Origin of the sequence: Alteromonas sp. MmMcT2-2 (genome assembly GCF_022348305.1) — a bacterium.
In the GTDB taxonomy this organism is placed as follows: Bacteria; Pseudomonadota; Gammaproteobacteria; order Enterobacterales; family Alteromonadaceae; genus Alteromonas; species Alteromonas macleodii.
Window position 1 is genome coordinate 1 of the sequence record NZ_JAKRFA010000019.1, and the last position, 57,671, is coordinate 57,671.

Sequence of the window (57,671 nt, forward strand, 5' to 3'; positions counted from 1 at the left end):
TGTGTTGGTTTTTTTTTGGCGAAAGATCTGATCACCAAATGCCATGAATGTTCCCTAACTCTTTGACTTTATTTTACTATTCGTGGGGATAGCTCAGTAGTTAGCTCCAATTTTAAAACAGTTGCTTGAGCAGTCTGCTCAGATGCCTGTTCAGCACATTGGCACCCAAAGAATCGGTGTAAGCCATCTTTAAAAGAATAAATAGGTTAACTGGTTCTTTTGAAAGGGGCGCTCGATTCATTATTTACCTTGATGCATACCGCCTAGCTAAACTGGCGCAAAATAGCAGGCTAAAATTAGCGACGAAGGAGCGCAAGCTTGCTGTTTTTCGTCCCTTGGTTAAAGCGTTTGTTATGTTTAAAACACTCTTAATTGTAAGGTTCAAGCTTAACATCTAACTCAGGCACACCAGTTAGAATTGGGGTTAATCGCCAACCATTTCTCAGATTATCGTAAGCCTCAGGGAAAAATAGAACACCAGACATTTTAATCGCTTTATTGGATATAAAACGTTTTAATTTTTTAAAGACATCTTTAGAGCGCTGAGTTTCACAAAAGCCATCAATCGTACTTTGTAAAATTGTACTTCCCTCAACCTTATCTAAACCACTACCCTAGGTGGTTTACCATGAAAGTCCAAGTACAGTTTTTTGAGATTATCTGGGACGAGAGGCCAGCCACGTTCAATACCTTCTTTGGTACCTTTCCAGAATAAGTGCTCTGTATAATATACATCTATGTACTCGAATTCTGCTTCGGTTGCAGTATCTAGTTTCTCGCTCATGTAATGCAACTGCTCAAGTGCTTCTTCTAAGTCGCCTTGGTTTAACAAAATAGTCGTCAAATTTGCAAACTCTCCCATTAGAAATGTAAGCGCCCAACACTCATGTTTTTCCATAAGAGGCACAACGTCAGGAAACTTAGTGCGGATCTCTTTTAAGAATCGTCTTATTTCTGATTTAGCCATTGATTTCTCAGAAGCTTCTAACATTAAGCTAAGAGGCGCATATGCGCTGAGCATAATGGCGAAGCGGCCCCGCGTATATGCCTTCTAGTGACCAACGGGAACGGCTTTATTTGTTTGTTACATCGCAAGACCTCTGAACCTCCCTAAGACCTTTTTATCGGGTATTTGACAATGCTTTGTACCACCGAAAAGCTTAATACGGTTGCGAGCAAAAATTCTGTAGAAGAAGTCTCTAAAAGAACGCGGCAAGATTTTAGTTACACCGAATAAAAACCAGAACCCAGTTAAGTCTTTTGCGATTTCTAGTGCAGCGTCAGACCAAAGAAAAACGTTTCCGTTCTTAACTAACATAAAAGTATCAACACCTAGAGTATCAACTTTGTAACGTTCGATAACTTCTTGAGCATATTCTGATTGCATTGGTGAGAATATAAAACGTTCAGTTTTGTCGCGCTTCAAAATAAAGGCAACTGCTCCATTACAGAAGTTACACACCCCATCGTAAATAACTAAGTCCTTGTCTTCCATCGAACTATCCCGCGATATAACGCTAAGCTTTGAGGCAGTGAGGCAGTGACGTAGCGACATATCTACGAAGTGCCGTTGCGTTACTGTCCCAGTGACCAAAGGGAACGCGTTAAGCGCCTCGTTAAACACAAGTTTCAGCTAACGAAGTGCTGGCTTGCGATGTGTTTGAAAGCATTTTCTCCATACTTTGTTTTAGAACCATTACTTCCTTGGCCCTATTCTCGTTAAGAATTTGATGGCCAAGCTCTAGTAATTCGATGCGTGTTCTGACGAAACTACAGATGGCTTGTTTTGCGTTTTCTAATTCACCATTTTCTATTTGTTGATGAACAGAAGAAAGGTGAATAATGCTGCTATATAACTCTGTAGAGTTTGAACTAGCGCCCGCTGACGTACTGATATATGCGCCGAGAAATAATCCCGAAGTAAAAATGGCTATTGAGAATAGTGAACAAATAATCTTATGTTTCATTCAATACTTCCTTGTGCATAACGCCTAAATATGGGGCACAAACAGGCAGGCTATAATGGCGAAGCCGCCTAGCTGTTTGTGTCCCAGCCCGACTGCGGGCGACATAAATTTTTTGTTAGGTGATTTACCTTTGAGCACAATACAACAGTTATTTGAAAATGTTAAAGATACTGATTGCACTAGCAATATCCCCTAGGTCATTAAAAAATCCAAAAATTTTAAACACTGTTATGTATGCCCCTGGATTTGTTAAACCACTTATGGAAATTAAAGTAAATATGCCTGTTCCGACGAGATAGGAAATATTGGTGTTACTAAACTCTTGAACATGAGACAAAACGAAGAAAGTGCCATAACCGAAAAAGAGTGAAAACGGTAACGAACATAAGAAACCTAAGAACAGAATTTTTAATTTTTGAAGCATAACCATCCCTAGTCACCTAACTTTTAAACAAGGGGCGATAACGAGTAGGGCATTATGGCGAATCGACCCTGTGTTAGCGTCCCAGTGGGCTTTAGCCTACGACTTGATTTTTTTGTTATAAATAAAATGTTGAGAAAAGGGTAGTGGCGCCAATAGAAACTACTACGGTAACAATTAATGCAACAATCGCTTTAGATAGAAGAACTGTTCCGTGCTTTAGGCCATAAAATTTATAGGCGTACACCGGAACACCAATGAAGCCTATTAATGCACAAAACAAGGGATACATTCTGAGCTGTGTATGTCCATTCTCTCTACCGTGTTGTTTGCACCAAATGAAGAGGCAAATTGCTACGAAAATCGTATGAATGTGGTAGGTGAAGAGCTCGATGCCGCGAGTAATTAAAAGGTATTCGTCCACTAATGAAGAAAGGATAAATGAAACAAAAATTATAAAAATTGTCTTGTGTGATGATTTCATGGTTTATGTATAACTTTAAGCTAAGGGGCGCTAGCGTATGGGCTATAATCCGAACGAAGTGAGTCAGCCCACATGGCAGCGTCCCAGCGACCGGAGGGGGTGGCTTGAGCGTCTTGTTAGCTGCGTTCGTGCCAATACCCTGGTTTTCGGTGGTTGTGCATAATAGCTACCACACTAATTTCCCTGTTTTCGATAATTTTATAAATAATAGAGTATGGGAACCTGCTTAAGACAAAGCGTCGATGAGTTTGCCCCACTTTTGTCCATGCCGATGGCAAAGAGCTAACTGAATCGATGGCTTCCTTTAGTTCTTGAGTAAATTCGTGACCCAACCCCAATGACTGTTCTTGATACCAATCAAACGACCCTTTTATTTCCCTTTTAACCTCTGGGTGAAAGGAAACAGGTAGCATTTTTTAATTAAGATCCTTTTCTATCTCTTCCCAACTAATGCTTTTTACCGCACCAGACTCTAGCTCTGCGCTGCGAGATTCTGCAAGTTTTACCCACTCGGATTCCACATCGGTATCAATCTTGGTATCCATAGCCGTTAAAAGACAGTGGGCAGCAAGTGCTTTCTCTTTAGTACTGAGTTGCTCGATATTTTCAAGCATCACTTTCAATGCATCAGACATAAAATAACTCCCATTGGGTATGATTTGATATTACCACTAAAAAAGAGAAGTGAAAGGCTGGATTTACAAGTAGCGGGTAACACCCACATAAGGGGCAGTAATGCGTGGGCTAAAATTTAGAGCGAAGCGACAGAGCCCACGTGTTACTGTCCCAGCGAGTGGCTTAATGTGATTGTTATGTTTAACGCTTTGGACGACGCCCGCCACTTTTTAAACATGCCTCCATAGACTGATATGGAGTGTAGTTTTTTGTCTTGGAATAGTAAGTACTACCTTTAGCGTGACATATGCCGCTCTTGCTTTTTTTAACAGGTGGCTCCTCTGCCAAAACAATCTGCGGTGATAAACCTAAAAATAAAGCTAACAATACTGCCAAGGACTTCTTATAAAAACTGGGGTTCATTGAATGTTCCTCCTTAAACATAACTTTTCAATAACGGGCGCAGGCACGTAGGGCAAAATGGCAAAGCCGCCCTGCGTGTATGCGTCCCAGCGAACGAAGTGAGCGAGTTTATTGAGTTGATAATCATTGAGCCTCCTCCCTATCAGAATAAACTGAGTTTATCCTAATAGGCGACCAAACCAAGGGAGAAAACTCAATGAACTTTTATACTAATACACATCCGTACTATTGTGGAATCGATCTTCACACCAGACTGCTTTATGTCTGCATTATTGATAATGAGAACAACATTCTTGTTCACGAAAAAATAGATGATTCACCCGATAAACTGTTAGCGCTTTTAAAGCCATATCTGGGCAATATTGTTGTTGGTGTTGAATGTATGCACTGCTGGTATTGGGTATCCGACTTTTGTGAAGAGCATAATATTGATTTCATTCTTGGCCATGCGCTTTATATGAAGGCCATTCATGCCGGTAAAACGAAGAACGACAAAATTGACGCACTAAAAATAGCGAAGCTAATGCGCGGTGGGAACTTCCCACTCGCGCATGCTTATTCAAAGAAGCATCGCTCTATTCGAGATGCGCTTCGCCGTCGCACCCACATAATGAGAATGAGTGCTCAGCTGAAAGCGCATGTTGCTAGCACAGTTGGTCAATACAACTTACCCGCTTTAGAAACGCGGTTAGATTTAAGAAACTCACCTGATAGAGAAAAGATGCGCCACTTCTTTCCAGACGAAGCAGTGCAAAAGAGCATGGATTTAAACCTAAATATTATCGAAACCATGGTGAGTGAGCTTTACAAGATTGAACATTATGTAAAGACTCAGGCACAAACACACTGTGCAACAGATTTACATATTTTAAAGTCGTTTCCAGGTATCGGGAAAATTCTAGCCCTCACCATTTTGTATGAAGTTGGCGATATTAAACGGTTTCCATCAGTTCAGAAGTTTGCCTCGTATTCACGGTTAGTAAAATGCAAAGCTGAGTCGGCCGGTAAAACGCATGGTACGCAGGGAAATAAGATTGGTAATGCTCATTTAAAATGGGCATTTAGTGAAGCAGCAGTGTTGTACCTTAAAGGTAATGACAACGCGAAACGATATCTAGCCAAGCTTCAAAAGCGAATGAGCAAGGCGAAGGCTTTATCTGCACTCGCTCATAAAATTGGGCGATGTACTTACTTTATGTTAAAGAACCAGCAGGTATTCGATGAAGAGCGCTTTTTAAACGGGTAAGTCGCACAGTGGCATGAGCTTAAACATCTAACTGGTTAAGTGGTGAGTATCTCTTTTATCGCAAAGTACTCTGCAAAAGCAGCATCGATAAATATACCGATATGCCAAAACCTGTTGGTTTGATTAGACATGCGACTGTTGCGCATCTCTACCTTTTTACGAATTTGCTTACACCTTCACTGAACCTGATACTAACTGGTCAATGCAGCCACTTAGATCTGAATAGGACAGAGGAAGGTTAACCGATGAATGTCTAGTGCCGTTGCCAGTCAAAAGGAATTGAAAAGAGCAACAACAAGAGCCTCTATATGTGTTTGACGTAGGCAATTTGCCTAACATCAGCCATGACAGACGAAGTAAACGAGTTCTAAAAGGGCAACGGTATTGATCTTGAAATAGCGGTCAAAGGGCTATCTTTTTTCATTGACAGCCCGGAGGCTCATATGTGTTATGTGCGTAGCCACTTACAGCGTTATTTCGCATTGAGTTTCCCGATTTCCTCTTGTGAAATTGCCCAAATGTGAACCCGCTCTAATTTCACTTTGCTGAGGGTAACCGCGATGATAAACGCAACAGGGGTAAGAATATAAGCTAGCGGGGTGAGGCCCAACATATAGCAGCCGAAGATATGAAGTAATGCACCAATTGCGCCAACAGGAAGTCTATACTTTAAGCTATACATTTGCCCGGTAAATCGAGCAAACAATCCAATTGATGCGGGAGGGACAGCAAGCATAATGATAATGGCTGCTCCCATTTGTGAAATGAAAAGATAAAAAACAAAGCCGACAAATGCTCCGATGATTGCTCCCAAGAGTCCTTGCATCGGTTTTTGCTTTGCGTTTAATTCTTGTAACGCAGCTATCATTTCTTCATCAGTGAATCTCATAAAACTTCCTTGTTTTCAAATTGACGCAAGCACATAACGCTAAGCTTTGGGGCGCTAGCATGTGGGCTAAAATCCGAACGAAGTGAGTCAGCCCACGTGTTAGCGTCCCAGCGAACGCAGTGAGCGAGTTAATTGAGTTGTTATAAGCCAATTGTTTCGAAGTCAAAAGCTGATGCCTCAAGCTGCAATGTGTCACCACTTTGTAATTCAATTTGAAAAATGTTGTTTTGAACTCTTGCCATATTAATAGAGTTAGATTCACCCCAAGGAGTAGTCATTGGTACGTTAATTGAGGAAATGCCGGAAAACGTTAATGAGCATGGTTGAGCACTTTGGTTTGGCATTAAAAAGCAGTCTAAGAAAATCTCAGCTGACTTACCAGACCAATTTATTGAAATGGTTTTTACTAATCCATCATGTAGTGGTAGGTCTTTAAATTCCATTAAAACCTCTTAGCTTATAACTTTCCAATAACGGGCGCAGACATGTGGGGCATAATGGCGCAGCCGCCCCGCGTGTATGCGTCCCAGCGACCGAAGGGAGCGAGTTTAGCGCTTTGTGTACGCCCAGCATGGGCATGAACTAATGAGGTGAAAGTCCTCTGTAGGAAGATCACCGTTGTTTAACACACTGTTATTCAACGCTAACTACTAGCGAATGGCAAGGGCTAAATCGTGAGAGATAGTCTGGAGGAAGCCGCTAGCAAATCTGCGAGCTGATGAACAAGAACATCATATGAGGCGTAGGCTGAAGGTGAGTTGGCACAAGACAACGAAACCATGTGATCTAACGGCCACCGTAAATGATGCAGCAGTGCAGAGACAGTCCATGTTCTTATCTGGGGAGATCTGCTTTACGAGCGATCGGTGAATACCAGTAAGGCTCTGGTATACAAGTGCCTTGGCGCAGAGGAAACGCATCATCCACTGCGAGCGAATTCGATGCAAACCGATAGCGCTGTTACAGGTAACTGTGGCGGTGATAGAGCAGAAGTCAGCAGACGGCATAGTAGCCAAATGCCCAGCGTAATGGCTGGGACACGGCCAAGGCCGGAACATTTAGAATAAAGGAGGAGCCTTGTCAGACTTGAACACACGAATGCCGTCCGGTAGTGACGTGACTCAGCGTACTGATGAGCAGCCAGCCTTTAGCGCAGATCTACTCGAACTTTTTCTCCAGCCTTCCAATCTTGTGTCGGCATGGAAACAGGTTCGAGCCAACAAAGGGGCCGCTGGCATGGATGGCATGACCATTGATGACTTCCCCGCTTGGGCAAACGCCGGAAACTGGAAACGTGTTATGACTGAGCTTCGCTCAGGCCAATACCAACCTTCACCGGTGAAACGCGTTGAGATTGACAAACCTGATGGCGGAAAACGTCAATTAGGGATCCCAACTATCGTTGACCGTGTTATCCAACAAGCGATTGCCCAAGTCCTTACGCCTATTTTCGACCCAACCTTCTCAGATAATAGTTTTGGGTTCAGGCCACATCGAAATGGGCAACAAGCAGTGAAGCAGGTAAACAGCATTATCAAAACGGGACGCCGTTTTGCCGTGGATGTTGATCTGTCTAAGTTCTTTGACCGCGTTAATCACGATTTACTCATGACCTACCTTGGCTATAAAGTGAAAGATAAGCGATTGCTTAAACTGATTAAACGTTACTTACGAGCTGGGATTCTCTGCAAAACCAAAGGGGATAACCAGCTTTATAGCGAGAGTCGAGAAGGTGTTCCTCAGGGCGGGCCATTATCGCCGCTACTGGCAAACATCATGCTAGACCCATTGGACAAAGAGCTTGAGAAACGGGGTCACGAATTTGCACGATATGCGGACGATTTTACCATACTGGTAAAGACGCCCCGTTCGGGTGAACGCGTGCTCAACAGTATCAGCAGATTCCTGTGCCACCGCTTGAAGTTAGTTGTTAATACAACCAAAAGCCACGTCGTTAAAACCAGTGAAAGCAAATTCCTTGGATTTACCTTCAAGGCAGGCCGCATTCAATGGCATCCGAAGACCCTGATGAAGTTTAAGCAACAGGTTCGACGATTAACGAACCGCAACTGGGGCGTATCGATGCAATACCAACTCTTTAAACTCAGTCAGTATTTACGAGGCTGGATAAATTACTTTGGTATCGCCAGTGGATATCAGCGCTGCGTAGAACTGGATCACTGGATCCGGCGCAGAGTGAGAATGGCTTACTGGCGTCAGTGGCGAAAACCGCGCACCAAAGTACGACATTTAATGAGACTGGGCGTGCATGTTCAAGCTGCGGTAGCGTGTGGTATCACCAGCAAAGGGCCATGGCGTAGTGCAAAATCTCCGGGGATCAATCAGGCTTTATCACTTGATTACTTGAAATCCGAAGGGCTTTATTCACTACGTGATGGATGGATTGCGCTTCACTATCCTAAATGAAACGCCCTGTGCGGAGCCGCATGCAGGGTGTTGTGGGGGCTGGAGGCTAGATACCTCCGGCTACCCGATTAGTACCCGTAAACCCAATACTACCTAGCAACATTATTTAATTTTATTCCTATTTTTGATTATTTCACGATAGCTGAAATAGGTAAAAAATGGCGAAAGTAAATAAAAAGCTAGCAGCACATCTAGAGCAAAAAGTGGATAAATCAGTTCTGCTTGGCCAATAGAGCCGCAAAAGTCCCATGAAAAGATAGAAATACATTCATAAACTGAAGTTGACCAGACATATGCAGTAAGACCGAATAGAACGCTAATTATCAAAAGGCTTCTTAGCATTTTTAGATATAGCTTTTTGGATGGTTTTACTTTCAAGCTTCCTGCTCCGAGGGTACTAACAATTTAATGTACAGAAAAAATCCTTTATGCAAGGTGGAAACTATCCGTATATCACTTATGAGCGTTTTAAAATTGTTATCCTAAAACAATACTTTGAACAAAAAATAAACGCTTTTAAGCATAAAAGCCGGAAAACATCCTTTTTATTTTCTTCAATCGTAAAAGGTTGTGTTTCTGGTCATAAAAACAGCGTTTATCTACACGTTATAAATAGGCATCTGGATGAATTTTATTAACCTTCCATTCACCGTCTTCTTTAATCAAGTCTAGGCTACGCAAGTCTTCAATTTTATCGTCGTTGTATGTTCCACTTAAAAATACGGTGATTGTCGATTTTTCTGCGAACTCGTTGCGGCCAACTCGGCCTGCACTTTGAGGAGTGATGGTGACGGTGTCATATTTAAGGTTTAAGAGGTGGCGCTGAACGTTACTGTTAGTGTGGTATCTCGTTAATATACGAGACAGTTTTTCGCTTGATAGTCGAATTGCTGTATCAAGGTTGTCATCTTCATAAACACTTTTGAGAAACGCTACGGTGGTGTACTCAGGGGTACTTTCATCAAGCATGCCGTACCGCCCGATGCCTTCTTCCTTTTTACCGCAAGCGGATAAAATCAACACTGTAAAAAGCCCGAAAAGGGCGTACCACATACGCGTTTTCATTTGGATTACCTTAATGTAAAGAGGTCCGTTTCTTATTGATAGTTTTATATCTCAACGAAGTCAATGTGCTCGCCGCTTCGCTAATCTATGCTTTGATTATTCACAATATTGCGCACAAAAGCAAAGTAATAGAGCGTAAAACTCAGGTGTTTGTGTCCATAAAACTTCAGGAGAAATAGAAAAGAGTAGGCATAAAAAAACGAGGCACTAGGCCTCGTTTTTAAATGATTGAAACATTTTGGTGGTTATTGAACTTCTTCTTGTTCGTCGAACGCACCAGCAAACAGAGGGCTACTTAGGTAACGTTCTGTGCCGCTTGCTAGAAGCACTACAACCACTTTGTCTTTGTTTTCTGGGCGTTCAGCAAAACGCTTAGCAGCAACAACGGCTGCACCGGAAGAAATACCTGCAAGAATACCCTCGTCGGTCATTAGCTTGCGCGCCATGTCCATACATTCTTCGTTGGTAACTTGCTCAACTTCGTCAATTAGGTCTAGGTCTAGGTTACCTGGAATGAAACCTGCGCCAATACCTTGAATTTTGTGTGGGCCAGGGGTTAATTCTTCGCCCGCAAGCGCTTGGGTAATTACTGGAGAGTCTGTTGGCTCAACGGCAATTGAAGTAATTGCTTTACCTTTCGTATTTTTAAGGTAGCGACTTACACCCGTGATTGTACCACCCGTACCTACACCAGCTACGAATGCATCTACTTTACCGTCTGTATCTTCCCAAATTTCAGGGCCAGTGGTTTTTTCGTGAATAGCCGGGTTAGCTGGGTTGTCGAACTGTTGAAGCAATACGTATTTGTCTGGATCTGATGCCACAATTTCTTGTGCAGCGGCAACGGCACCTTTCATGCCCTTAGGTGCTTCAGTAAGAACAAGGTTTGCGCCCAAAGCTTTTAGAAGTTTGCGACGCTCAAGGCTCATGCTGCTAGGCATGGTTAGCGTTAGCTTATAACCGCGAGACGCTGCAACAAACGCCAAAGCGATACCTGTGTTACCACTGGTCGGTTCTACAATTTCTTTACCTTCGGTAAGGACACCGCGCTTTTCAGCATCCCAAATCATGTTTGCGCCAATACGGCACTTAACGCTGAAGCTTGGGTTACGCGATTCAATTTTTGCGTATACATTACCTGATGTTACGCGATTTAGCTTAACTAGTGGCGTGCGGCCAATAGATAGGGAATTGTCGTCAAATACGTTCATTATAAATCCTTACCTCGTTCCTTATTTTATAGGAAACCCCGTCTGTCGTGATCTGTACGACCTTTTTAATAGTTAATAATTCAACGCGTGTGATAGTTAATAATTCACAGCCTGAATTAGGGGATTTCGTCATACCCCTATATCATTGGTCCCAATCAGTAAAATGCAAAGTGCTTTTTAGCTATATGTTATATCTATGGGCAATCATGAGAAGGCCTTGATATTATAGTTAAAATTGCAAAGACGAAAAATTATACGGAGTACAACAATAATGGCTTTTAGTGGCACGTCTAATTATATCGCAACCAAAGACTTACAGCTGGCGGTTAACGCAGCTATTACGCTAGAGCGTCCGCTTTTAATTAAAGGCGAGCCGGGCACAGGTAAAACCATGCTTGCTGAAGAATTGGCCGAGAGTTTAGGCACCGAACTAATTCAGTGGCACATTAAATCAACCACTAAAGCACAGCAAGGTTTGTACGAATACGACGCAGTGTCACGTCTTCGCGACTCTCAACTTGGTGATGATCGCGTTCACGATATCAGCAACTACATCGTAAAAGGTAAATTATGGGAAGCCTTCAGCGCAGAAAAGCGCCCGGTACTATTAATTGATGAAATTGATAAAGCTGACATTGAGTTTCCCAACGACTTGCTGCTAGAGCTCGATAAGATGGAGTTCTTCGTATACGAAACCCAAGAACGCGTAGTCGCGAAGCAGCGTCCGATTGTAATCATTACATCGAACAACGAAAAAGAGCTGCCAGATGCTTTCTTGCGCCGTTGTTTCTTCCACTACATTCAGTTCCCGAATCCAGAGGAAATGCAAGAAATCGTTAACGTACATTTCCCAGATTTAAAGAAAAAGCTGCTTGATGAAGCGTTAAAGGCCTTCTTTCAAATTCGCGAAGTACCAGGGCTTAAGAAAAAGCCTTCTACCTCTGAACTTATCGACTGGTTGAAGCTACTAGTTGCTGAAGATATTCCGCCGGAAGCGCTGCATTCAAAAGACGGTAAAGCAGCAATACCGCCATTATACGGCGCATTACTTAAAAACGAACAAGACATTCATTTGTTTGAAAAATTGGTCTTTATGGCGCGTCGCTAATGCTTATTCAGTTTTTTTATACACTGCGAAAATATCAGGTGAAAACCACGCTGCGCGAGTTGCTGGATTTGCTTAGTGCGCTTGAAAAGCACGTGGTGTATGCCGATATCGAAGCGTTCTACAGTTTGTCGCGTACCATAATGGTGAAGGACGAAACTCAGTACGATAAGTTCGACAGGGCGTTTGCTGAATATTTTGAAGGTGTCGAATCTGTCGATCTATTCGGTAAAGATATCCCTGAAGAATGGCTGCGTAAGGAAATTGAAAAAAATTTAAGCCCTGAAGAGCGTGAGGCGCTGCGTAAAGCCGGTGGCCTTGAAGAACTGATGGAAACGTTGAAAAAGCGCTTAGAAGAACAAGAAAAGCGTCACCAAGGTGGAAATAAATGGGTGGGCACCGGCGGAACATCCCCGTTTGGCGCTTATGGCGACAATCCAGAAGGTGTGCGAATAGGGCAAAAGGGAAACAGAAAGTTTTCGGCAGTAAAAGTATGGGATAAACGCGAGTTTAAAAACCTAAGCTCTGATGTAGAACTGGGTACGCGTAACATAAAAGTGGCCCTTAGGAAGCTACGCAAGTTTGCTCGCACCGGCGCAAGTGAGCAGCTAGATGTGCCAACAACCATAGGTGAGACAGCTAAAAAAGGCGGTTTACTCGATATCCACATGGCACCAGAGCGTCACAATGCGGTAAAAGTGTTGATGTTTTTTGATGTGGGCGGCTCTATGGACCCACACGTAAAAAGTACTCAAGAGCTTTTCTCTGCGGTGCAAAGCGAGTTTAAATACTTAGAGTACTTTTATTTCCACAACTGCGTGTATGAGGAGGTGTGGAAAGATAACCTTCGTCGCAATAAAGAACGCATTCCTATTTGGGATATCATTCATCGCTACGGAAAAGACTACAAGGTTATTTTCGTAGGTGACGCTACCATGGGGCCGTATGAAATAACGTATCCAGGTGGCAGTGTAGAGCATTGGAATGAAGAGCCGGGCAGTGTGTGGATGCAGCGCTTATTGAACCACTTTAACAACGCTGTGTGGCTTAATCCGCAAGCTGAGAATTACTGGCCGTATTATTCGTCTATCAAAATTATTCGTGAAATTATGGAAGACAGAATGTATGGGCTTACGCTTGAAGGGTTAACGGCTGCTATCAAAGGGCTTAGCAGAAGCCGCTAAGCCCTTTGACGTATAACGTTTTATTTCTTTGATATAACGGATATTGAATTGAAGTCGGAAAATTATGCCGTAGCACTTGTGGTGTTGGCGGGCGGAAAGAGCGCTCGCTACAAGGGTAATAAGCTTTTATCGGAACACCCAATTTCTGCGCTTTCTCTTATACAACACAGTGTGGGGGAGGTAGTTAGTGCGCGCAATGACTTAGCGTTAACCAGTGAATTACCCATTACTGTTGTTACGGGTAAATGGCATGATTCCGTAAATACGCAGCTAAAACACTCTCCATGTAAAGTTTCTGAACTACCCATCAGTATCGTACACAACGCTAATTGGGATGAAGGCCTTGCGTCAAGTATTCGCACTGGACTCACGCACCTTTTAAGCCTTTCATCACTGTCGAAATCAGTGTCCCCGACAGCAAAGGGCTTGTGTACAAGACCTACTCATGTGCTATTCACGTTGGCCGATTTGCCGAGTCTTGATACACAAGACTTCGTTCACCTTATCAACACTTCTTATGCGAACCCTAATCACATAGTATGCAGTGAATGGCAAAAGCAGGGAGAGAACAATAGTCGATTAACCGTGCCTGCTATCTTTCCTGAAGCGGTATTTAGTGAACTGCTAGCGTTAAATGGCGACATGGGAGCCAAGCCGGTTATTAGGAAGTATGCGAAATTAAGTAGGGTAACGGCTGTGTCTATACCTAACGCACAATTTGATATAGACACGCCACAAGACTGGGACAAACTGAAAAGCAGGGGGTAACTGCTTTGGTTCAATTGAACGGTTTAAACGTTCAGCGTGCTTATGCGGATTGGTATTATGCACTCGCGATACGATGCACAGCACTTGGCCTTTGGATGTAAAGAAGGCGTGCACCTAGCATAACAGCTGCAGCACTCAATCCTACAATGAAGCCAATCCAAAACCCTGCTGCGGCCATTGGTTCTGCCGTTATCCAGTTTGTTCTACCTAAAATAACGCCTGTAGGTAGACCTATTAACCAGTAGGACACAAAGGTAATAATAAACATCGCTGTTGTGTCTTTATAGCCGCGTAATGCATTAGCCGAAATCACCTGAACCGCATCAGACAATTGGAATAACGCCGCATAAATCAATAGCGCATTTGCCAAGGTATATACGGCTTCGTCGCTGGTGTACAGGCCAATGATGAATCCCTTTGCTAGCAGGGTGAAGCTAGCCGTACACGCAGCGGTGAAAAAACCGATCAGAATAGCGGTTCGAGCTGCAATTTTTGCCTGTCGTGGGTTATTTTGCCCTATGCGATAGCCAATGCGAATTGCTGCTGCCATACCAATACTCATAGGAAACATGAACATCAGGGCTGAGAAGTTCAGTGCGACTTGGTGGGCCGCTACCGTTGTGGCACCAAAAGGGGCTAATAACAATGCAACCAGTGAAAACAGCGTCACTTCAAACAGGATAGTCATAGCAATGGGTAAGCCCATTTTGAAGGTGCGATTTATGGTTACCATGTTAGGTTTATATAACTGTCCGAACAAATTGTACTTTTGCAGGGCAGGGGCAAAACGAACATAGATAACGGTTGCTATAAGCATAGTGTAAATCACAATGGCCGTTGCAATACCACAACCCGCACCGCCCATAGCTGGTAATGGGCCTACACCATAGATAAACAGGTAGTTTCCTACAATGTTCGCCATCAACCCGATAACCGTAATAATCATAGTGGGTTTGGTTTTACCCAAGCCTTCACAATAGTTTCTAAGCCATTGGTAAAGTGCAAATCCAGGCATAGCGAACAGCACATACAGTACGTAGTCTACGGTAATGCTAAATAGCTCGGGCGCCATAGGGAACAGCGCGACTATGCTTTCAGTAAATGGAATTAAGCCTGCTACCGCTAATCCCACAAAGAAAACCAGATAACCAGCTTGCTGACTTGCGTCGGCAATACCACTTAAATTTTTGTTTCCCTGCAGCCGTGAAATGATTGGGGGAAGTGCCAGCGCTATACCCTGTATAAAGCAAAGCAGTGGCACAGTGATGCTAAATCCAAGTGCTACCGCTGCCATGTCGGTTGCACTGTAACGCCCAGCCATAATAGTATCGCTAACGCCCATTAGCATTTGAGTAATCTGCGCAACCAACAATGGCCATGCTAGTTTTAAAATGTCTCTTCCTTCTAAAAGAAAGCGTTTCTTATTCACGGTAATGTGTCTCTATATGGGTCGCCTAGGGCGATAAAAATGCAGAAAATAAAAACGAGCTTAAAAGCCTTAACGAAGTAGCGTTTCAACAACGAACTTGTTAAAAATGTAGCGGTATAACCGGAACCGTATCGCCAACTTTTAACTCACTTATATCTTCATGTACTACCATTAGGCAGTTAGCAGAAGTGATTGAAGTCATAACGCCAGAGCTTTGTGACCTAAATGGTGTGACTTCCCATTCACCTTGATTATTTCTTACCATGGTTGCACGCTGAAAGTCTCGCCGGCCTGCACGTCGCTTAAGAGGTGTCGTAATGCTAGCGTTAACAAAGAACGGCTCGTGCGGTTGTACTTGCCCTTGCATTTTTTTGATAACAGGCACAACCAATAATTTTGCGGTAACAAATGAAGACACAGGATTGCCCGGTAAACCGCAAAACAACGTGTTGTTTATTTTACCCAGAGCAAAGGGTTTACCCGGTTTAACTGCGACTTTCCAAAAGTCGATAGTGCCCAATTCAGCGATGATATCTTTTACATAGTCGGCATCGCCCACAGATACACCACCGCTACTTACCATTACATCTACACGCTCGCTCGCCTCAATGAAGAGTCTACGCAAAGAAGCTTCGTCGTCTTCTACAATGCCGAAATCAACAAGCTCTACGTTTTCATTGCTTAAAATGCTGCTTACACCAACGCGATTAGACTCGAAAATTTGTGTCGATTTACAGGGTTCGCCAGGTGCAGCAAGTTCAGAACCAGTCGCGACTACACCAACGCGAAGTTTTCTGAATACTGCCACCTTACTGTTTCCTTGGGAGGACAGCAGCATAAGGTGTTCGGCGTGAAGGCGCGTGCCCTTGCTTATTAGTGTATCGCCACTGGCGATATCATTGGCCTTTTTACGTATATTCTCTTGCGCCGATGGAATTTTATTGATCAAAACCGCGCCATCATGACTTTCGGTATTCTCTACCATTACAACGGCGTTAGCATTGGCAGGCACCGGGGCCCCCGTCATTATTTTAAATGCTTTGCCTTTTTCAAGCGGCTCATCAGCACTCATGCCAGCTGTAATTACACCCTGTACTTCGAGTTTATCACTGTGTTTGAGATCTTCCGCATTTACGGCATAGCCATCCATTGCTGAATTATCCCATGGCGGGACATCAACGTGGGCAGTTACATCTTGGGCCAAGATGCGGTTGTTGGCGTCAAAAATGCTCACTTGCTCAACGTCGTTTATCGCTTTTGCAGCGTCTAATGCTTTAGTGAGGGCTTCTTCTAGTGAAAGCCATTTAGATGACATACCAACAACTCCATGAAATGATTTAACACGCGGATATTACAGAAAAAGCGGCCTTATACCAAAGGTTAAAGCGTGAAATAAAAGAAAGTATGCGTAAACGACGCAATTGAAGTTTCATCAACGGCTATGTCAGGTGAATTAAGAAGCGAACGTTAATATCTCTTCAAAGTCGTCGAAAACCCAGTTAGGTTTATATTTTGCGATGCTCTCACCATAGTTATACCCGTAGGTAAGCCCTATACTCTTTATGTTCGCGGCTTTTGCGGCAACAATGTCATTTTTAGAATCTCCAACCATTACACACTGTGAGGGCGAAACACCAAGCTTTTCACAGGCGTGCAGAAGGGGAAGGGAAGAAGGCTTTTTTTCCGGTAAACTATCACCGCCAATGGTAAGCGAAAACAACGAAAATATTGAGAACGATGAAAGAATAGGCTCAATAAATTCCGAAGGTTTATTAGTGATTAATGCTAGCGTGAACCCTTGTTCTTTTAGCGCGTGAAGTGTTGCGAACACGCCGTCGTACAGCACTGTACTTTTAGTATCTAGCGTTCGGTAATAGAACAGAAATTTTTCTAAAGCGGCATCAATCTCGTTTGATGTGTAATGGTGTCTGATCTCTGCGTTGCCGCTCAATCCGCGTTCCACCAGAACACGAGCACCATTTCCAACCCAGTGTCTAATTGTCTGCTCGTTATACGTTGGTAATTGGTAGTCGTTTAATGTTTGGTTTAACGCTGTTGCCAAATCAGGAACAGAGTCTACCAAGGTTCCGTCTAAATCGAAAAAAAAGGTATTAATTTCTTGCATTACAAACTTTTGATTTGCTAACTCGTGTGACAAGCATAACACCGCAGTATCCTTACCGCGGTAGATTTATTGGTCGACTGGCGTTATAAGCTCAAAGATTCATTCAAAATCTTGGTTGCTGATCCAAAGCACTTGATAAGGCTTCATTTGTAAGAAACCACTAGAAAGGGCTATCTCGTCACGGGTGATGAGATCAATCCAATTATCTGTGCCAATAAGATTTATGTCAGACAGCAAAATTGTTTGTTCTTCGTCTGAAATATTACTAATACAGAAAATACTTTGCTTTCTATCGAGACTTTGTCGCCAGTAGCCAAATAATTGATTACCAAGCTGCAATGTAAACTGCGTTGCATTGGGGTGAAATGCGGGCTGCGCTTTGCGTATGCGTATAAGCTGCGAGATTCGAGTGAGTACTTTATGATGCTGTGAAAAGGGCGAATCTAACAGAGCCTCTAACTCGTTAAAGTCCCAACGTTTTCTGTTGATTGAACGATTTTGTCCTGTATTAGCGACTTTTTCGTAATCGTTGGATGTGCCAAGTAAACTGTGAATGTAAATTCCTGGTATACCTTCCATACCTAACATTATGGCGTGAGCACAAATAAATCGGTCCACTTGATACTTATCAGGGCCCTTGGTGGTTCCTTGCAGCGCGTCGAACAGGGTGATGTTTATCTCGTAAGGCTTTTGCTGACCGTGATCAGAAGCGCGCCACGACACCTTGCCGCCAAAGTGTTGCATTGTATGCACAAGCTCTGAAATTTCTTCATCTGACAGTAGGCCTTCCGCCGGACGCAAGCCAATACCATCGTGCGAAGCGATAAAGTTAAAGTAGGCTGTGCCGTTTTGCGCCGGTGGCATACTCATCATCCAGCTTTTCAAATACGTACAATCACCCGTTACTAATGTATTTACAAGTAACGGCGGAAGCGAAAAGTTGTAGATAGCATGGGCTTCGTTAGCATTACCAAAGTACGTTAGGTTTTCCCTGTTGGGAATATTGGTTTCGGTAATGATTATGATGGAAGGATCCACATGTTCAATCAGCGTTCGGATCAAACGTATGACTTCGTGGGTTTGGAATAGATTAATGCAGTTTGTACCTACAATTTTCCAAAGAAATGCCACTGCGTCTAAGCGAAAGATTTTAGCGCCTTTATCAATATACAGCTTGATGATATCGATAAACGCTAACAACACCTTGGGGTTTCTAAAGTCAAAGTCAACTTGGTCGTGACTAAACGTGCACCATACATGCTTTGTACCGTTGGCGGTTTCCGTTTCTCGCAGCAAGGGCGACACACGAGGGCGAGTTACCATGGAGAGGTCATCGGATGGATCTGCTGTGAAGAAAAAGTCAGATCCTGGTCCTTCACCCTTCACAAAGTTATCAAACCACACACTTCTTGCAGAGCAGTGATTGATAACTAAGTCGGTCATCAAGCCATAATCCTCAGCAATGACTTCAATATCGTCCCATGACCCCAGTGCTTCATTCACCGTAGAGTAATCGATAACCGAAAACCCGTCGTCTGAGCTGTACGGAAAGAAGGGCAGGATGTGAACGTTATTAACGGTGTTCTTGCAGTAGCGGTGCAAAAACTTATTTAACGTAACCAGCGGGCGCTCCCCTTCGTCAATGACACTATCACCGTAGGTAATCATGATAATGTCATCTTCATCCCAATAATTGTGATGAGACTGAGGTGAAGCAATATCCGTTTGCTGCTGAATGCCTATAGTGTTCATTAACTCAGTCGCTAGCGTCTCATACGAGACGTCCAGCGATACATCGGCATAAATGCTTTCTAAATGGTGTTTTACTTTGTCATGGAGATGGTCCCATGCCATATTACTTACTCCATATATTCTGCAGTATCGGCTTCAACCGCTTCTAATAGTCGTTCTAAAATATCGGGTACCGCGCTGGTCACGCGGTTCCAGCTTGGTATAAACGGCGTTTCCATAGGGTTTTCTAAAAAGTTTTGCCCCGCTTTCATAATGTTACTGGCAAACATTTCTACTGCTTTCTCTTCGCTGTGAATGTCTAAGTTCAAGCCATTCATTACGGCGTCATTGTGGTAGGTTTCTATAAAGTCTAGCGCAATACGGAAATAGGTGGCTTTAATTGAGCGGAACATTTCGTTGCTAAACGTATAGCCTTGCGTGGCAAGTTTTCTGAAAATGGCTTTGGTAATGTCGATAGACATTTTAGACAAACCACCTTGGTCGTTATTAAGCGATAAATCCTGATGTTTATGGTCGTAAATATCACATATATCTGCCTGACACAGGCGGTTATGCGAATAGTTGCGGTGCATTTCAGACAGCACACCAATTTCTAAGCCCCAGTCACTTGGAATGCGAATATCGTTTAGTACGTCGCGTCTAAACGAAAACTCACCCGCTAATGGATAGCGGAAGCTGTCCATAAACTCCAAGTATTCGTTGTCTCCCATAATGCGTTTTAATGCACGAAGTAATGGCGTAACGAGAAGTCGAGAAACACGGCCATTAATTTTGCCGTTAGCCACACGCGCATAGTAACCTTTACAAAACTCGTAGTTAAACATTGGGTTGGCTACAGGGTAGATAAGCTTTGCGAGCAAATCTTTGTTATAGGTAACAATATCGCAATCGTGTAGTGCAACAGATTCTGCTCGATTCGATGCTAGTACGTAGCCCATGCAGTACCAAACGTTTCGGCCTTTACCTAACTCCTTTGGCGCCAAGCCTTGAGCCTGAAGCTCTTCATCAAGTGCTTTAAGGCGAGGACCGTCGTTCCATAGCACCCTGTGATGCTGAGGAAGTTTGCCGAAAAACTTTAGTGCGTGTTTGTACTGCTCTTCATTGGCTCGGTCCAGACCGATGACAATTTCTGATAAGTAGGGCACGTCTGTTAATTCGTTGACGATATGTGGAAGTGCGTCGCCTTCTAATTCAGAAAAGAGCGATGGTAAAATAAGTGCCATAGGGCGCTTCTGTGAAAACTGTAGAAGCTCTGCTTCAAGCTCTTCGGTAGGACGACGAGCTAAGTTATGTAACGTAGTAACCACACCATTTTGATAAAAATCAGCCATGTGTCCTCCTGATCATAGGGATAGCAATTGAGTAAGCATTTCGTTCCAGCCTTCAGGGCCGGTTAGGGTGCTGGTATAGACCTCTTCTTTTTTTACTGCTGGTGGAGGATTTACCGGGGATAAAATGCGAATGGGGACGTGCGCCGCTTCAAGCATTGCAACGTCGTTCTTACCATCGCCAAGGGCAATAGTGTTAACTTTGGTGGTATGTTGCTTTTGATATTCATTGGCCAGCCACTTGAGAGCCTGGCCTTTATCGCAATTACCTGAAATATGAATGAAGCGGCCGCCTTCCAGAGGGAAAGCACCGCGATCTTTTACTACCTTTAAAAAGCGTTGTTTTTCTTCGTCAGTGCCAAGCCACAAAACCGGCTCGCCAAACTGGCGTTTGGCAGCAAGTGACGCTGACCTTTCGTCAAGCCCAGTACATTCCTGAATTTCTTGAATCGACATTTTTGAGAATTGTTTATACTTGCCGTCAAATTCGCTACCTATTTTTTCAAGTAGCTTAATCCAGTAATTTTTGTTTGAGATAAACGCCTTACACCAGTAGCCATCTATCCAAACCGTACCGCTGGGTTTTTGTTTGAAAAAGCCATGAGGGATGAAAATAGCGGCGCCATTTTCAATAATAAAAGGCCCGTCTAAACCAATACTCTCGCGCAGCGGTTGTAATTCAGCAAAGGTTTTGCTGGTAGTGGGAATAACGGGAATGTCCTTTTTTTCTAATGCCGTTAAAGCCGGTTTCGCCGCCTCGAAAGAGTAGGTATGGTGGTCTAACAGCGTGCCGTCCATATCGGTGAAAACAAGCGTTTTCGTCATCGTTTTACGTCCTGTTTAGTTATCGTTCTTGTTTCATCTAGATAAAACACGGTGTCGCACTTTTCAGGCAAGTGACTTAATGCGTGTTCAGTGATGCGTTGGTAGTGTTGCACAAAGTTTGCCACTTCTTCATCAGACATCACTCCATCGCTATCTTTTAACACTTTTTGGGCGAGTTTATGTTCTTGTTCTAACCGCCATTGATACACACAGTCGAAACTCGGTGCTTTTAGCATAATGCGGTAGTCTATTTTGTCGAACAACGTCTGATAATCGCCTGCTAGTTCAGTGTTTACAAAAGAGCGCCAAATGCCCAATGGGTCCTCTACTTCTTCAAGGTGGTTTACTGGCCGTTTAAGTTCGCTAGATGTTTGCGCAATAGCGCCCACACACCATCCTTCAAGTATGATGAAATCGGGTGAAGATTCGATTACAGGCCACTGTTCTTTGGGGAACGGGTTATCTGTGGCTTTGTTAAAGCGGGGCAGCGATGTACGCGTGCCTTTTTCTAAACTGCGAAACGTATTTAACGCTAGAGGAATGTCATGAGTACCCGGTACACCACGAGTTGCTAGAAGCGGGTGAACTTTTATTGCTAGCGCATTTCGCTGCGACTGGTCGTAGTAAAAATCGTCAATTGAGAGTGATACCACTTTTTTGTTGTGGACCGAGGTAAGGAAGGACTCGATAAAACTGGTCAGAGTTGATTTACCTGAACCCTGACTGCCATTTATGCCCACGATAAATGGTTGTGTTGCACCGTCTTGGTGCTTAAGCAGTTGCTCACATAATGGGGTGAACCATTTTTGTGCAGTTTCTGCATAGGTACTTGGCAATTGATGCGTCGTTAGAAAGCCATGTATATCCATGTTGTCACCTTAATCAATGCAGAATTCGCACGTTCTTCTTGATTAAGATAACAACATTTGTGCCAATAGGGTAACAGAGGCGTGGTCTTACGACTTACTTCTTGTTAGCGACAATAACGGCCCTTTGTGGTGCAGGGTAACCTTCGATAGTGCGAGTAATATCTTCCGGATCGAGAAAATCTTTCAAAGATTGCGTTTCCATCCAAGGCGTTGCGCGCTGCTCATCTAGGGTTGTGTGGTTGATATCTACAACGCGAATATTTTCAAAGCCTAAGCGGCCTAACCAAACAGATAGGGCTGCAGTGCTCGGTAAGAACCACACATTTCGCATTTGTGCATAGCGTTCACCCGCCATCAATACTGTATTTTCATCACCATCCACAACAAGGGTTTCAAGAACCAGTTCGCCACCTTTTCTTAGCTGGTCTTTAAGTTGCTGCAGAAACGCCATTGGGTCTTTACGGTGGTAAAGTACACCCATAGAAAACACAGTGTCGAAAGCTCTCAGTGGTTGCATATCTTCAATGCCCATCGGTAGAAAATGGATATTCTCGGAAGGCGCACTACTTTTACTAATAAATTGTTTAATGGCGTGAAACTGAATAAGAAACAGCTGGGTAGGATCTATACCTATTACGTTATTGGCACCTTCACCCAGCATGCGCCACATGTGATAACCACTACCACAACCTACGTCTAAAACGTTTCGGTCTTTCAGCGAACTAATATGAGGTGCTACGCGGTCCCATTTCCAGTCCGAACGCCACTCTGTATCAATATGAATTCCATGAAGATTAAATGGCCCTTTTCTCCAGGGCATAAACTGCTTTAGTAATCCTTCAATTTGTTTTTGGACATACTCATCTACGTCATTTTCGGTGCCAATAGAAACGCTTGAGGCTAAATCAACACAACTCGGCGACGTAGTCGGCAGCTTCGAAAGTAAACGGCACCATTTATCAAACTCACCGTGTTTAGCAGTTTGCTGCCAGGTTTCCATTTGTGCCGGCAGCGTTTGAAGCCAATGTGATAGCGGGCTGTCTATTAACGATTTGTAGCAATCGGTAAACCAAGTTTGTTCTAATTTGCTCATACTGTTCTTAATATGTGTTGGCGTTGCGGAAAGACGGACGTAGCGAGATTTGTTTAGCCTTTAATGGCAACCATAGACGTGAAGTTATAACATTTGTACCACATCACAACATCGGTAAACCCGACTTTTCTCAAGCGAGTATCATGCTCGTTAAATGTATCGGTTAGCATAACTTTTTCTAACGCGGCGCGCTTTTGGCTCACTTCTAGTTCACTATAACCGTTGTCGCGCTTAAATTGATGATGTAAATCTACCAGCAGTTCATTGCCAGTAAGGGTAGGGTGGCGTATTTTTTCTGATAGCACCAACATACCGCCGGGGTTAAGCCCGTCGTAAATGCGCTTTAATAACGCTTCGCGGTCAGCGGGTGGGATAAATTGCAAAGTGAAATTCATCACAACCAAAGAGGCATTCTTAATTTCTACACTTTGTGCAAACCCATGCTGAATAACAATTGGGTTTGGCAGTGTGAAGGTCTGTACGACGCGTTTGCAGCGTTCTACCATTGCTTCTGAAGCATCCACACCAATAATTTCACATGTATCGTTAGGTACAGCTCTTGCCACAGATAAACTTGCAGCACCTAAGCTACAACCAAGATCATAAACGACGGTATTGGGCGTAACGGCAATTTTAGCCAATTCGCCTATGGTGTGAACAATGGTTTCGTATCCAGGCACTGAGCGCTGAATCATATCGGGAAACACATCAACGACAGACTCGTCAAATTTAAAGTCATCTACTTTATTGAGTGCCTTTGCGTATATATTGTCGTGTTTCTTCACAGTGGGTCTTCAATGAACTAATTTGGGGCGCAATTTTACCGTTTGATACGTAAATGCCAATGGAAAACACCAAATTTGTTATATTTTGCGTGATTTTTCTGGTTTAGGGCTTTTCGTTAATGATCTAAAGTATTAATCTATACTCATAATACAATAAAGAAGCAGTAACGCTAATGACAAGAATTCTAGTAGCAGACGATCACCCATTGTTTCGCGAAGCTTTGAGCGGCGCGTTGGAACCTTACTTTGAAAACGCACAGATAATTCAAGCAGGAAGCTTGGATGATGCGATGGCGAAGCTAAACGAATTCGACGGTGTTGAGCTGATCCTTCTTGACCTTAATATGCCTGGCGGTGAATATTTTAACGGCCTTATCACGCTGCGTGAACAATACCCGAATATCCCTATTGGTGTTGTTTCGGGCAGCGATACTGTTGAGGTTGTCGCTCAAGTAATGAGCCTAGGTGCTCAGGGCTTTATCCCCAAAGTGTCGCAAACACGAGAAATTGCTCAGGCTATTGTAGACATTATTGGTGGCAAAAAGTGGCTTCCAGAAGGTATGGAAGAAGAACTAGAGAAAGTTGACGATGAGCTTAAAGTTCTACTTCAGCGCTTCCGTGAACTTACACCTAAACAGATTCAAGTGCTTTCTTACTTACGCGCAGGCTTAATGAACAAGCAAATCGCTCACGAGATGAACGTTACGGAAGCCACAATCAAAGCACACATTAGTGCCATTCTTCGCAAGCTAGAGATCAACACGCGTACGCAAGCCGTATTGTTGATGGATAAACTCCAACTTAGCTAAACTAAGTATTTATCTAGCGCTAATAAAAAACCGGATTATTCATCCGGTTTTTTTGGCTGTAAAATAATTTCACCACTTTCCGTGACGATCCCAAGACCTTTATCAGGGACATGGTCAAACTTCTTTTGACGTTTTATTAGAAGCGTAGTTGTTGTGTCATCCTTTAAGTCATTGTTAGACGTTTCTGTGTCAATCAGTTTGGTCAAGTATATAGCCCAGTATTCAACGTGAGGCGTTGAGTAATCTTTGTAAAAGGCAATACCAATTTGATCTTGTTCTTGATAAAAAGGTAACTCTGCTAACAAGTGTTGACGGTGTGAAGTCGATGTTTTAAGTGCGTACCACACGTCATCAGCTGTTATATAACCACCAGCAAGGGCCTCCACTTGATTGCTCATCGCATCGCCATAATATTCTGGTAATGTTAAACCAGCATTGCGAATGCGAGTGTTCGGACTGCCGCCTAAAAAGTGAGACACCAAGCCTCTCTCAGCCATGTCTTTGGCTTTTGTTTCAGCCAGCATAACAAGCGTAGGATTACATTTTAGTACCGAACGTTGTTGACCTTTGTCGTTAGCAATTAATAAAGAGAGTTCTCTCGCCTGTTCGGTATTTCCGCAGGTTGTTTGATCGGCCAAGCAAAGGCTAGAAAATACGTAGGTGAGTGATGTAAATAGAATGAATCGTTGACGAAAAAGGCCGCGAGAGCGGCCCTTTTGTTTGAGTATGAAATTAAGCAGCTTTGCCACCTCGTTTCTTAGCAGTGGTGTTGGAATTAACCTTCGCTACTAATTCTTCGTGGTCGAAATCATCGACGTTGATAGTGCGAAGTCTTCCAGCTTCAGTCTTACGAAGTAGATTCGCTTCTTCTTCGTTAATAATTCCTTCTGCTAGCGCTTCGTCAGCAAGCACATCTAAACGGGTAAACGGTAGTTTAGCTTTTTTGTGCTTACAAATACGTTCGAAGATAGGCTCACTTGCTAGTACATCATCAAGAGTTTGCTCAAGATCGCCAAACAAGCTTCCTTCCTCACGGGTGAGGTACTGACCATAACCTAAACGGCTACGTGCAGTTGAAGGCGTTTGAAGCATTTGTGCAATAGCATGTTCTGTCTTGTCTGAAGGCTTACCAATACGTCGGCCAAACGGAATCACCATAACGCGAAGCGCTGCAGCGATTGCGCGGTTAGGGAAGTTAGCCAAGAAGTCATCAATTGCTGTCTCGATATCGTGCAATGTAGTTTGCATTGCCCAATGTAAAAGCGGTAAATCTTCTTTTAGACGACCTTCTTCGTCGAAGCGTTTAAGCGTTGTACTACCCATGTAAAGGCCACTTAGGATGTCACCTAAACGCGCTGATAAACGCTCGCGACGCTTAAGATCACCACCAAGCACACCCATAGAGACATCGGTTAGTAGTGCTAAGTTTGCACTGTAGCCTTGAAGTAGCTTGTAGTAACGCGCCGTTTCGTCAGTGAACGGTGCGCTGCTGAATGCGCCATTGGTTAACGAGAACCAAATACTGCGAACAGTATTAGCTACCGCAAAGCCAATATGACCGAATACCGCTTTATCAAACGCTTTCAACGCTTCTTTATTGTCTTCGATAGACGCAGCTTCTATTTCCTTAAGCACGTAAGGGTGACAACGCATTGCACCTTGACCAAAGATCATCATGTTACGGGTTAGAATGTTTGCGCCTTCAACCGTAATTGATACTGGTACACCTTGATAGCCGCGACCAAGGTAATTGTTTGGCCCAAGCATAACGCCTTTACCGCCGTGAACATCCATCGAATCATTAATGATTTGACGCATCTTCTCGGTTAAGTGGTACTTACAGATAGCCGAGATAACAGAAGGTTTCTCACCAAGGTCTACACCCACCGTTGAGAAGCGTGTTACGCCATCCATCAAATATGCATTACCACCAATGCGCGCAAGCATTTCTTCAACACCTTCCATATGACCTACAGGCATACGGAACTGGCGACGAATACGTGCATATGCACCCGTTGCAAGAGATACTGATTTAGCACCACCAGCAGCAGATGAAGGAAGGGTAATACAGCGACCTACCGACAAACATTCAACCAGCATGCGCCAGCCGCGACCTGCCATTTTCGGACCACCAATGATGTAATCGATTGGAACGAAAATATCTTCACCCTTAATAGGGCCATTTTGGAATGGCGTATTGAGAGGGAAGTGACGACGACCGATCTCTAAACCTTTAGTGTCGCGAGGAATAAGGGCACATGTTATACCCGGCTCTTTGTTATCACCTAGAAGACCTTCAGGATCTTGAAGTTTAAAGGCAAGACCAATAACCGTAGCAACAGGCGCAAGGGTAATGTAGCGTTTGTTAAACGTTAGGCGCATACCCAACACTTCTTCGCCATTCCACTCGCCTTTACATACAACACCAACATCAGGGATCGCACCTGCATCAGAGCCAGCTTCTGGGCCGGTTAATGCAAAACAAGGGATTTCTTCACCGGCAGCAAGACGGGGAAGATAATGATCTTGTTGCTCTTTTGTACCATAGTGCTGAAGAAGTTCGCCCGGGCCCAATGAGTTTGGTACACCGACTGTGCTTGATAGCACCGCGCTAACGCCTGCAAGTTTTTGAAGAACGCGAGACTGGGCATATGCCGAAAACTCTAAACCGCCATACTCTTTCTTGATGATCATCGCGAAGAATTTGTGTTCCTTAAGGAACTGCCAAATTTCAGGTGAAAGATCAGCATCTTTATGGTTTATTTGCCATTCATCGACCATTGAACACACTTTGTCACAAGGACCGTCTAAGAATGCTTGCTCTTCAGCAGTGAGTCGACCTTTCGGAATGCGGTGTAGTTTATCCCAGTCTGGCTTGCCGCTGAAAATATCACCGTCCCACCATACCGTACCTGCGTCGATAGCTTCTTGCTCAGTGCTCGACATTTCAGGCATAACTTTGCGGTAGAAGGCTAGCAGCTTTTTAGAGATGTGCTGCTGTCTGATATTTGCAAGCGTGAACGGCAGTGTTAAAGCAAGGAACACTACCCAACCAAGCAGGCCGATGTCACCGAAAAGGGTGCCTAAAATCATAACACCTGCGCCCATGGCAACCGCTGTTACCAAGCTGGTTCGCTGATAACTAGCTACCGCTAGTGTCAGAACGACCAGTAAAAACCATATAAAATCTGCCATACTTCACTCCTGAAAGGCGTTAAACGTTACGCTAGTCTTAACTCGAGCATAGTGAGTTGCTTTATGAAAAGCAGTCACAGATCGAGGTCAGACCAGCATGCTGTAAACCTATTATTTAATAGGGCAAAGATCAAGATTTTTACATGAATATTCTATTAACAACGACATAAATAATAGGGTAGTGCGTTATCCGCTCTATAAGTATAGTCGTTGCTTATAAATACTGATTTAGAATGTGAATTGTGTTGCGAAACGAGAAGAGGTTACGTGAGGATAAGACAGCAACAGTGTAAATAAAAAAGCACGTCTGAATGCTAGTTCATAACGTGCTTTATTCAACAATTGTGAAAAAGTTGTTGAGACAAAAAACGGTTTATCTTTACGCTTTACTGCGTCTCGAACGATTTCAGCTTGATATCGCCCTGTTCATCGCCTTCTTTGAACTGTTGCAGACGAACTAACGTGTAGTTAAGTGATGGCGCAAACCAAGCAAACGTCTCACGCTTATTTGAGTCGCGAATAAGCTTAACTTTTACAGTTTCAATTTTACCGAAAGGTAAAGACAATACCTCTTCATCCACCACTTGAACGCCGTAGTGACGAAGTTCGCCACGATAATTTACGAAGTGGTATTCTAAAGATGTCTTACCTTCCGCTAACTGCTTTGCAAGGTCAATACGATAAATTTGGTTATCAAATTCGCCGTTCCAATCAAATGTTTCGCCATTCTCGACTGCAATTTTGCCTTGTCCCTGATGACTAAACGTTACCTTAAGCTCTTTATCAGGTCCTGTGCCAGAACGATTATAGTAGTACTCAGAGGGTACGACGGTATTATCATTAACAGTAAAAATAGAATGTTCACTGCGTTTGTCAGACAAGAAAAACTTAGACACTTTTGACGTGTAAATTAGAGAATACTGTTGGTCACCTAATTTCGAGAGCTCAATATTCGCTTCGCCTACGTCGTCACCCCATTTGTAAGCGGTATAGGTTGCCTTGTAGGGCTGAAGCGGTAGCTCTGCACTATCCGTATTTTCTGTACTAGGGTTTGCTTGCGCGGCTACTGAAAGCGATGCTGCTAACAGTGCGCCTAAAGCAAAAGGCTTAGTCGCTTGCATAACCAGATTCTGGTAATTCTTGCTCATCTAAAACTGCCTTATTGTTTCGCATCGATAATCGGCCTGCACTAAACCAAGATAGTACAAGCGGATAGATACGACGTTCTTGTTCTTGAACACGCTCGGCCAGGTCGCTTGCTGTGTCGTCTTCAAACACAGGTACGCGGCTTTGAATGATAACAGGGCCGCCGTCGAGCTCCGGTGTAACAAAGTGCACGCTAACGCCGTGCTCCTTGTCTCCATTGTCGATAGCTCGCTGATGCGTATTCAAACCTTTGTACTTCGGCAACAAAGATGGATGAATGTTCACTAATTTTCCAGCAAAGCTGTCGACGAACTCCGGTGTTAAGATACGCATAAAGCCCGCAAGAACAACACAGTCTGCGCCAAAAGCCTCAATTTGTGCTTTGAGCGCCCCGTCATAAGACTCACGTGAATCGAAGCCTGTATGATCTAAGCAAACCGCATTGATCCCGGCTTCTTTAGCGCGTTCCAGACCATAAGCAGTAGGGCGATTACTGATCACGCCGCTGATTTCTGCATTCAGACGGCCTGCTTTTATTTCATCGATAATGGCTTGTAAATTGCTGCCATTACCTGAAATAAGTACGCATAGTTTGGTTACACTGTTACTCACGCGTTGATCTCTACTTGCTCTTCGCCATCTTTTGCTGCGATATCACCAATAACCCAAGCATTTTCACCGTGTTGTTTAAGAATGTTCAGCGCAGCATCGGTATCGCTTTCGTTAACAACGATTACAAGGCCAACACCACAGTTAAACGTGCGGTACATTTCGTGGCGAGTCACGTTACCGTTTTCTTGTAACCAAGAGAAGATTGCAGGCCATTCCCAAGTGCTTTCGTCAATAACCACTTTCGCATCTTCAGGTAATACGCGAGGGATGTTCTCCCAAAAACCACCGCCCGTGATGTGAGAAATAGCGCTTACTTGCACTTCTTCAAGCAATGCCAATACCGATTTAACATAGATGCGAGTAGGCTCAAGAAGTTGGTCGATGATAGGCTTGCCGTTTAGATCGGCGTTTACATCTGCACCACTAACTTCAATAATCTTCCTAACTAATGAGTAACCGTTTGAGTGAGGGCCCGATGAACCAAGTGCAATTAGTTTTTGACCTGGTTTAACGTTAGTGCCGTCAATAACCTTATCAGCTTCAACCACGCCTACGCAGAAGCCTGCAATATCGTAGTCGCCATCGTGATACATTCCAGGCATTTCGGCTGTTTCACCACCAATTAATGCACAACCTGCTTGCTCACAGCCGGCGCCAATGCCGGTAACAACCGACGCGGCTACATCAACGTCAAGCTTGCCAGTTGCGTAGTAATCTAGAAAGAATAGGGGCTCAGCACCTTGCACAATTAGGTCGTTTACGCACATTGCTACTAAGTCGATACCAACACCGTCATGACGGTTAGCATCCATAGCAACTCTTAGTTTTGTACCCACGCCGTCAGTACCTGAAACAAGTAGCGGCTTTTTATATTTAGTAGGCAGTTCGCAAAGTGCACCAAAACCACCCAGATTACCTTTTACTTCTGGTCTATGGGTTTTCTTGGTAACAGATTTAATGCGTTCAACAAGTTGATTACCTGCATCGATATCTACGCCTGCATCTTTGTAACTTAAAGAGGTTTTATTTTCGCTCACGGTTGGGCCCTGAAACTAAGAGGTAGAAAACCGCGGATTCTACCAGCAAGTCGTCACAAGTCCAATTTGTGAAGGCTATTTTATGCGCTTTTTGATCTTTTTTATTTTAGGGGTGAAATTAAACCCAATATAAAAGACAATAGAAGGCTATCTTTTGGTGAACATCTTGCTTGATAAAATGTCTCGCTCTAAAAAGTAGAGTGAATTGCGCGCAGGTTAGTCCAAGTTTACCGTATATAGGTAAACGAGATTAACTGACGATTCGATAGGTAAGGAATTGATTTTAAGAGAGTATGGAGTGTCAATGTTAACGGCAGTAAAGCGTAACACCAATGGAATTAATTTAACGAGAGTTAGCTTGAAAGGCATTCTGGGCATTTCATTTCTTGCTGCGCTGACTTATGCCCCCTTCATAAATGCGGCTCAACGCGTTGTGGTCAACGAAGCGCAGATTCAAGTTGAAGATCAAACTCAGCGTACCCAACAAAACGCGCTTAAAAAAGCATTAAGGCAGGTTTTTGTGAAGATGTCGGGCAGCACAAGCGTGCTCGATAATGCCGGTGTTAGAGCAGCGTTATCGTCGCCTCAATCGCTGCTTCGTTCCTATCGATTTGCTTTTGACAAAGGTAGAACGTATTACGTTGCGGAGTTCGATCAAGCAAAACTCAATGAACTTCTTCAGCGTGAAATGCTTCCGCTCTGGGGTGATAGACGCCCTGAAACGATAGTGTGGCTTGCGCAGGAAGACGAAAACGAAACTCGCGTCATCTTAGATGAATCTCTCAATACAGAATTACAACATACGCTCAAACAAACAGCGAAAGAACGAGGCGTACCATTAAGCTTGCCTTTAATGGACCTTACCGACAATGTAAATATTTCTACCTATGATGTGTGGGGACGATTTGTTGAGCCTTTGCGCAAAGCTTCTACACGCTATGGCGTCGACAACATTATTGGTGCCAGAGTTTATCGTAACGACGCGAGTGCAATTCCTGATTTGCCGGAAAATGTTGTGCCTTCTGGCACAGTAGAATCTCTTGATAGCGTGCTAGATGAAGAAGCACAGTTTAGAGCACAAACTGATGAACAAAGTTTCGATGAGCGAAATCCGCGTGTAGATAATACGGACGCACAGCGTACCTTTTCAGATAACGTTGAGTCTGGTGCGATTAATAACGGTGTTGATGCTCAGTTAAACGACGGTTATGACGCTACAAACCAAAACTTAAATAATGCTGACGGAACCTCGGCGAAGGAGCTGGCGCAGGAAGAGAGCACAACGATGCCGTTCACCATGAACGAGTTTGCCAACTATGCGAAGCGTGCCGATGAAGGTGACTATGCACTAGACTGGGTGTTCGTTGGTGGCGGTAAGGTTAGCTATGGCAGCATATACGGTGATTCGCCCGAAGCTCTTGGCAATCAGTTAATCGATGCCTACTCAAATTACTTATCGTCGCTTTATGCCATCGTAGGAATCGAAGCGTCTGAGCGAGAAGTTATCAAGGTATCGATTGCCAATATTGGCTCGGTAAAAAGTTACGCCAGCGCTACTGACTATTTAAATAGTTTAAGTGTGATTGAAAACGCTACACTAGTAGAGCAATCTGGTTCTGTTGCCACGTACTCACTTACATTAATTGGAACGGTGGACGATTTACTTAACAGTATTAAACTAGAAAGCAAATTACGTCCCGTAACCGATTCGTACGGACAATCCGTGAAAGGACACAGTTTCTATTGGAGCAATTAATTTAGCATGCAGCTGCCTTTGCCTGTCACGCTACCTGTTGACGAAAACTTCGATAGTTTTGTCAATACGGGTAACGAAGAAGTAGTTTCAGTCCTTGAGCAGATTGCAGATGCGCTGCCACACTGGCGCGAGGCTCCTGAATTGGGGCCTTTAGCATCGCTTCAGCTGCCTTTGCTTACTTTACTAGGCAGTACCGCTATCGGTAAAAGTCACTTATTGTTTGCCACTTGTCATCAACTAGCCGAAAAATCGGTTAGTCACCTTTATTTAAATCTTAATAATTACGAAGCGTGGTCGCTCGATATTTTCGAAGGCCTAGAGAATCTTTCGTTAATCGCATTAGACAACATTCACGCGATAGCCGGCGATTTACGTTGGGAAGAAGCGTTATTCGATTTGTTAAACCGAGTGATTGAGACTAAACAAACCATGGTACTTTGTTCTAGTCACCTAGGCCCATCTAACCCTGCTTTTGTTTTACCTGACTTGCGTTCTCGCTTGGCGTGGGGGGTTATTTATCACGTAAAACAACTGGATGACAATGGTCGTGAAGAAGCCGTGCGCTTACGTGCAGCGGAACGTGGATTAAAGCTATCAAACCAAGCACTACAGTTTCTTTTGCACCATAGTGAACGAGACCTAAAAAGCCTCATGTCACTATTAGCCCGTTTAGACACACGCTCACTCCAAGAACAAAAACGCTTATCGGTGGGCATGGTTAAGCGCGAGCTTAACCTAAATTAGCCAAAGCGCGAGCTTAACCTAAGATAGTCTAAGCGCGAGCTTAACCTAAGATAGTCTAAGCGCGAGCTCAACCTAAGTTAGCCAAAGCGCGAGTTTAACCTGCGTTAGTCAAATCGCTGCTCTGTTGCCGTTTATTGTTCTTTTCTTAAACTATGAGCGCTTGATGTGGTGCTAAATTCTTCTGCTACCGTCATTAGAGTTCCATCGGAAGTAACCGAATTGTTTCCGTCGAGCTGTAGCATTAACTTATCGCTCGCAGACTGTACGTTTGGATTTGTACTAGACGCAGAGTCCCGCCAGGTAATATCGTTCGGAAGCAGATAAGGGCTTGGAAGTGACGCTTGAATAGCAGGTACATCGAGTTCGGGTAAAATTCTACTTAATACGTAATCTACGCGCATAGTAACGTTATCATCATTAACACGGTTTCTCTGAGCCCAAGTGGGAATGAAACTGCCGTCTTCCAGTGTCTCTCTTGTAAATACGCCTACATCCGCTTCTGCCTGAAGCCGGTAAAGCATCATGAAGCGCTCGAATAACATGGCGAGATCTTCTCGTTCCGTAAAGTAAGAATAGAAAGCAACCGCACCATCATCCTCAAACCAATTTGCCACTTGTAGCGCGGTATAATTTCGCTGCGCGCTTGAAGCGGTTGCGCCGCCGTATCGAACTTCGGCCAAAGCATGGAGTTGTGACGACGTAAGAGGCAATGAAGTTGTTAGCCCCGTAGAAATGGGAGAGCTGTCATCATAAGACGACAGTGGGCTCGCGCTATTGCTGAGTTGTTGCCATTCGGTGTAGTCGAAAAAGTCATTGGCGTGAGCTAGTTCGTGGTATAGCAAATAGCTTAATGCTGCTTCTACGTCGCTCACGTCACGTGGAAGTCTATCTGCTACGTTCGCTGTGCTGATATTAGGAAAATAATAGGCCCCGTTTTTCACGTAGCGCCATGACGTCGTAAAATCGAGCTCACTACCAAAACCACTTCTATAATCTGGGCGAGTATTTAGCGTGTCTCGCTCTTGCGGTGTGCGCCAAAAGTTATTGGCATCTAAGTAAATGGCACCAGTGGCAACCCAATAAAATGACGGGCGGATATCGTAAGAAATCACAATCGCGTTAGTTGCGCGTAGTAACTTAAGCATGTCATCACGGGTTGCTGAAGTTTCTAAATACGTTCTAAATGCATCGCCCATCCACGGATGCGAGACGTATGTTCTATCTAAAATATCATCGATAGTGGGGCTTTCGGTGACTTGGCCAATCAGTGGTAGCTGAGAGAACGTACAGCTGTTTGAAACCTGATTGTTATAAACACAATCAACAAGTGCCGATGCGTAAGGGCTGTCGGCTCTATAGGGCTGCATATGCGCGCTTACCGTTTCGGGAATACTTGTCTCGTCACCTACAAAAAGGCCGCTATTGTTAATGTCGATGTTTTTCACTAGAACTTGCGCGCTATCGGTTAACACCTCGCCATTTGAGAGTGTAACGGTACTTTCTATTTCAATGATTGTGTCGTTGCTGACTCGAGGCGCTTGAAAATATATCGAATGAGAATAATCACCATCATCAAAGTTGAAGTTATTGACGATTGGCCCAGACGTTTGTTGCCACGTGATATTTGAGATTGTTAACCCTTGCGAGTTAACGGTGTCAACGCGAAGAGAAACTCTGCCGCCTTCGGATGCCTCATGACCCAATCGTAATGCGGCAATCGGCGCGGTACTTTCGTTCGTTTGTAACGTTATGGTGTCTGTAAGCGTTGTGCCATTTTCTAAGCTAACGTTTACGGCGATATCGAAGCTACCTGAAGAGGTAACATCAAAGCCTATAGCCTGCGTGTGAGCACTGAGAGGCTGCTGTGATACACCTGAGACTTGCCAATCGATATCTACAATAGCGTGGCCAGTAGGCGAGGCGACAGCAAAGTCGACCGCATCGCCTACAACGGCGTTTGTAGGGCCTGAAATGCTAATGGTTGGAGGAATGGAAGGAGTGCTTGGGGCTGAACTATCGCCTGAACCAGAGCCTCCACATGCTGCAAGTAACGATAATGATGCGATTACTAATGTAAGTTCATGCAAATGGCGTGTCATATTAACCCCTTGGCAGCATGTGTTTTCGCTGTGTATTACATGATCATTGTTGACCTTGCTCAAAGCGTGCTTTTTCTTCTTGCATCTCTTCTTTAAGCTTTTTAAGGCCCAAACCCAATTCACGACCACGTTTTCTAGCGAACGCACTACAGCCGACAAACATACCCGTGCATAGAATAATCTCTACCACTGCATACCAACGTTCATCAGGTACAGCGTATGCCACAGTGCATCCGTGAATGAGGTAAAACAAAACGACAAAATTGGCCCATGCGTGAGTATATGGCTTGCCTTTTAATATACCCCAGTAAGGTAACAATAAAGGTAAAATATAAAACAAGGCAATAAACAAAGGAGAGTAAGTATGCTCTTTAGTAAATGTAAATTGCCACAGTGTTATCCACACGATTAACCCGGTGTGGCTTATAAGTGCGAGATAGCGATAAAAACGCGTATCTGGTGCCATGGTAATGTCTCCGAAACAATTTGTTTTTTAATGTTCTTTATAAGGTCTACGTTTTATGCGCCAAATAACGTAACTGTTAGGCGTTGTCAGCTAGCTTTTTAGCGAACATTGCAAGTCGCTTACCCTGAGCAATGCATAGCGCTTTTTCATCTGCACTCAATTGCTCTGGTGCACTTAAACTGTGATGAGCGACGTGTGTTACACCGTAAGGGCTGCCACCCATTGTGGTGTTGTGTAGCGCAGGCTCACTGTAAGGTAGCCCGCAAATCACCATGCCGTGATGGATAAGCGGAACCATCATGGAAAGTAATGTGGATTCCTGGCCGCCGTGCATGGAAGAAGAAGATGTAAATACACACGCAGGCTTGTCAATCAACGCGCCTTTTAACCATTGACTGCTTGTAGAATCCAAAAAATGTTTTACTGGCGCTGCCATATTGCCGAAACGCGTAGGACTACCTAACGCTAGGGCACTGCACTGTTCGAGTTCCTGAAGGGAAACCTCGGGTACAGCACTAGATGCCGCGTCATTAGCTGCATCGCTGATACTCTTGACTGTACGTACTATCACAGGAACATCTAATGACGATACACCTTGGGCGATGGCATCAGCTAATCGCTTTGTGCTGCCGTTGCGGCTGTAATAAAGTACGAGAACAGGTTGCACTATACAATTTCCAAAACAGATTCTGGTGGACGACCAATTCTGGCTTTCTCGCCATTAATAACAATTGGACGCTCTATCAACTTGGGCGTGTGAGCCATAGCTTCAAAAAGCGCATTGTCAGACAGTGCACTGTCACCTAAGTTAGCATCTTTATATTCTGCTTCTTTAGTACGCATCATATCTCTAACCGATCCAAGGTTAAGTTTTTTAAATATCTCTTTCAGTTCTTTTGCGTCTAGAGGGTGCTTTAGGTACTCAACAATAACAGGCGCTACACCTTGCTCTTCAAGTAATGCTAGGGTTTGTCTGCTCTTTGAACAGCGAGGATTGTGAATAATGTTAATGTCTGTCATAAATACTCTTGTTCATGATTATATGAATTGGCGCGAACTATTGCGTTTTTGCCATAGAATATCAAGCAGTTTACCGATAACGGGTAATAAATTCGTACTATTCTTTGTTTACAGCATCGTTTCTGGAAGTCGGTGTTTAAAAAGCGTGGTTGAACTTATGTTAGTGCGCGAAGTAAGAATCTGGCACTATGAAAAATAGTCAAAATTAGAAGGTTATATGTTGTTGTCACAGTTAAAAAGCAATGCAGGAAAAATAAAGCCTATACTCTTTCTAGTGCTGTTAGCGCTTGTTGCGTTTGCCGGTGCATATACGTATCAGCGTCTTCAACATGACTTTGAAACATTAGATGGAACTGCTTTCCTTTGGCAAGATCTTGAGGGGAAGTGGGTCGTGGTAAATTACTTTGCGCCATGGTGTGCACCATGTCTACGAGAAATGCCTGAGCTCGTCACATTTAATCAGTCGCTACCTGACGATACCCGTCTTTTTGCTATTAACTACGACCTTAAAACGAAGCCTGAACTCAAAGCCATGGCTAAGAAGTTTGATATTGAATTGCCTGTTATTGTAAGTTCGCCAGACACTAAACTGCCCATGCAAAAACCCCCTTATTTGCCAGCGACCTTTATTCTTGGACCTGATGGGAAAATAAAAGATACGATAATGGGAGAAATTACGGCAGCGCATCTGCGTCAGCGCCTAGCTGAATTGAAAGGCGCTGAAGAATAGCAGTGAAGTGCGATGGTCTAGAGTCGTTGTAAACGCTCTTCTTGGTCGCGAAATTGTTTTATTCTCGCTCTGATTCTTTGTTTTTCAAGGTGATCATCGCCTGCAAAATTATACGCATATTGAAGTTCGTCAACCGCGCGGTTATAAGCTCCATAAAGTGCATATACTTCCGCTTTGCTCTGATGCATTTGCGAGAAACGTTTCGACTTTTGATACGCCTCACTCATCAACTGATGTGCCAGTTGATAATCTTTTTTAACCAGCAGGAAATCTTTAAGTAGAGACACCGCTTCTTCATATTTGTTTGCGCTTATGTAAGCATTGGCCTGGTTCAGCGCCAATACTTGATTTCTAGGGTTATGCGTAACGTAAGGTCTTAGCATTTCAACGGCTTTTAAAGGCTCACCTTGAGAAATATAGATATCTGTCATAGCGTCGAGATAAAAGAGGTTTCCTCTATCTTTTGCTATTAACTCATCCATAATGTCTTTGGCTTTTTCGATTTTTTCGGCGCGCATATAAGCAAGCGCTAAACCATATAATGACGCTTCTTTACTGCGCTGTACGTCTTGAGCCACGGCCGCTTCGAAATATTCTACAGCGTAATCAGCTTTAAACGAGTAGCGTGCCTTTATACGTGCTTTAGCCAACTCGAATTGCTTGTTAATGGGTAAGTAGCGTCTAGGGTAGTCACCAGCGCGATTTCTCGCGTCAGCAATACGGGTTTCGGTTAAAGGGTGAGTAAGCAGCCTTGCGGGTGGACGAGAAACCATGCGGTACTCTTCCGCCATGGTAGAAAAGAATGAAGCAGCCGCACTCGGATCGAAGCCCGCACGAGCAAGCATTGCGATACCAATTCTATCGGCTTCTTGTTCATTTGAACGGGTATAGTCGATTTGCAATTGTGCAGAGGCTGCGGTTCCCGCCTGCATGGCCGCAATACCCGCTTCTGGGTTGGCCATAGCAATTAGCACCCCGCCGATAAGTGACGCCAAGGCTAGAGGAGATGAGCGCTGCTGCGCCTGCATACGTCGTGCTATGTGGCGTTGAGTTACGTGAGAAATTTCGTGCGCTAGCACCGAAGCCAGTTCACTTTCATTTTCAGCACGACGCATTAAACCCGTGTGAACACCAATGTGACCGCCAAAAAACGCAAATGCGTTAATGGCATCATTATTGACCCAGAAAAATTCAAAGGGAAATTTGGCGTTGTCAGCATGGACAACCAATCGGTTGCCTACATCCTGTAAATATTCATCCAGCACCGGATCTGAGATTACAGGACTTTGACCGCGCATTTGCCGCATTACGGCATCGCCTACAATCATCTCTTTATCAAGCGATATGGCGTCTGACGCAACAACACCTATTTCAGGTAACGCATTTTTATTGCTGTAATTGGCATCTTGTGCAACAGCCGTGAGGCTCGATGTGAGCACGAAGGAAAGGGCAACCAAAGATGCTGAAAACTTTTTTCTCATGAACCTACAATCATTGTATACGGTTAATACTGCTTAATCCTTAGAGCGCTAAGTTGCTAAACAGTTTCAAATTTTATTTTTTTCTTATATGCATCATTTTCGAAGACACAAGGCAATATCGCCTATGCCATCTCGTTTATGACACGTCAGTTATACCAATGCGACACACAAACGCATCCAGTTTATTCTTTTACTGTTGTAACAACCACTCTACACACTAATGCTTATACTGTAAAAACATCATACCAGTTTGATTTTGAAAGATTCTTAAGTGCTACTTATTGCTAAGTGCTAGCGCTATCAACTATGATGCGTGTCCTATTCTTAGTAATTTCTAGGCGTTTATATGATTAGCGTTTTTGGTCGTTGGTACCGACGCAAATTTTCTGATCCTGATGCAGCAATGTTGCTTATCTTGATCCTTTTGACCACGGCAGTGTTGCTATTGTGGGGCGGGCTAATTATGCCTGTGTTGGTTGCAGCAGTGATTGCGTATTTACTCGATTGGCCAGTCTGTCGCTTGGTAAATGTCGGCGTAAGTAGAACGCTCGCCTGCGTCGTTGTAATGCTCGGCTTTATCACTATAACCATATTAACCTTAATTGGCCTTGTTCCAATTATATCAAAGCAAAGCGTTAACTTGATTCAAGAAACGCCGCTAATATGGCAGAAAGCACAAGAATGGATATTAACGCTTCCGGACAAATATCCAGATTATGTTCAGGTATATCAAATCCATCAAATGATGGAAGGTTTAAATGACAAACTGGTTGAGGTGGGCGAAACCCTTATTTCTGCTTCGTTTAGTAATATCGCCAACTTAGCTGCGTTGCTCGTTTACGTGATCCTCGTACCGCTTATGGTGTTTTTCATGCTAAAAGATAAGCTTTTCTTTTTAGACAGCATATCTCGCTTGCTGCCTAAGGAGCGACGCTTAATTACGCAAGTTGGTCACGAAATGAACTCTCAAATTGCCAACTATATTCGCGGCAAAGTGATCGAGATTATAATTGTGGGCGCGGTGAGCTGCGTAACGTTTGTATTGATGGACTTACGTTATGCTATTTTGCTTGGCGTATTGGTGGGATTTTCAGTACTTATTCCGTACATCGGTGCAGCAGTGGTTACCATACCCGTGGCCGTTGTCGCTATGTTTCAGTGGGGTATTTCACCAGAATTTTGGTATTTAATGATAGCGTACGGCATTATTCAGGCGTTAGACGGTAACTTGTTGGTACCGCTGCTATTCTCGGAGGCGGTTAGCTTGCATCCGCTTTATATAATCGTTGCAGTATTAGTGTTTGGAGGTCTTTGGGGTTTCTGGGGCGTATTTTTCGCTATTCCTCTCGCTACCCTCGTGAAGGCGGTAATTACAGCGTGGTCTAGTAACCCCGTTATTGTACCCGAAGAGGCAAAGTAGTTATTCCCATTTGGCGAACCAGTCAGCGCCATCCAGTACGAGATTCAAAACGAGTACTGATTCAAATAGGCGTTATAGGTAAACACTGATACGAATTGAGTAAGTATAAAAAAGCCACGAAAACATAATGTTATCGGGGCTTTTTAAATTCTATACCGGTTTAGCTGTTTAGATAATCAAGTACTACGGAGTGGTGTTCTTTTGTTTTGAACTTGTTGAAAACGTGCTCAATAACACCGTTTTCATCCACGAGGAATGTCTGGCGATGAATGCCATCATATTCTTTACCCATAAACTTTTTAGGTCCCCACACACCAAAAGCATCGGCAACGGCGTGGTCTTCATCAGAAAGCAACGTAAAGTTTAGGTTTTCTTTTTCGATGAATTTCGGCAAGCGTTTGACTGCATCTGGGCTAATTCCTAGCACAACCACATTTTTCGCCGTGAGTTCTTCGTTTACGTCGCGTAAGCCCTGGGCTTGTACTGTGCAACCTGGCGTCATCGCTTTAGGGTAAAAATAAACCAGTACTTTTTTACCTGCGAAATCAGCTAAAGATACGGTTTCATCATTTTGGTTCTGCAATGAGAGTTGTGGGGCTTTATCACCAGCTTGTAACGTTTTCATTGGGATCCTTTTTTTGTTTGTCTACAACTTTGCCTGTCACATTTAACGAAGTGAACAGGGACATTAGATCAGATTCTAGTGCGTCTACATTTTCATTAGAGGGAAGAGAAACAACAAATTTGCAACGCATGTTGTCTTTACCCGATGTCTTGTCTTTAAATGTGCGTTGTCTAAATGCGCTTATCATTGCATGACGCTCGGCAAAAAAACCGGTTACCGCTTTAATCAAGCCAGCTGCGTCTTCTCCGCTAAACTCGACATTAAAAAGATGGGCTAGGTTTTGCTTTTCGTGATGGCTAGTTCGCTTCATCATAGAAAGCAGGTCAAGACGCTGAAATAGCGAAGGTAAAATACATTCAGCTTTTGTGATAGCGCTTTGCGTTCCTTCTATGATCATGGTCAACGAGAACTCTTTGCCGTAAATGGCTTGCCTGCTATCTAGAATATTGCACTGAGCTTCTGATACCGTCGTTGCAATTTCGCTTAAAATGCCACTTTTGTCTGTCCCCAAGATGGTGACGATAAGTTGGTGTTTCGACATCTACTTCACTTCAATGTTAATAATGTCGGGATGTTAGCACAGAGTTTTTTTATAAGTCAGCGCCTTTTTCTTGCCTTTGAATAAGATATTGTCAAATTCTTGTCATTTTACTTGCGCTATTACTTGTGTTTAAGCACCGACATATTTACCATGTGCGCTCACATTTTTCGGAGAGATTATGTTTACTGGTAGTTACGTAGCACTCGTCACGCCGATGTTCGAAAACGGCGATATTGATTACAAGTCTTTAGAGAAACTTGTGAAGTTTCATGTAGAGCAGGGCACCCACGGTATAGTGTCGGTTGGAACTACTGGTGAGTCAGCAACGCTACCTTTTGATGAACACATCAATGTGGTTAAAGAAACTGTTGCTATGGCATCGGGAGCAATTCCGGTTATTGCCGGCAGTGGCGCAAACTCTACGGCAGAGGCTATTTTTCTTACGGAGCAGTTAGGCTCTACAGGTATTGACGGTTTCCTAAGCGTAGTACCTTATTACAATAAGCCTCAACAGGCGGGTATGGTCGCGCACTTTAATGCAATTGCAGACGCTAGTGACTTACCTGTTATTCTTTACAATGTGCCAGGCCGCACCGTAGCCGACATGCTGCCTGAAACGGTAGCAAAACTAGCAACCCACAAAAATATCGTTGGTCTTAAAGACGCAACCGGTAATATCGCACGCCTTAAGGCTACTCAGCCTTTGGTTCCCGATGACTTTGTTTTACTTAGCGGCGACGACGGTTCAAGCTGCGAGTTTATGTGTGAAGGCGGCCACGGCGTTATCTCCGTAACGGCTAACATAGTGCCTAAAGCAATCGCACAAATGTGTGAGGCTGCGCTAGAAAATAATTTTGATAAATGTCGCGATATCGATGAAACCATTAAGTTGCTTCATAGCGAGCTATTCATTGAACCAAATCCAGTAATGCCGAAGTGGGCATTGTATAAAATGGGCATGATGGAAAGCGCAGTTATGCGATTACCTATGGTTTTACCGGAACTATCAAGCCAAAAACGTATCGAAGAACTACTAAAAAAATACGCATTGATTTCTGGTTAATAAGGAACACAGATGAAAAGAACGCTGGCTATAGCAAGTTCAGTAGCGATGGTTGCACTTGCAGGTTGTTCAAGCCAAATAGATAGAAAGACCGCGTCTGGCAGCTACGAATACTTAAAAACTAAAGAACAAGAATCGCTAAAAGTACCTTCTGACTTAGATGCACCTGCTTTTTCTCGTGATTTTGTATTACCTGAGTTAGGTCAAGAGGCCGATTCAAATTTGGTGGGCAAGTCGTTGATGGTTCGCTCGCCAGCATTAGTTTTACCGTTAGTTACGGGTTCTCACATTGAGGAAGGTAAGAGTTCAGCAACCATTTGGTTTGACCAGGTTGACGATAGTCAGCCGCTAAGCCAAGCAATTTGGAACTCGCTTTTAAGTTTCTTAGATGAACAAGGTATTGGTGTAGATAGCTTTAGTCCAGAAGAGAAAGTGCTGGTTACTGACTGGATGGTGATAACTAGAGAAGTCGAAGGTCCTTGGTATAGCTTTATAGATGAAGAAAGCGAAATCGGTCGACGTTTTGAATTCAGCTTAGACGTTAAACCTCACGGCCGTAGTGCTGCGCTTACTGTTGAATTAAAGGACTATATGCAAACATTGGGCAACGACGTGGTTGCAGAAGTCTCTTCAATGGAAGAACGTCGCGAAGAAGTTGAGGTGTTGAATCAAGTTGTTGGTCACTATGAGTACCAAATTCAGCTAGCAGAGACACGAAGAATTGCTCGTATCCGTCAGGGTATCAATACCGAGATGGGCTTTAATGCCGATGGTGATGCGGCGTATATCGTAGAAGCTAAGTATGATGTAGCGTGGCCAAGAATGCTGTTAGTACTGCGTAAGCTTGGTTTTGACGTTAAAGATTTAGATAAATCAAACGGCCTATTATTTGTCACTTACAATGGTGATCAAGGTAGTTGGTGGGATGGTTTATTCTCAAGCGATAAAGAGTTGCTAAAGAAAGGTGACTATCGTTTGAAAGTTGCAAGAGCGGGTGCGGATCGCACGTCAGTTACCTTCATGAATAATGAAAGTGTACCGTTTGAAGCAAATCAGGTTTCCGACCTTTACAGTGCATTTGCTGAGGTCATGTCAGAAGATAACCTTGATATATAACTGAGACTGAGAATGGAAAAACGCGACGAGCTTTACCGCGGTAAAGCAAAAACTGTTTATTACACTGATGATAGCGATAAACTTATTCTTCACTTTAGAAACGACACTTCGGCGTTTGATGGTGAGAAGATTGAACAGCTAGAACGCAAAGGTGAAGTAAACAACAAGTTTAATCACTTTATTATGACAAAGCTTGAAGAAGCAGGCATTGCAACGCAAGTTGAGGCGCTGGTTTCTGACACTGAGTCTTTGGTTAAGAAGCTCGACATGATCCCTGTTGAGTGTGTGGTGAGAAACTTGTCTGCTGGCTCTTTAGTTCGCAGACTGGGTGTGGAAGAGGGCAAAGAGCTTAACCCACCTATTTTCGAGTTTTTCTTAAAGAATGATGCACTTCACGACCCAATGGTAAATGACTACCATATTTTATCATTTGGTTGGGCAACCGAAGCGCAAATTGCTGAAATGAAAGCATTGACCTTCAAGGTTAACAGTGTTTTGAAAGCACTCTTTGATGACGCGGGTATGTTGCTTGTAGACTATAAACTAGAGTTTGGTGTCGACAAAGATGGCAATATCGTACTAGGTGATGAGTTTACACCAGATGGCTGTCGCTTGTGGGATAAAGAAACCCGTAAAAAGATGGACAAAGACCGCTTTAGACAAGGTTTGGGCTCTGTTGTCGAGACCTATATTGAAGTGGCTGAGCGCTTAGGCTTATCGCTTTAAAACTCTCATCAAGTAATAACTAATTTAAAGAGGACCTTTCGGTCCTCTTTTTCGTTTTAGTCAGTTTGACCTGTCTACGTCGTTGTAAGATATTGTCTCTTGCGTTTAAGCATTTACTTTTCGATGCATTACGGGATAAGTTAGTGTACTGCTGAGCATTTTTGCGTTTAAAACTAGGGAGATTCGGTTTGTTGAAAACCTTTGTATTGGTCGCTATTGCCATGATTGCATTTGCTGCTAATTCGCTACTTTGCCGCATGGCTCTTGCTAACACCGATATAGATCCAGCTAGTTTTACTATCTTACGCTTAGCGAGCGGGGCGATAGCGTTGTTACTTTTGTCTTCTTATTTCCAACGTCGCAAAAGTGAGAGCGTGCCTTCTCAAGGCCTTTTTCATGGCCTAAAAACCAACGCCAGCGTACTCGGTGGCATTTCGTTGTTCGTTTACGCTATCTGCTTTTCATATGCCTATATTTCAATGTCCACGGGAACGGGGGCACTTTTATTATTTGGTGCCGTGCAACTCACTATGATTTCCGTAGGGTTGTTCAATGGCGAGCGATTTAAAAAATGGCAGTGGTTGGGGTTTGTGTTGGCATTTTTAGGCCTTGTTATCTTACTGTTGCCTAGCGCGGCAGCACCGCCTCTTTTAGCTGGCGCGGTTATGGTTTTGGCGGGTATGGCTTGGGGCGTCTATTCGCTTTTGGGTAAAAAAAGTAGCTCAGCCCTTTTATCTACATCGGGTAATTTTGTCTATGCCGCGTTTTTCTGTGTTCCTTTGGTTGGTGTGGTTTGCTTCGTGGGCGCAGATAATTTTGTCTTAGATAGCGAGGGTGTTTATTACGCGCTTGCATCAGGGGTGTTTGCATCGGGTTGCGGATACGCTATTTGGTACAGCGCGCTTCCCCTTATCAAATCAACCACCGCCGCGACAGTGCAACTGAGCGTGCCTGTCATAGCATCACTTATGGGTTGGATAGCGCTTGGTGAGCCACTCACAATGCAGATCCTGGTTGCTTCAATAGCTACGTTGGGTGGCATCTACTTGGTTATAAAAAAATAGCGTTTTATACGCTACGTTTAAAATAGAAAAAGCGTTATTTTCCGCCGTGGCGAAATAGTTCTATAGAGTTTAATGGGGGAGCGTTAACGCATATTTCTAGACTAAAGAGCAATATTTGAATTTTCCAACAAGCAATAGCGGCTAGTCACCGCTACAAGCGTTCGCTGTCAGTGGTGATTCGATATCGATTTTTTTAACGTATCAACGACACTCACGGCCACGACATGGGTGATAAAGCGATTAAGCACGTAACAAAAATTTTAAAAATGTCTTTACGTAATGTAGATTGCGTAGCGCGCATTGGCGGCGAGGAATTCGTACTTTTATTGCCTGATACCGACCGCGCAGGCGCCTTCAAGTTAGCTGAAAAGTTGAGAGATCGAATAAATAAAAAACCTCTAGATGTGAACGGGAAGTTTATTGATATTACTGTTAGTGCGGGTGTATCTTATGTAAAAGAACATCATGACACTATTGAGTCAGCACTATCGGAAGCCGATGACGTATTATACAAAGCCAAAGAGAGTGGCAGAAATAATGTTAAACTGGCTTGATCATGCTATTGAAAGCGTGTTGAACAATGTGCGAAATTCGACCGTGTTGGATTTAAGAGTGAATTGTGCGCACACCCCCGACTATTGTAAATGAACATGAGAGACTGGCCGCACTCAACAAACTGAGGGTGCTCGATACCCCACCAGAAGAGCGCTTTGACCGTATTACTCGACTAGCGAGTAGCATTTTTGATTGTAGATTTGCATCGATTACATTTGTCGACGACAGTAGGCAGTGGTTTAAGTCAGCTATTAATTTCGATATGACTGAAACACAAAGGGATGTCGCCTTTTGTGCCCATGCTGTAGCGCAGGACAAAACCTTAGTCGTTCCAGATACTCAAGAGGACCCTCGCTTCAAAAGTAATCCGTATGTGGTTGGTCATCCTCACATTCGCTTTTACGCGGGTGCTAGGCTGATGATAGAGGGGGTTGCGGTGGGAACGCTATGTGTGTTGGATAATAATCCAAAAATATTCAATTGCGTTCAAATACAGCAGTTAGAGCAGCTTGCAAAACTTGTAGAGTCGGAACTACAGCGACAAGAATACAATGATCTCTCAACTCAGTTGGAAGAGTACCAATTTAAGCTAGCTCAAACACAAAAAATCACCCGTGTGAGGAGCGCTATTTTAGAGAAAGTGGTAAATGCAGAGTCATTGCATACCGTGCTCCACGACATTGTGAATGCTATAGAGGCCGAATACACAGATCAAATTTGCAGTATTCTGCTATTAGAAGATGGCAAGCTGAAAAAGGGTGCTGCGCCTTCTTTACCCGACTTTTATAACGACGCTATCGATGGCGTTGAGTTTGGTGTAGGGAGGGGATCATGTGGAAATACTGCCGCGACGAACTTACCGACCATTGTTGAAGATATCAGTACGCACCCCTTTTGGACCGATTGGAAAGATTTAGCATTGCGCGCTGGTGTATGCTCTTGTTGGTCACAGCCAATACAAAGAGCTAATGGTGACGCTATTGGTACTTTTGCAATTTATCATAGAGAAAAAGCAGTACCGACAGCGGAAGAAATGCGCTTAATCGAACAGTTCGCGCATATCGCTAGCATCGCTATTGAAAGAGAGCTGGCTAATCAACTTATATGGAAGCAAGCCAACTATGATTTTTTGACAGGACTTCCCAACCGAAACCTTATGTTGGCTCACTTGCAGTTAGCCATTAAGGCTGCCGATAGAGAGAGCGATAAGGTAGCGGTGATATTCTTAGACCTTGATAATTTCAAAGATATTAATGACACGCTTGGTCACGATATAGGGGATAAGCTTTTAATTGAATGTGCCAGAAGAATAAAGCAGTGTTTGCGTTCTGATGACACCGTTTCCCGATTAGGTGGTGACGAATTTGTCATTATCCTAAACGGCATTAAAGGTCTAAGTTCTATAGAACTGGTCGTACAAAAGTTACTCGGCGAGATCGCAAAACCTTATAGTTTAGAGCTGGAACGTGTGCATACTAGCGCGAGCTTAGGTGTCACTTTATACCCGGACGACGCAAAAGACGTCAAAGGCCTGTTAAAGAATGCCGACCAAGCGATGTACGGTGCTAAAGATCTCGGTAAAAACAACTATCAGTATTATACCCACGACATGCAAACTGCAGCAATCAAGAGAATGACCTTGTTGAATGATTTGCGCTATGCAGTTAAGAACAATGAATTGTTTATTGAGTATCAGCCAATTGCATGTTTCAGTAGCCAAAAAGTGATGAAAGCTGAAGCGTTACTTCGATGGCAGCATCCCACGAAGGGGAGAATTACACCTGAAGAATTTATTCCGCTCGCTGAAGAATCTGGACTCATCATTGATATTAGTAATTGGGTATTTAATGAAGTTTGTGCCAATATCAAACAATGGAAAGCCCAAAACCGTCAAGAGCTGCAGGTGAGTATTAATACGTCACCTAGCCACTACTTCAATTTAGAATCTAATATAACTCAATGGTTAAACCTGCTTTTAGACCAGAAGATCTCTGCGCGTTCTATACTTCTTGAAGTCACGGAAAACTTATTAATGGAAGCCAATGAGATGGTGTCCAAGAAGCTTTTCCAGTTTAGGCAAGCAGGCGTTGATATCGCGTTGGATGATTTTGGTACAGGTTACAGCTCTATTTCTTATTTAAAGCGCTTTCCTACAGACTTTATCAAGATTGACAGGAGCTTTGTGAAGTCGATGACTGACGTTAGCAATGATAAGGTGCTGTGCGAAGCCATTATTGTGATGGCGAATAAACTCGGAATAAAGGTAGTAGCGGAAGGTGTCGAGACACAAGAACAATACGATATTCTAAAAAGCATGGGCTGTGATTATGCGCAGGGTTATTTCATTGCAAAACCGCTCAGCAAATCAGACTTTGAGTCCTTTTGGGAGAGGCACTAGCGCAACTTTGCCGCGCTAGTGCTTAATTTAATAGGGCTTAAGACAGCGTTGCTAACGCTTTACCAGAGTATTGCTCTAGTTCGTTGGTGCGGTTTTCTTTTATTTTGTTTGCCCAGTTCGGATCTTGTAGTAGCGCTCTTCCTACAGCAACCAGATCAAATTCGCCAGCGTCTAAACGTTCAAGTAAATCATCGACTGAGCGAGTGCTGGAATCTTGCCCTTTGAATGCGCCGAAGAAGTCGTCATTGAGCCCAACTGACCCTACCGTTATGGTGGGCTTGCCAGTTAATTTTTTCGTCCAGCCTGCAAGGTTTAAATCACTGCCTTCAAATTCGTTTTCCCAATAGCGGCGCTGAGAACAATGAAAAACATCTACTCCAGCTTCACTTAGCGGAAGAAGAAACTGTTCTAGTTCTTGGGGCGTGTGCGCTAAACGAGCGGTGTAATCTTGTTGTTTCCACTGCGAATAGCGCAGTACGATCGGAAAATCGGGACCGGTTGCATCACGTATGGCTTTAATTATTTCAACCGCAAATCGTCCACGATTTTCCATGTTACCGCCCCAACTGTCAGTTCGCTGGTTTGTGCCTTCCCAGAAGAACTGGTCGATTAGATAACCATGAGCACCGTGAATCTCAATTCCATCCATACCAATAGTTTTGGCATCTGCTGCTGCTTGTGCAAAGGCAGTAATCACGGATTCAATGTGTTCAACGGTCATAGGTTCAGCGCCCTGTTTTCCTGGTTTGAATAAACCTGAAGGCCCTGCACTTGGAAGTTCAGGATAAGGCGCTTTTTCCGCTACCCTCGCCATACCCACGTGCCATAGTTGAGGCATAATTTTCCCACCGACACTGTGAACTTCATCTACCACATTTTTCCAAGCGGCTAGCGCTTCATCGCCATGGAATTGAGGGATATTTGCATCCATCGTAGCGACTTTATCGTTTACTGTAGTGCCCTCGGTGATAATCAAACCTGTGCCACCTTGAGCTCGGCGTTTATAGTAACCAGCTACATCGTTGGTAGGTACGCCGTTAGGCGAAAATTGACGAGTCATGGGGGCCATAACAATTCGGTTGGTTAACGATAAGTTGCCCTTTGAGTAAGGTTTAAACAGTGCGTTAGCTGCCATTTTTTGTTCCTGATTTCTTTATTGCAATTGGGGCCGTTTGTACTTTCATCATAGAAAATGAAACGCCGCCATTATCATAGAAGTGTTAAACAAGTCATTAAGTTGGGGATTGTTGAGTCTTGATGTACAACAAAGAATAACTGGCTCTAGTATATCCTGCGTGATGTGTTGCAGGGATAACATGATGGCTACCCAACTAAAAAACTATGGTTGATTCCAGATACTACTGTCGAGTGAGGGCAAGTCAATTTTCAAATGTTGATAGTAAGCCATAAGTAAAAGTGAGCTAAGAGCTCCATATCAGAAGCTCTCTTTCAGATATGAGCAGGCTTAATCTAAAATCTCTACAATTTCCCTTGTGGCTTGAATAAGGCGTACCACTTTGTTTTCAATGCGAACTGTTACTAACCCGTCTTCTCCCAAAGGCACAATGATGCGGGCATGGCTGTAAATATCACGATCTAAACGATTTCCAACGGCTAGCTTTTTTTCCCAACCCGGCGGTAATTCACCTGTTCGTTCATACTTCTTCTCTATACCCGGAGGGAGTGATTTATCTTTATGAGGGTTAGGGTTGGCGCAAGCAGGTAAACTATTTGCTGCTAGTACGGTTGTTATTCCGATAATAGGTAGAACTTTCATTGTTAACCTCGCAAATTACGTGAAAGCGATGCCCCATTTTGATGTAATTATCTACGCAAACTATTGCGCTAGTGCTTTGAACAAAAGGGCATGTAGACTCTGCATTAAAATAACTGTTTTTAGACAATCAGCAATTAAAAATAGAGAAGCCTACAAGGTGTATACGAAAATCATACCAGGCCGAGTCTACATGCTAAAAAAATCTAAAATTAGGCGTGCGGCGTGTTAACGTTAAAACGTTTATAATTGCTAACGAGCAAGAAAAACGATAGTTGAGTCTAACACAAAGAACGTGACATTTTATAAGTGACAAATGAAGGATGACAATGAGTAATATTGCATTTACCCGTGAGGAAAAAGACGCGCTAGTCTCTAAACTGCAACGATATTTTGATGATGAATTAAGCGTGGAACTTGGTCAATTTGACGGAGAATTTCTTCTGGACTTCATTAGTAAAGAAATGGGCGCATCGTTTTATAATAAAGGCGTAAACGACGCGAGAGCCGTTGTTGCATCTCGCTTACAGGTCATTGATGAAGAATTGTATGCCATCGAAAAAGTACTTTAAATTCAGAAATAAATTAAGCCTGCATTTGCAGGCTTAATCATTAGATGGCCAATCAATACCATTACGTTAGAAATGAGCTGTATTAGAGTTCCTGACGGGTAGGTCTGATGATCATTTCGTTTATGTCTACGTCGCCAGGCTGCTCTATGGCAAACGTTACTGCACGTGCAATAGCATCTGCATCGATAGCATCGTCATACATATCATCTGCCATTTGCTTTGAGTCTTTGTGAGAAATGTGGTCAGTAAGTTCTGTCGCCACTGCACCAGGTGAGATGTTGGTAGAGCGAATTTCACCATTTGACTCCCTGCGAATGCCTTCACTTATTGCTTTAACAGCGAATTTAGTTGCGCAATAAACCGTTGCTCCAGGGAACACAACATGACCTGCCACAGAGGAAAGATTGATAATATGCCCGCTTTTTTGCTCTCGCATTTGTCCTAATACCGCTGCTACTCCATACATAACGCCTTTTATGTTTACATCTATCATCTGATCCCACTCGTCAACTTTCATCTCGTCAAGCGGAGCGAGTGGCATAAGACCAGCATTGTTGACGAGCACGTCAATACGCCCATAGGCATCTATGGCCGCTTTCGCAAGCGCCTTGACTTCATCCTTTTTCGTGACATCTACCGTTTGATAAGTAGCTTGGCCACCTGAAGATTCAATTTCATCTACAAGTTTTTTAAGACGGTCTTCACGGCGGGCGCCCAACACTAATTTAGCACCTTTATCCGCAAGCATTTTCGCCGTTGCTTCTCCAAGCCCGCTACTTGCACCTGTAATGATGACAACTTTTCCAGAAACTTCGCTCATAACATTATCTTTACGTTTGATTAGTGTTAAGTTGCTACGTAAAACTATTGAAGTGGATTACTTTAACGCGCAGAAACACTGTGAGAGTGATAGTGAGAACGATGAATGAAGATTTTACAGCGGTACTTTTATTTTTAGTGGGCATTTAGCCACGCAACAACAAGGAAGAATTTCATCGTCGTCAATGAAGGCGAGGGGATCTGTGGTGTACTCAACTTCGCCTTCAATTAGCTTTGTGCGGCATGCACCACAAAAGCCTTCACGACAATGGTAGTGAATATGAACGTCCGCTGCTTCAAGGGCGTTTAAGATAGTGGAATCAGAAGGGGAAATAATCGCCCCCACATCGACAACGTCGATGCGGAGTGATTTATCGTTGCTGCTCATTAAGCTGTAGTTTTACAGCTCAAAATCAGCAAAGTCGTCTTCGCTCACGGCAGAGTCGATTTGACCAACAAGATAAGAGCTGATTTCAGACTCTTGAGGTGCCACTTGCACGTTGTCTGAATTCAAATAGTTATTCATCCATGGAAGTGGATTACTGCTTATCTCGAACGGGGTGTCTAGACCAATAGCAGACATACGTTGATTCGCAATGTACTCAACGTACTGGCAAAGAATTTCTTTATTCAAACCAATCATTGAGCCGTTTTGGAACAAGTAGTCAGCCCACTGCTTTTCTTGCTCGACAGCGTTCATGAAGATAGCGCGCGCTTCTTCTTTACACTCTTCTGCAATTTGCGCCATTTCAGGGTCATCTTTACCCTTAGCCCACAAATTAAGGATATGCTGTGTTGAAGATAAGTGCAGATTCTCGTCACGGGCAATCAAACGAATAATCTTAGAATTACCTTCCATCAGCTTCCGCTCAGCGAAAGCGAATGTGCAGGCAAAAGACACGTAGAAACGGATTGCTTCCAGTGCGTTCACCGAGTTCATGCATAGGTAAAGCTTCTTCTTAAGCTCATACATGTTGATAGTGTGTGCAACACCATTCACTGTATGTACGCCTTCACCCTGTGTCTGCCAAAGCTGAGTGGCGAAAATGAGATCATCGTAATATTTAGAAATATCAGCAGCACGTCGCTTAATTTCGTCATTCACTACGATATCTTCGAATATTTCGCTTGGGTCTGAGAACAAGTTTCTCAAAATATGAGTATACGAACGTGAGTGAATAGTCTCGAAGAAAGACCATGTTTCAACCCAAGTTTCTAACTCTGGTAGTGAAATAATAGGCAAGAACGCGATGTTCGGGCTACGGCCTTGCACCGAATCTAACAGGGTTTGGTACTTAAGGTTTGAAATAAAGATGTGCTTTTCTGGGTCGGTCAATTTTTGGAAATCAACACGGTCGCGAGAAACGTCAACTTCTTCAGGGCGCCAAAAAAAGCTAATTTGCTTCTCAATAAGCTTTTCGAATATGGCATGCTTTTGCTGGTCGTAGCGTGCAACGTTTACGGGGTTACCGAAAAACATCGGCTCGATCAATGGATTAGTACTTTGCTGATTAAACGTAGTGTATTTCATGATGGCCTAACTAAAAACTTAATGATTAACGCGTATTATTGTTTGTGTTCTTGCTGCGAAACGTTAATGGCAAATGCAGTTAACTCCTTTTATGCATTTGCCATTTAAACAGGGGGCGTGTTCTAAATCTTACACGCACCGCCTGCACAATCATCATCTTCCTCTACAACCACTTCTTCTTGACGTGGCATAGGCTCGCTCGCTTTAGCATCGAGAGCAGATGTGTCTGACGCGCCGTCGCGAGTGTTATGATAGTAAAGTGTTTTAACACCCAGTTTATACGTAGTAAGAAGGTCCTTAAGAAGAAGCTTCATTGGTACCTTGTTACCTTCGTAACGGCTTGGATCGTAGTTGGTATTCGCTGAGATAGTTTGGTCGATAAACTTCTGCATGATACCAACAAGTTGTAGGTAACCATCGTTTGAAGGAATATCCCAAAGTAGCTCGTATTGGTCTCTTAGCGTTTCGTACTCAGGTACAACTTGCTTAAGAACACCATCTTTACTCGACTTAATGCTGATAAAACCACGCGGTGGCTCAATGCCGTTTGTCGCGTTTGAAATCTGAGAAGACGTCTCTGACGGCATTAATGCTGACAGCGTAGAGTTACGCAAACCGTGAGTTTTGATTTCTTCACGAAGTGCATCCCAGTCGTAATGAAGTGGTTCATTACATACGCTATCAAGATCTTTCTTGTAGCTATCAATTGGCATGATGCCTTGAGAATAGGTGGTTTCGTTAAACTTAGGACACGCACCTTTTTCTTTAGCAAGATTGTTCGACGCTTTAAGTAGATAGTACTGCATTGCTTCGAACGTGCGGTGAACTAGACCGTTCGCGCTGTGATCAGAATACTTAACGCCATTTTTAGCAAGGTAGTATGCAAAGTTGATAACACCAACACCTAGCGTACGACGTCCCATCGTAGCATTATATGCAGCAGGAACGGGGTAGTCTTGGTAATCAAGCAGGTTATCTAGCGCACGTACTGCAAGGTCAGACAACTCTTCAAACTCGTCCAGTGACTTAATCGCACCTAAGTTAAACGCTGACAGCGTACATAGTGCAATTTCACCGTTCTCATCATTAACGTGCTGAAGCGGCTTAGTAGGTAGCGCAATTTCAAGGCACAGGTTGCTCTGACGAACTGGTGCAACTTCTGGGTTAAACGGGCTGTGCGTATTACAGTGGTCAACGTTTTGTAGATAAATACGACCTGTGCTTGCACGCTCTTGCATGAACAAGCTGAATAGCTCCATGGCTTTAATTTGCTTTTTGCGGATGCTGTCGTCGTTTTCGTATTTAACGTATAGCTCTTCAAACTTCTCTTGGTCAGCGAAGAATGCATCGTAAAGACCTGGAACGTCAGACGGGCTAAATAGTGAGATATAGCCGTCTTTCATCATGCGCTGGTACATTAGTTTGTTGAACTGAACGCCGTAATCTAAGTGACGTACACGGTTTTCTTCAACACCACGGTTGTTCTTAAGCACTAACAGTGATTCAACTTCCATATGCCAGATAGGGTAGAACAGCGTAGCAGCGCCACCACGAACACCACCTTGTGAACAGCTTTTAACGGCTGTTTGGAAGTATTTGTAGAACGGAATACAACCCGTATGGAATGCTTCACCGCCGCGAATAGGGCTACCTAGTGCGCGTATACGGCCTGCATTTACACCGATACCAGCGCGCTGGCTTACGTATTTAACAATGGCACTTGCCGTTGCATTGATTGAATCTAAGCTGTCGCCGGTTTCGATAAGTACACATGAGCTAAACTGGCGAGTAGGCGTACGTACGCCAGCCATAATAGGTGTAGGCAATGACAGCTTGAATGTTGAAGCGGCATCATAGAAGCGGCGGATGTAGTCCATACGCGTCGCTTTATCGTAATTTGCGAAAAGGCATGCCGCCACTAAAATATATAGGAACTGAGCACTTTCGTAGATTTCACCTGTAACTCGGTTTTGAACCAGGTATTTACCTTCGAGCTGTTTAACTGCAGCGTAGCTGAAGTTCATGTCTCGCCAATGGTCGATATACGAGTCCATTTCAGCGAATTCTTCAGGCGTGTAGTCTTCAAGCAGGTGCTTATCGTATTTGCCCATATCAACCATTTTACCTACATGCTCAAGTAGGGCAGGCGGCTCAAATTGACCATAGGCTTTTTTGCGAAGGTGGAAAATGGCCAAGCGCGCAGCCAGGTATTGATAATCTGGCGCATCGGTAGAAATAAGATCTGCCGCTGATTTGATCAGGGTTTCATGGATCTCGCTAGTATTGATACCGTCATAAAACTGGATTTGTGCCTTGATTTCAACTTGTGAAACTGAAACGTTTTTAAGTCCTTTGGCTGCCCATGTCACGACTTTGTGGATTTTCTCTAAGTCGATGGACTCTTTTTCACCGTTGCGTTTGGTGACTAATAAGTTGTTGTTCATGTTACTGGCCGTTTGTCTGTTAGCGCTTGATGCGTGGGCTATGTAATGCCCATTTTCATTTTTAATTTATTGAGTGTGAGTGAGATTATCACCATTGGCTCACGCCAGATAACAACACACACGAAAGCGGCCTAAACCAATACCGAAAGTATAAAGTAGAGACTGCTCATTTAATTTTTTCACTGCATTTATATTTTCAGCGAGGTTGATGTCACACACTGCATATGGCATTGCCATAATCTCGTTAGCGATCTGTGCGATCCCAGAAAATCTGCATTGGGATCACGTGCTGAATTAAACACAAGATAGTGAGGTTTTAGTCTTAATGCAACCCAATATCTGGTGGTATTTCAAGCACTCAATCTGGCATGAAATTTATGTTAGTAACAACTAACTTTTTAGCGTTCTACAAGCGTAAAATATCTGGATTGCAAGCATTTTTAATTAATTCTTCGACATAAAAATTAATTTATTCTTAGAAAATAGTTTTTATATAAACACGATATATGGTGTTTAAAATATCGCCGCAACCCAATATATAGTGTTAAATTAATTTTGCGCTACTGTATATAGTAAGTAGTTAACGTCGACATTATTCGCAGAGAGATAAAAGCCTTGAGAAATTGGGTCCATGTGTAGACCTGTCATATCTCGAGGCAGCAAACCAGCATGATCGGTCATCGCCATAAGTTCAGATGGTTTGATGAACTTACTGTGATCATGGGTGCCTTTTGGAACCAGTTTAAGGATATATTCCGCTCCTACGATCCCCATCAGATACGACTTTAGGTTTCGGTTAAGCGTAGAAAAGAAAACATGGCCACCAGGCTTAACCAACTTAGCACAGGCCAGTACAACAGAAGCAGGGTCGGGTACATGCTCTAACATTTCCATACAGGTTACCACGTCGAACTGTCCTGCATTTGCTTCTGCGAATGCTTCGGCAGTTGAACATACGTAGTCAACTTTTACCCCTGATTCTAAACCGTGCAGCTTCGCTACTTCTAACGAGGCTTCTGCCATATCTAAACCTGTTACCGTCGCGCCTGCACGCGCCATAGATTCTGCTAAAATACCGCCACCACAGCCAATATCGACGACTTTTTTGTCAAACAGGCCTTCACTGTGTTGATTAATGAAGTCTAAGCGAAGTGGGTTAATAAGGTGCAATGGCTTAAATTCGCCTTCTGGATCCCACCAGCGTGAAGCGAGTTCAGAGAACTTATTGATTTCTTGTTGATCGACGTTCGTCATGAGTAAAACAATCCTTAATCTATCTCTTTTTAAGATATCGTAAATCGAGGTTGTGTTTCACTGTTTTTAAACAGAAATAGACAAATTATAAGAAGGGTCGAACGAAAAATAATCGCTTGCCTTTTAGTTGATTAATAAGCGTAATTAAGCGCTACATAATTCTGTCATCAAGTGGTACACTCGAAGCACGATTATGACCCACATAATAATAACAGTGCGCTCCCACGCCTTGTTTTCACAATGATGTGAAGCGAAGTGCTGGATAACGCAGAACAAACCAAGATAAAGGGATTAAGCAGTTTATGTCTGATAACGCTAAAGAAATCCTCCCCGTTAATATTGAGGAAGAGTTAAAGAACTCTTACCTTGATTACGCGATGAGCGTTATTGTCGGGCGAGCCTTGCCTGACGTAAGAGATGGCTTGAAGCCAGTGCACCGTCGTGTGCTGTTCGCAATGAACGAACTGAAAAACGACTTTAACAAGCCATACAAAAAATCTGCCCGTGTGGTAGGTGACGTAATTGGTAAATATCACCCTCACGGTGACTCTGCAGTTTACGATACTATTGTTCGTATGGCCCAACCGTTCTCACTTCGCTATATGCTAGTAGACGGTCAAGGTAACTTCGGATCGGTAGACGGCGACTCTGCTGCTGCGATGC

Annotated in this window: 57 protein-coding genes (1 of these 57 running past the window's edge); 19 read left to right on the plus strand and 38 right to left on the minus strand. The window is 43.6% G+C overall.

Annotation, left to right across the window (positions count from 1 at the left end):
• Positions 1–601: 601 nt before the first annotated feature.
• From MHM99_RS12260 to MHM99_RS12285, 6 genes are all read right to left on the minus strand, one after another.
• The gene (locus tag MHM99_RS12260; protein ID WP_049588969.1) at positions 602–967 is read right to left on the minus strand and encodes a hypothetical protein; all 366 of its coding nucleotides are present in this window, start codon (positions 965–967) and stop codon (positions 602–604) included.
• 117 nt (positions 968–1,084) lie between these two features.
• Positions 1,085–1,495 carry a DCC1-like thiol-disulfide oxidoreductase family protein gene (locus tag MHM99_RS12265; RefSeq protein WP_049588961.1) on the minus strand — a complete coding sequence of 137 codons (411 nt, stop codon included), beginning with the start codon at positions 1,493–1,495 and terminating at the stop codon, positions 1,085–1,087.
• A gap of 121 nt (positions 1,496–1,616) precedes the next feature.
• Positions 1,617–1,967 carry a hypothetical protein gene (locus MHM99_RS12270; RefSeq protein ID WP_014949701.1) on the minus strand — a complete coding sequence of 117 codons (351 nt, stop codon included), beginning with the start codon at positions 1,965–1,967 and terminating at the stop codon, positions 1,617–1,619.
• Positions 1,968–2,988: 1,021 nt separating this feature from the next.
• A complete protein-coding gene (locus MHM99_RS12275; protein ID WP_049588964.1) occupies positions 2,989–3,285 on the minus strand; it encodes a type II toxin-antitoxin system RelE/ParE family toxin in 297 nt (98 codons plus the stop codon).
• A 3-nt stretch (positions 3,286–3,288) separates the two neighbouring features.
• The gene (locus MHM99_RS12280; RefSeq protein WP_049588965.1) at positions 3,289–3,507 is read right to left on the minus strand and encodes an addiction module protein; all 219 of its coding nucleotides are present in this window, start codon (positions 3,505–3,507) and stop codon (positions 3,289–3,291) included.
• A gap of 181 nt (positions 3,508–3,688) precedes the next feature.
• Positions 3,689–3,910 carry a hypothetical protein gene (locus tag MHM99_RS12285; protein WP_049588966.1) on the minus strand — a complete coding sequence of 74 codons (222 nt, stop codon included), beginning with the start codon at positions 3,908–3,910 and terminating at the stop codon, positions 3,689–3,691.
• Positions 3,911–4,106: 196 nt separating this feature from the next.
• Between MHM99_RS12285 and MHM99_RS12290 the strand changes: the two genes are divergently transcribed.
• Positions 4,107–5,156, plus strand: a complete 1,050-nt coding sequence (locus MHM99_RS12290; RefSeq protein ID WP_239219560.1) for an IS110 family transposase — start codon at positions 4,107–4,109, stop codon at positions 5,154–5,156.
• Between the two features lie 472 nt (positions 5,157–5,628).
• Here MHM99_RS12290 and MHM99_RS12295 read toward each other — a convergent pair whose 3' ends face one another.
• Positions 5,629–6,045, minus strand: coding sequence for a hypothetical protein (locus MHM99_RS12295; protein WP_049588967.1), 417 nt, complete (start codon positions 6,043–6,045; stop codon positions 5,629–5,631).
• A 140-nt stretch (positions 6,046–6,185) separates the two neighbouring features.
• Complete coding sequence (locus MHM99_RS12300; RefSeq protein WP_049588968.1) at positions 6,186–6,488, minus strand: hypothetical protein; 303 nt, start codon at positions 6,486–6,488, stop codon at positions 6,186–6,188.
• A 423-nt stretch (positions 6,489–6,911) separates the two neighbouring features.
• On the opposite strand from MHM99_RS12300, the gene MHM99_RS12305 reads away from it, so the two are divergent.
• The gene (locus MHM99_RS12305) at positions 6,912–7,112 is read left to right on the plus strand and encodes a hypothetical protein (protein ID WP_136251253.1); all 201 of its coding nucleotides are present in this window, start codon (positions 6,912–6,914) and stop codon (positions 7,110–7,112) included.
• A gap of 10 nt (positions 7,113–7,122) precedes the next feature.
• Positions 7,123–8,472 carry a group II intron reverse transcriptase/maturase gene (gene ltrA, locus MHM99_RS12310; protein ID WP_049589217.1) on the plus strand — a complete coding sequence of 450 codons (1,350 nt, stop codon included), beginning with the start codon at positions 7,123–7,125 and terminating at the stop codon, positions 8,470–8,472.
• Positions 8,473–9,078: 606 nt separating this feature from the next.
• On the opposite strand, the gene MHM99_RS12315 is transcribed toward ltrA, so the two are convergent.
• Both MHM99_RS12315 and cysK read right to left on the minus strand, forming a co-directional pair.
• On the minus strand, positions 9,079–9,537 hold the full coding sequence (locus MHM99_RS12315) for a hypothetical protein (RefSeq protein ID WP_014949692.1): 459 nt from the start codon (positions 9,535–9,537) through the stop codon (positions 9,079–9,081).
• A gap of 245 nt (positions 9,538–9,782) precedes the next feature.
• Positions 9,783–10,748: a cysteine synthase A gene (gene cysK / locus MHM99_RS12320; protein ID WP_014949690.1), complete on the minus strand. Its 966-nt coding sequence runs from the start codon at positions 10,746–10,748 to the stop codon at positions 9,783–9,785.
• 271 nt (positions 10,749–11,019) lie between these two features.
• Between cysK and MHM99_RS12325 the strand changes: the two genes are divergently transcribed.
• Genes MHM99_RS12325 through MHM99_RS12335 form a run of 3 tightly spaced genes read left to right on the plus strand, consistent with a single transcriptional unit; the run spans position 11,020 to position 13,805 of the window.
• On the plus strand, positions 11,020–11,856 hold the full coding sequence (locus tag MHM99_RS12325; protein WP_239219561.1) for a MoxR family ATPase: 837 nt from the start codon (positions 11,020–11,022) through the stop codon (positions 11,854–11,856).
• Positions 11,856–13,037, plus strand: a complete 1,182-nt coding sequence (locus MHM99_RS12330; RefSeq protein WP_014949688.1) for a VWA domain-containing protein — start codon at positions 11,856–11,858, stop codon at positions 13,035–13,037. The genes MHM99_RS12325 and MHM99_RS12330 overlap by 1 nt, the downstream gene beginning before the upstream one ends.
• Before the next feature lie 48 nt (positions 13,038–13,085).
• Positions 13,086–13,805, plus strand: a complete 720-nt coding sequence (locus MHM99_RS12335) for a nucleotidyltransferase family protein (protein WP_239219562.1) — start codon at positions 13,086–13,088, stop codon at positions 13,803–13,805.
• A 55-nt stretch (positions 13,806–13,860) separates the two neighbouring features.
• Here the strand turns inward: MHM99_RS12335 and MHM99_RS12340 are convergent, their stop codons facing one another.
• From MHM99_RS12340 to cmoA, 9 genes are all read right to left on the minus strand, one after another.
• Positions 13,861–15,234: an MATE family efflux transporter gene (locus MHM99_RS12340; RefSeq protein ID WP_039227621.1), complete on the minus strand. Its 1,374-nt coding sequence runs from the start codon at positions 15,232–15,234 to the stop codon at positions 13,861–13,863.
• 100 nt (positions 15,235–15,334) lie between these two features.
• Complete coding sequence (glp, locus tag MHM99_RS12345) at positions 15,335–16,549, minus strand: gephyrin-like molybdotransferase Glp (RefSeq protein WP_239219563.1); 1,215 nt, start codon at positions 16,547–16,549, stop codon at positions 15,335–15,337.
• Positions 16,550–16,687: 138 nt separating this feature from the next.
• Positions 16,688–17,359, minus strand: coding sequence for a phosphoglycolate phosphatase (locus tag MHM99_RS12350; protein ID WP_239219565.1), 672 nt, complete (start codon positions 17,357–17,359; stop codon positions 16,688–16,690).
• A gap of 99 nt (positions 17,360–17,458) precedes the next feature.
• Positions 17,459–19,213: a sugar phosphorylase gene (locus tag MHM99_RS12355; RefSeq protein ID WP_061095214.1), complete on the minus strand. Its 1,755-nt coding sequence runs from the start codon at positions 19,211–19,213 to the stop codon at positions 17,459–17,461.
• A gap of 5 nt (positions 19,214–19,218) precedes the next feature.
• Positions 19,219–20,442 (minus strand): glycosyl transferase, encoded by a 1,224-nt coding sequence (locus MHM99_RS12360; protein ID WP_014949682.1) that lies wholly within the window; start codon positions 20,440–20,442, stop codon positions 19,219–19,221.
• A gap of 12 nt (positions 20,443–20,454) precedes the next feature.
• Complete coding sequence (locus tag MHM99_RS12365) at positions 20,455–21,264, minus strand: HAD-IIB family hydrolase (RefSeq protein WP_014949681.1); 810 nt, start codon at positions 21,262–21,264, stop codon at positions 20,455–20,457.
• Positions 21,261–22,133 carry a kinase gene (locus MHM99_RS12370; RefSeq protein ID WP_239219567.1) on the minus strand — a complete coding sequence of 291 codons (873 nt, stop codon included), beginning with the start codon at positions 22,131–22,133 and terminating at the stop codon, positions 21,261–21,263. Before MHM99_RS12370 ends, MHM99_RS12365 begins: the two co-directional genes overlap by 4 nt.
• Before the next feature lie 94 nt (positions 22,134–22,227).
• The gene (cmoB, locus tag MHM99_RS12375) at positions 22,228–23,226 is read right to left on the minus strand and encodes a tRNA 5-methoxyuridine(34)/uridine 5-oxyacetic acid(34) synthase CmoB (RefSeq protein ID WP_049588873.1); all 999 of its coding nucleotides are present in this window, start codon (positions 23,224–23,226) and stop codon (positions 22,228–22,230) included.
• A 53-nt stretch (positions 23,227–23,279) separates the two neighbouring features.
• The gene (gene cmoA / locus MHM99_RS12380; RefSeq protein WP_039227627.1) at positions 23,280–24,011 is read right to left on the minus strand and encodes a carboxy-S-adenosyl-L-methionine synthase CmoA; all 732 of its coding nucleotides are present in this window, start codon (positions 24,009–24,011) and stop codon (positions 23,280–23,282) included.
• A 173-nt stretch (positions 24,012–24,184) separates the two neighbouring features.
• Between cmoA and MHM99_RS12385 the strand changes: the two genes are divergently transcribed.
• Positions 24,185–24,820 carry a response regulator transcription factor gene (locus MHM99_RS12385; RefSeq protein ID WP_014976692.1) on the plus strand — a complete coding sequence of 212 codons (636 nt, stop codon included), beginning with the start codon at positions 24,185–24,187 and terminating at the stop codon, positions 24,818–24,820.
• 35 nt (positions 24,821–24,855) lie between these two features.
• Here MHM99_RS12385 and MHM99_RS12390 read toward each other — a convergent pair whose 3' ends face one another.
• The 5 genes from MHM99_RS12390 to purM form a co-directional block, all read right to left on the minus strand.
• Positions 24,856–25,569, minus strand: coding sequence for a CAP domain-containing protein (locus MHM99_RS12390; RefSeq protein WP_049588874.1), 714 nt, complete (start codon positions 25,567–25,569; stop codon positions 24,856–24,858).
• Complete coding sequence (gene fadE / locus MHM99_RS12395; protein WP_187446554.1) at positions 25,553–28,015, minus strand: acyl-CoA dehydrogenase FadE; 2,463 nt, start codon at positions 28,013–28,015, stop codon at positions 25,553–25,555. The genes MHM99_RS12390 and fadE overlap by 17 nt, the downstream gene beginning before the upstream one ends.
• Before the next feature lie 386 nt (positions 28,016–28,401).
• Positions 28,402–29,163, minus strand: coding sequence for a DUF3108 domain-containing protein (locus tag MHM99_RS12400; protein WP_231506486.1), 762 nt, complete (start codon positions 29,161–29,163; stop codon positions 28,402–28,404).
• Positions 29,123–29,773 carry a phosphoribosylglycinamide formyltransferase gene (purN, locus tag MHM99_RS12405; protein ID WP_014979424.1) on the minus strand — a complete coding sequence of 217 codons (651 nt, stop codon included), beginning with the start codon at positions 29,771–29,773 and terminating at the stop codon, positions 29,123–29,125. The genes MHM99_RS12400 and purN overlap by 41 nt, the downstream gene beginning before the upstream one ends.
• Complete coding sequence (gene purM / locus MHM99_RS12410; RefSeq protein ID WP_239219569.1) at positions 29,770–30,810, minus strand: phosphoribosylformylglycinamidine cyclo-ligase; 1,041 nt, start codon at positions 30,808–30,810, stop codon at positions 29,770–29,772. The genes purN and purM overlap by 4 nt, the downstream gene beginning before the upstream one ends.
• Positions 30,811–31,114: 304 nt before the next feature.
• Between purM and MHM99_RS12415 the strand changes: the two genes are divergently transcribed.
• Positions 31,115–32,566: a DUF2066 domain-containing protein gene (locus MHM99_RS12415; protein WP_239219571.1), complete on the plus strand. Its 1,452-nt coding sequence runs from the start codon at positions 31,115–31,117 to the stop codon at positions 32,564–32,566.
• Between the two features lie 6 nt (positions 32,567–32,572).
• Positions 32,573–33,310, plus strand: coding sequence for a DnaA regulatory inactivator Hda (gene hda, locus MHM99_RS12420; protein ID WP_239219573.1), 738 nt, complete (start codon positions 32,573–32,575; stop codon positions 33,308–33,310).
• Positions 33,311–33,441: 131 nt separating this feature from the next.
• Here the strand turns inward: hda and MHM99_RS12425 are convergent, their stop codons facing one another.
• The 4 genes from MHM99_RS12425 to arsC all read right to left on the minus strand — a co-directional run bounded on the left by MHM99_RS12425 (position 33,442) and on the right by arsC (position 36,895).
• Positions 33,442–35,409, minus strand: coding sequence for a hypothetical protein (locus tag MHM99_RS12425; RefSeq protein WP_239219575.1), 1,968 nt, complete (start codon positions 35,407–35,409; stop codon positions 33,442–33,444).
• A 43-nt stretch (positions 35,410–35,452) separates the two neighbouring features.
• The gene (locus MHM99_RS12430; protein ID WP_039220793.1) at positions 35,453–35,875 is read right to left on the minus strand and encodes a DUF2069 domain-containing protein; all 423 of its coding nucleotides are present in this window, start codon (positions 35,873–35,875) and stop codon (positions 35,453–35,455) included.
• A 76-nt stretch (positions 35,876–35,951) separates the two neighbouring features.
• Positions 35,952–36,542 carry an NAD(P)H:quinone oxidoreductase gene (wrbA, locus tag MHM99_RS12435; protein ID WP_039234602.1) on the minus strand — a complete coding sequence of 197 codons (591 nt, stop codon included), beginning with the start codon at positions 36,540–36,542 and terminating at the stop codon, positions 35,952–35,954.
• Complete coding sequence (gene arsC / locus MHM99_RS12440; protein WP_239219577.1) at positions 36,542–36,895, minus strand: arsenate reductase (glutaredoxin); 354 nt, start codon at positions 36,893–36,895, stop codon at positions 36,542–36,544. Before arsC ends, wrbA begins: the two co-directional genes overlap by 1 nt.
• Positions 36,896–37,112: 217 nt before the next feature.
• Between arsC and MHM99_RS12445 the strand changes: the two genes are divergently transcribed.
• Positions 37,113–37,625: a TlpA disulfide reductase family protein gene (locus MHM99_RS12445; RefSeq protein WP_239219579.1), complete on the plus strand. Its 513-nt coding sequence runs from the start codon at positions 37,113–37,115 to the stop codon at positions 37,623–37,625.
• Positions 37,626–37,642: 17 nt separating this feature from the next.
• Here the strand turns inward: MHM99_RS12445 and MHM99_RS12450 are convergent, their stop codons facing one another.
• Positions 37,643–39,106 (minus strand): M48 family metalloprotease, encoded by a 1,464-nt coding sequence (locus tag MHM99_RS12450; protein WP_239219580.1) that lies wholly within the window; start codon positions 39,104–39,106, stop codon positions 37,643–37,645.
• A 346-nt stretch (positions 39,107–39,452) separates the two neighbouring features.
• On the opposite strand from MHM99_RS12450, the gene MHM99_RS12455 reads away from it, so the two are divergent.
• Positions 39,453–40,526 carry an AI-2E family transporter gene (locus MHM99_RS12455; protein WP_014949663.1) on the plus strand — a complete coding sequence of 358 codons (1,074 nt, stop codon included), beginning with the start codon at positions 39,453–39,455 and terminating at the stop codon, positions 40,524–40,526.
• A gap of 160 nt (positions 40,527–40,686) precedes the next feature.
• On the opposite strand, the gene bcp is transcribed toward MHM99_RS12455, so the two are convergent.
• Both bcp and MHM99_RS12465 read right to left on the minus strand, forming a co-directional pair.
• Positions 40,687–41,151 (minus strand): thioredoxin-dependent thiol peroxidase, encoded by a 465-nt coding sequence (gene bcp / locus MHM99_RS12460; protein WP_239219582.1) that lies wholly within the window; start codon positions 41,149–41,151, stop codon positions 40,687–40,689.
• Positions 41,129–41,692 carry a glycine cleavage system transcriptional repressor gene (locus MHM99_RS12465; RefSeq protein ID WP_014976680.1) on the minus strand — a complete coding sequence of 188 codons (564 nt, stop codon included), beginning with the start codon at positions 41,690–41,692 and terminating at the stop codon, positions 41,129–41,131. The genes bcp and MHM99_RS12465 overlap by 23 nt, the downstream gene beginning before the upstream one ends.
• 178 nt (positions 41,693–41,870) lie before the next feature.
• Here MHM99_RS12465 and dapA point away from each other — a divergent pair, with 178 nt between their 5' ends.
• The 6 genes from dapA (at position 41,871) to MHM99_RS12495 (ending at position 48,614) form a co-directional block, all read left to right on the plus strand.
• Positions 41,871–42,755, plus strand: coding sequence for a 4-hydroxy-tetrahydrodipicolinate synthase (dapA, locus tag MHM99_RS12470; RefSeq protein WP_014949660.1), 885 nt, complete (start codon positions 41,871–41,873; stop codon positions 42,753–42,755).
• A gap of 12 nt (positions 42,756–42,767) precedes the next feature.
• Positions 42,768–43,871, plus strand: coding sequence for an outer membrane protein assembly factor BamC (gene bamC / locus MHM99_RS12475; protein ID WP_049588660.1), 1,104 nt, complete (start codon positions 42,768–42,770; stop codon positions 43,869–43,871).
• Between the two features lie 12 nt (positions 43,872–43,883).
• Positions 43,884–44,597, plus strand: a complete 714-nt coding sequence (purC, locus tag MHM99_RS12480) for a phosphoribosylaminoimidazolesuccinocarboxamide synthase (RefSeq protein ID WP_014949658.1) — start codon at positions 43,884–43,886, stop codon at positions 44,595–44,597.
• Positions 44,598–44,785: 188 nt separating this feature from the next.
• Positions 44,786–45,661, plus strand: a complete 876-nt coding sequence (locus MHM99_RS12485) for a DMT family transporter (RefSeq protein ID WP_061485943.1) — start codon at positions 44,786–44,788, stop codon at positions 45,659–45,661.
• A gap of 200 nt (positions 45,662–45,861) precedes the next feature.
• On the plus strand, positions 45,862–46,215 hold the full coding sequence (locus tag MHM99_RS12490) for a GGDEF domain-containing protein (RefSeq protein ID WP_343213280.1): 354 nt from the start codon (positions 45,862–45,864) through the stop codon (positions 46,213–46,215).
• 65 nt (positions 46,216–46,280) lie between these two features.
• Positions 46,281–48,614 (plus strand): EAL domain-containing protein, encoded by a 2,334-nt coding sequence (locus tag MHM99_RS12495; protein WP_239219586.1) that lies wholly within the window; start codon positions 46,281–46,283, stop codon positions 48,612–48,614.
• Between the two features lie 37 nt (positions 48,615–48,651).
• On the opposite strand, the gene MHM99_RS12500 is transcribed toward MHM99_RS12495, so the two are convergent.
• The gene (locus MHM99_RS12500) at positions 48,652–49,749 is read right to left on the minus strand and encodes an NADH:flavin oxidoreductase (protein ID WP_239219588.1); all 1,098 of its coding nucleotides are present in this window, start codon (positions 49,747–49,749) and stop codon (positions 48,652–48,654) included.
• Between the two features lie 330 nt (positions 49,750–50,079).
• Entirely contained in the window at positions 50,080–50,391 is a 312-nt protein-coding gene (locus MHM99_RS12505) for a hypothetical protein (RefSeq protein ID WP_239219590.1), read from the minus strand.
• 326 nt (positions 50,392–50,717) lie between these two features.
• On the opposite strand from MHM99_RS12505, the gene MHM99_RS12510 reads away from it, so the two are divergent.
• Positions 50,718–50,960: a DUF2164 domain-containing protein gene (locus tag MHM99_RS12510; protein ID WP_239219592.1), complete on the plus strand. Its 243-nt coding sequence runs from the start codon at positions 50,718–50,720 to the stop codon at positions 50,958–50,960.
• A gap of 82 nt (positions 50,961–51,042) precedes the next feature.
• On the opposite strand, the gene MHM99_RS12515 is transcribed toward MHM99_RS12510, so the two are convergent.
• From MHM99_RS12515 to ubiG, 5 genes are all read right to left on the minus strand, one after another.
• A complete protein-coding gene (locus tag MHM99_RS12515; RefSeq protein ID WP_014949651.1) occupies positions 51,043–51,780 on the minus strand; it encodes an SDR family oxidoreductase in 738 nt (245 codons plus the stop codon).
• A 114-nt stretch (positions 51,781–51,894) separates the two neighbouring features.
• Entirely contained in the window at positions 51,895–52,167 is a 273-nt protein-coding gene (gene yfaE, locus MHM99_RS12520; RefSeq protein ID WP_014949650.1) for a class I ribonucleotide reductase maintenance protein YfaE, read from the minus strand.
• Between the two features lie 12 nt (positions 52,168–52,179).
• On the minus strand, positions 52,180–53,310 hold the full coding sequence (nrdB, locus tag MHM99_RS12525; protein ID WP_014949649.1) for a class Ia ribonucleoside-diphosphate reductase subunit beta: 1,131 nt from the start codon (positions 53,308–53,310) through the stop codon (positions 52,180–52,182).
• A 122-nt stretch (positions 53,311–53,432) separates the two neighbouring features.
• Positions 53,433–55,754, minus strand: coding sequence for a class 1a ribonucleoside-diphosphate reductase subunit alpha (gene nrdA, locus MHM99_RS12530; RefSeq protein ID WP_014949648.1), 2,322 nt, complete (start codon positions 55,752–55,754; stop codon positions 53,433–53,435).
• A gap of 549 nt (positions 55,755–56,303) precedes the next feature.
• Complete coding sequence (ubiG, locus tag MHM99_RS12535; protein ID WP_014949647.1) at positions 56,304–57,008, minus strand: bifunctional 2-polyprenyl-6-hydroxyphenol methylase/3-demethylubiquinol 3-O-methyltransferase UbiG; 705 nt, start codon at positions 57,006–57,008, stop codon at positions 56,304–56,306.
• A gap of 302 nt (positions 57,009–57,310) precedes the next feature.
• On the opposite strand from ubiG, the gene gyrA reads away from it, so the two are divergent.
• A protein-coding gene (gene gyrA, locus MHM99_RS12540; protein WP_239219594.1) for a DNA topoisomerase (ATP-hydrolyzing) subunit A crosses the window boundary here: on the plus strand, positions 57,311–57,671 show its start. The gene runs 2,354 nt beyond the window's last position; only the first 361 of its 2,715 coding nucleotides appear in the window; it begins with the start codon at positions 57,311–57,313; its stop codon lies beyond the right edge, outside the window.

What these genes read in the sequence shown, in the direction of transcription:
- MHM99_RS12445 (WP_239219579.1), top strand. Translation starts at nt 37,113, where the DNA reads ATGTTGTTGTCACAGTTAAAAAGCAATGCAGGAAAAATAAAGCCTATA.
- bamC (WP_049588660.1), top strand. Translation starts at nt 42,768, where the DNA reads ATGAAAAGAACGCTGGCTATAGCAAGTTCAGTAGCGATGGTTGCACTT.
- MHM99_RS12330 (WP_014949688.1), top strand. Translation starts at nt 11,856, where the DNA reads ATGCTTATTCAGTTTTTTTATACACTGCGAAAATATCAGGTGAAAACC.
- MHM99_RS12295 (WP_049588967.1), bottom strand. Translation starts at nt 6,045, where the DNA reads ATGAGATTCACTGATGAAGAAATGATAGCTGCGTTACAAGAATTAAAC.
- nrdB (WP_014949649.1), bottom strand. Translation starts at nt 53,310, where the DNA reads ATGAAATACACTACGTTTAATCAGCAAAGTACTAATCCATTGATCGAG.
- MHM99_RS12450 (WP_239219580.1), bottom strand. Translation starts at nt 39,106, where the DNA reads ATGAGAAAAAAGTTTTCAGCATCTTTGGTTGCCCTTTCCTTCGTGCTC.
- fadE (WP_187446554.1), bottom strand. Translation starts at nt 28,015, where the DNA reads ATGGCAGATTTTATATGGTTTTTACTGGTCGTTCTGACACTAGCGGTA.
- MHM99_RS12300 (WP_049588968.1), bottom strand. Translation starts at nt 6,488, where the DNA reads ATGGAATTTAAAGACCTACCACTACATGATGGATTAGTAAAAACCATT.
- MHM99_RS12455 (WP_014949663.1), top strand. Translation starts at nt 39,453, where the DNA reads ATGATTAGCGTTTTTGGTCGTTGGTACCGACGCAAATTTTCTGATCCT.
- MHM99_RS12290 (WP_239219560.1), top strand. Translation starts at nt 4,107, where the DNA reads ATGAACTTTTATACTAATACACATCCGTACTATTGTGGAATCGATCTT.
- MHM99_RS12505 (WP_239219590.1), bottom strand. Translation starts at nt 50,391, where the DNA reads ATGAAAGTTCTACCTATTATCGGAATAACAACCGTACTAGCAGCAAAT.
- MHM99_RS12315 (WP_014949692.1), bottom strand. Translation starts at nt 9,537, where the DNA reads ATGAAAACGCGTATGTGGTACGCCCTTTTCGGGCTTTTTACAGTGTTG.
- MHM99_RS12350 (WP_239219565.1), bottom strand. Translation starts at nt 17,359, where the DNA reads ATGCAAGAAATTAATACCTTTTTTTTCGATTTAGACGGAACCTTGGTA.
- dapA (WP_014949660.1), top strand. Translation starts at nt 41,871, where the DNA reads ATGTTTACTGGTAGTTACGTAGCACTCGTCACGCCGATGTTCGAAAAC.
- MHM99_RS12325 (WP_239219561.1), top strand. Translation starts at nt 11,020, where the DNA reads ATGGCTTTTAGTGGCACGTCTAATTATATCGCAACCAAAGACTTACAG.
- MHM99_RS12510 (WP_239219592.1), top strand. Translation starts at nt 50,718, where the DNA reads ATGAGTAATATTGCATTTACCCGTGAGGAAAAAGACGCGCTAGTCTCT.
- purC (WP_014949658.1), top strand. Translation starts at nt 43,884, where the DNA reads ATGGAAAAACGCGACGAGCTTTACCGCGGTAAAGCAAAAACTGTTTAT.
- MHM99_RS12260 (WP_049588969.1), bottom strand. Translation starts at nt 967, where the DNA reads ATGGCTAAATCAGAAATAAGACGATTCTTAAAAGAGATCCGCACTAAG.
- nrdA (WP_014949648.1), bottom strand. Translation starts at nt 55,754, where the DNA reads ATGAACAACAACTTATTAGTCACCAAACGCAACGGTGAAAAAGAGTCC.
- MHM99_RS12425 (WP_239219575.1), bottom strand. Translation starts at nt 35,409, where the DNA reads ATGACACGCCATTTGCATGAACTTACATTAGTAATCGCATCATTATCG.
- MHM99_RS12385 (WP_014976692.1), top strand. Translation starts at nt 24,185, where the DNA reads ATGACAAGAATTCTAGTAGCAGACGATCACCCATTGTTTCGCGAAGCT.
- MHM99_RS12365 (WP_014949681.1), bottom strand. Translation starts at nt 21,264, where the DNA reads ATGACGAAAACGCTTGTTTTCACCGATATGGACGGCACGCTGTTAGAC.
- MHM99_RS12430 (WP_039220793.1), bottom strand. Translation starts at nt 35,875, where the DNA reads ATGGCACCAGATACGCGTTTTTATCGCTATCTCGCACTTATAAGCCAC.
- cysK (WP_014949690.1), bottom strand. Translation starts at nt 10,748, where the DNA reads ATGAACGTATTTGACGACAATTCCCTATCTATTGGCCGCACGCCACTA.
- MHM99_RS12280 (WP_049588965.1), bottom strand. Translation starts at nt 3,507, where the DNA reads ATGTCTGATGCATTGAAAGTGATGCTTGAAAATATCGAGCAACTCAGT.
- MHM99_RS12285 (WP_049588966.1), bottom strand. Translation starts at nt 3,910, where the DNA reads ATGAACCCCAGTTTTTATAAGAAGTCCTTGGCAGTATTGTTAGCTTTA.
- MHM99_RS12515 (WP_014949651.1), bottom strand. Translation starts at nt 51,780, where the DNA reads ATGAGCGAAGTTTCTGGAAAAGTTGTCATCATTACAGGTGCAAGTAGC.
- MHM99_RS12275 (WP_049588964.1), bottom strand. Translation starts at nt 3,285, where the DNA reads ATGCTACCTGTTTCCTTTCACCCAGAGGTTAAAAGGGAAATAAAAGGG.
- MHM99_RS12500 (WP_239219588.1), bottom strand. Translation starts at nt 49,749, where the DNA reads ATGGCAGCTAACGCACTGTTTAAACCTTACTCAAAGGGCAACTTATCG.
- MHM99_RS12360 (WP_014949682.1), bottom strand. Translation starts at nt 20,442, where the DNA reads ATGGCTGATTTTTATCAAAATGGTGTGGTTACTACGTTACATAACTTA.
- MHM99_RS12355 (WP_061095214.1), bottom strand. Translation starts at nt 19,213, where the DNA reads ATGGCATGGGACCATCTCCATGACAAAGTAAAACACCATTTAGAAAGC.
- hda (WP_239219573.1), top strand. Translation starts at nt 32,573, where the DNA reads ATGCAGCTGCCTTTGCCTGTCACGCTACCTGTTGACGAAAACTTCGAT.
- MHM99_RS12265 (WP_049588961.1), bottom strand. Translation starts at nt 1,495, where the DNA reads ATGGAAGACAAGGACTTAGTTATTTACGATGGGGTGTGTAACTTCTGT.
- MHM99_RS12370 (WP_239219567.1), bottom strand. Translation starts at nt 22,133, where the DNA reads ATGGATATACATGGCTTTCTAACGACGCATCAATTGCCAAGTACCTAT.
- glp (WP_239219563.1), bottom strand. Translation starts at nt 16,549, where the DNA reads ATGTCATCTAAATGGCTTTCACTAGAAGAAGCCCTCACTAAAGCATTA.
- bcp (WP_239219582.1), bottom strand. Translation starts at nt 41,151, where the DNA reads ATGAAAACGTTACAAGCTGGTGATAAAGCCCCACAACTCTCATTGCAG.
- MHM99_RS12270 (WP_014949701.1), bottom strand. Translation starts at nt 1,967, where the DNA reads ATGAAACATAAGATTATTTGTTCACTATTCTCAATAGCCATTTTTACT.
- cmoB (WP_049588873.1), bottom strand. Translation starts at nt 23,226, where the DNA reads ATGAGCAAATTAGAACAAACTTGGTTTACCGATTGCTACAAATCGTTA.
- MHM99_RS12400 (WP_231506486.1), bottom strand. Translation starts at nt 29,163, where the DNA reads ATGAGCAAGAATTACCAGAATCTGGTTATGCAAGCGACTAAGCCTTTT.
- yfaE (WP_014949650.1), bottom strand. Translation starts at nt 52,167, where the DNA reads ATGAGCAGCAACGATAAATCACTCCGCATCGACGTTGTCGATGTGGGG.
- MHM99_RS12415 (WP_239219571.1), top strand. Translation starts at nt 31,115, where the DNA reads ATGTTAACGGCAGTAAAGCGTAACACCAATGGAATTAATTTAACGAGA.
- arsC (WP_239219577.1), bottom strand. Translation starts at nt 36,895, where the DNA reads ATGACAGACATTAACATTATTCACAATCCTCGCTGTTCAAAGAGCAGA.
- MHM99_RS12465 (WP_014976680.1), bottom strand. Translation starts at nt 41,692, where the DNA reads ATGTCGAAACACCAACTTATCGTCACCATCTTGGGGACAGACAAAAGT.
- ubiG (WP_014949647.1), bottom strand. Translation starts at nt 57,008, where the DNA reads ATGACGAACGTCGATCAACAAGAAATCAATAAGTTCTCTGAACTCGCT.